This window comes from Rhizobium sp. SG_E_25_P2 (assembly GCF_029892285.1).
GTDB lineage: Bacteria > Pseudomonadota > Alphaproteobacteria > Rhizobiales > Rhizobiaceae > Rhizobium_E.
On sequence record NZ_JARXVM010000005.1, the window covers coordinates 57,140 to 114,417 of the forward strand.

The following is a 57,278-nucleotide window of genomic DNA, read 5'->3' on the forward strand; positions in this document are numbered from 1 at the left end:
GGGTCACGCCATGCATTCGAGTGTAGTATCGCATACGGTTCCGACAGAAGAGTCGCTGCCAGAAATTCTGATGCGGGTGGTCTCTGAACTGCACGACGTCGCCTATCTCATCGAGCGGATCGAACCCTTCCTGACCAATTCGAACGGCGTTGATTTCATGGACGCCGCCGATCGTATGATGGTTCTTCAGGGTATTGACCTTGCGGTTCAGAAAACCCGCGGTCTCGCCGAATTCATCGATACCGTAACGGCTTCGATTCCGGAGGAAATGCTGATCGACATCACGACCGCCTTGAGCCTTGTCAAGCTGGCGGAAATGCAACGCGCGCTTTCCGGCGGAACGCGCCGCGGACATTCGCAGCCGATCATCAAGACTGCTGGAGATTGTGATCTGTTCTGACGTCGCCACGGCGATGACCGGGCAGATTGACCGGAAATAGAGCGCCGCAACGGGAAGTCGAGGCCCGACGGGCAACATCCTCGCGCAAGTTTGAAGCCGTAGAGTGACAGCAAGGAATGATACCTTGACCTCGTGGCGCTTAACTTCGCGGGAACAGAATGAATCTGTTGAATCAGCTTACGGCTATACTCAAAAACCTGACATCGCTGGGCGCGACCAAGCTGGTTGCCCTCGGAGCGATCTTCGGGTTGACCCTCCTGGCGATTCTTGTCGGCAGCTACTACGTCAACAAACCTGGGTATGAGACCCTGTATGTTGGCCTGGACGCTTCCGATCTCAATCAAGTGGGAATCGCGCTCGCCGAAGGCGGGCTCGACTATCAGGTCGGAACAGACGGCGGCTCCATCGCGGTGCCTGTCGGCCAGACGGGAAAATCGAGACTTTTCCTGGCTGAGCGCGGACTTCCGAATTCGGCCAATGCCGGCTACGAATTGTTCGACAATGTCGGTTCGCTCGGCCTTACATCCTTTATGCAGGAAGTCACGCGGGTGAGGGCGCTCGAAGGCGAAATCGGCCGCACCATCCAGACCATCAACGGCATCAACGCCGCGCGCGTTCACATCGTGATGGCTGATCGCGGATCTTTCCGCCAGACGGAACAGAAACCGACCGCCTCCGTGATGATCAGAGCTTCCGAACAGGTCGGTCGCCAGGCTGCGGCGTCCATCCGGCATCTGGTGGCGTCCGCTGTGCCAGGCCTCAATGTCGACGACGTCACCATTCTCGACTCGGCCGGCCAGTTGCTCGCCTCTGGCGACGATCCGTCCAGCAGTTCGCTCAACCGGTCTCTCGGAATCCTTCAGAACGTCCAACAGGAAATCGAGAGCAAGATCGACAATGCGCTCGCCCCCTTCCTGGGCATGGACAACTTCCGCGCATCTGTGACCGCGAAGCTCAATACCGACGCGCAACAGATCCAGGAAACCATTTTCGACCCCGAATCAAAGGTCGAGCGGTCTGTACGTGTGACCAAGGAAGACCAGAAATCTGAACAGGTTTCCCAGGAACAGGCGACCACGGTCGAGCAGAATGTTCCCCAGGGCAATGAGAGCGCTGGGACAGGTCCGAAGTCTTCAGACCAAGCCAACAAAAAAGAAGAACAGACAAACTACGAAATCAATCAGAAAACCGTCGCGACGGTGCGCAACGGCTATACGATCGACAAGCTGTCGATCGCCGTCGTCGTCAATCGCGGCCGAATCGCCAAACTCGCCGGCGAGCCTTTCGATCAGGCCAAGTTCGACAGTATTGTCGCGGAAATGCAGAAGATCGTAACTTCCGCCGCCGGGATCGATGCTCAGCGTGGCGACATCATCAATGTTTCGGCGATCGATTTTCTCGACAATCAGCTCCTGAACGAGGCTGCCTCTTCGGATTCCTTCGCCGATATCTTCATGCGCAACATGGGCACGATGATCAACGCGCTGGCCTTTGTCGCCGTTGCTTTCCTGATCGTCTGGCTTGGCTTCCGTCCTTTGATCAAGGCGATTGGTGGTCCCGAACTCGGTGCGGCTGCACTCGGAGCTCCAGGATCCGTGCCGCTCGGCGAAAGCGCCGGCCTGGAACTGCCGGACTTCTCTCCGCCGACAGTCGGCGGTCCAGGGGCCACGCTCATGGACGGCTTTGGTTCGGACTTCGGCTTCGACTCAACCGACGACATCCTCAACCCGAGCGAAGACGATGGCTCCGGCCTCGCCAAGCGGGTCAAGGAAGGTCCGGAACGCCGACTCGGCCGTATGGTGGAAATCAGCGAAGAAAGAGCAGCCAAAATTCTTCGCAAATGGGCGCTTCCCGAACAAGCAGCCTAGCCGACAAGATCAAAAACCAACAACGCCGGCCCCGCGCCGGCGTTTTTCTGTTCGTAGACGGGCATGTTCACGTCGAAAATCAGGGGGCTACTTGAGTTAAAGGATTAAAAAATTGTATTCGATGTCGAATCAGTTTCACCATGAAAGTGTTCGGATCTATCGTGATGACGACATTGAACAGGCTTCCGCGAGATTTACGGACTCGCGGCAAATGACCGGGTGGTGAAGTGACCGCTAAAAGCGACAGCGGATCGAAAACGGAAGGGTCGGGCTCACCGAGAGCCCAGGTTCACGGTACGATCAGCGCGGACCAGATGTTGGACCGCTTGAACAAGAGCGTCTCTGCTCAGGATGTCGCTGCTGCGGTCATTGCGCTCTCGGATTACGTCGGCGCGGATGGCTACCTGCTGGCGCGACATGAGTTGAACAGCGAAGCGGGCCTGGACAATGTCATTTCTTCCAACTGGCCGTTCGATCTTGTGCGCAACAAGGGGAGGGAATTGCTCGCGCGTTTGTCGCGGAGCACGGAACTCGAAAAATGCCTGTCCGTGCTTAATCCCGCATTTTCGTTGCTGGTCGATGATCAGAACACGGTCGGCGACCCTGGACGAGAATATTGCACGATCATCTTCAATGCCGGACGGACCCGGTATTGCCTGATGTTTATCTGCCCCCAGGATGTGATCCTGTCACAACAGCGATTGCGTGAAACGGGGTTGTTGGCGGGATATCTGGCCAGCCTGTTGTTCCGTGATGCGGTGCGAAGCGTAAGGGACATGGACCTGACGGATCGTGAGCTCGAATGCCTTTATTGGATCGCTGAGGGCAAGACGAGCGACGAGATCGCCACCATCATCGGCATTTCCAAAAACACAATCAACAATTACATCACCAGCGTCATGCGCAAGACCGCCACTCGAACGCGATCGGAGGCAATCGCTTATGCGGTGCGGCACAATCTGGTTTGAGGAGCGTCTCCCTTGAAGGATGGCAAGACAGGCATGGACGGCGGCTCGAAGCGAAACATTCGCTCGCTTAGCCGTTCTGATTTTTTTCCGAGGTTGGTGTCGATGCAACGCACGGCTCATGCGCGGAATTTCGCCGTCTTCAAGACAAACAATTCAGGATTGCCAAGCAAGCGTAAGCTGGCCTGCATTCTCGACAATTTCCAATCGGACAACCAGATCGCCGCATCCGCGATCCTGGAGCACTACAGCCAGGTTTTCCTCGATCACCTCGAAACATCCTCGCTGCCACTGCTGTGGAATGGTTTGGGTGAAGCTCAAACGGCTGAGACGCCAGATTTCACCGGCTTCGTCAGCCGGATCAAACAGCGAAGTCTGCCAGTTTGTGGGATAGCCTTTCCGGTTCGCCTCGGCTCGATGGGCAACGGTTATATCGTGTTTTCCGCCAACTATCTCGATCTCGCCTGGGAGACGATTCTCGATCTGCACGCCAAGTCGCATCAACTGATGATGGATCTCCTGACGCTCGACGAGCGTCGTTCGGCGCCGGACGAAGTCTTATCCAGTCGCGAAATCGCCTGTCTCCAACTGGCTGGCGATGGTTTGGTGAGTGAAGAGATCGCCGTTCAACTCGGCCTGTCCGTTCATACGGTCAATGCGTATCTGTCTTCGGCCACTGTTAAGCTCGATTCGGTCAACCGTATCCAGGCGATCGCCAAGGCCATACGCCTTGGCTACATCGCCTGAATTTTCACGGATGTCAGTTTATTGAAGCGAGCCGGAGGCATGGGCATCGAACGCCTGCATCTTGGGCGTGATGAACCGGGCGCGGGCCAAGCTTTCGGCGAGCAGGGCGGTATCGTGACCCGGATTTTCATTCGGTTCATGAAAGGCGATGTGGTTGATCTCTATTCCCGCCAATTCGTCCGTCAGTGAAAGCTGGGCGTAAACGGTCACCGCGTCGGCCATGATTTCAAGGTCGAGCGAGATCTGCGGCAACTTGTTCCAGTCCATTTCATAATTGCCGCCTATGCCGAAGCGGATCGTGCCCGGCAGGAAATACAGCTCTGCTGCAGAGTTCACGAGATCCGCGATATTGCCCCAGCGCTCATAGCGCAGGAGCGAAACGAGGTCTGCGGCGTCAATGAGCCTGAGTTCTGTCGCAACGGGACGCAACGCCTCGGCCACGATTTTCTCGTGTTCGATGGAGAAAGGGCTTTTTTTCATCGTTTTCAGTGAACCCGTCTGGCTTTATTCTTGGACGCATAAATGCGTTGTATCAGTTCGGCGACGGCCTTGTAGAAGACCGGCGGGATGACACTATCCACCGAGACTTGCGCAAACATGGAGCGAGCTAGAGGTGGGTCCTCGAACACTGGGACGCCGTTTTCCTCGGCGACCTGGCGGATTTTAAGGGCGATGAGGTCAGTTCCCTTGGCCACCACAACCGGAGCCGCATCTTCGTTGCGCACATAACGCAGGGCGACGGCATAGTGTGTCGGGTTGGCGATGACGAGCGTGGCGCGCGGCACGGAATTGATCATTCGCTTGCGGGCGAGATCTCTGGCGAAAGAGCGTTGGCGCTGCTTCACCATCGGATCGCCATCCGTCTGCTTTCGCTCTTCCTTGATTTCCTCCTTCGTCATCTTGAGCTCTTCATACCAATGATGATGAGTCCAGAAATAGTCCGCGATGGCGATGATTGCCGCGGCGAATAGGATGATGACGAGGATCGTCCGCACATCCGACGACAGCCGCTTGAGCAGAAAGTCGGGGTCCGCATACATCGCGTCGAGTGATTTGAAATATTCCGATCGCAGGCTCAAGCCCACGACCATCCCCACGACCAGGATCTTGATCAGGGATTTTCCGAACTCCACCATGCCCGGCATGCCGAACAGACGGCCAAACCCGGCGGCGGGATTGAGCCGCGAGAATTTGGGCGCGATTCGCTCGAGCACGGGGGTTGGAAGATTCTGGAGAATCGAGGCGGCAATGCCGAAAGTCGCCATCAGGATGAAGGCTGGCGTGACGATCGCAGCCGATTCCCAGAAGACGCGGCCGAACAGGGCCACGATATCGGTCCCGGTTTCGAATCGCCATTGCTCGGGCTTCTCAAACACGCCTCTTAGCGTATCCCAGAGTTGGGCCACGCCGCTCGGCAGAAAAAACACGAAGTAGACATAGATGCCGAGCGTGGAGGCGAACACCGTAATTTCGCGGGAGAAGGGCACGTTGCCCTTGTCCGCAGCTTCGCTATAGCGCTTTTGAGTCGGTGCTTCTGTCTTGCTGTCCTTGTCCGCGCTCTCGGCCATGCCCGTTTACCTCCGTCAGGCCGCTTCGACCGCGCCTCCGGATTCCTTGAGCTGGATCTGGCCGTTGGCAGCGAGTCGAATCGCTTCCTGGGCGATGGACCGGCGGGCAATGGCTATCGTGCGCGGATTCGCAGTTGTGTCGGGCGCTCCGAGATCCGATTCGATCATGCGGCGCTGGCGCGCGCCGATCGAGGAAAGCACGGCTTCGCGGATATCCATCGACGCTCCCCGCAACGCCATGGTGATGACGTCGCCGGCAATGTCGTTGAACAGCATGACGCGGCTGCGCTGCGGCATGACGAGCAGATCCTCGAACAGGAAGATCTTCGGACGGACTTTCTTGGCGGCTTCCTGGCTGATCGCCTCGAGCGAATCGAGCAGGTTTTCGACCTGATTCTTCTCGAGTTCGTTCATCAGTTCGGCCACCTTCATCGTGCCCGGCGCGTTGCGCTCGGCATTGAGGTCGCGAATGATATCCTGAACGCGGCTTTCGATGACCTGAACCGCCTTGGGGTTCACGTCCTTGAGGTTGACCGTACGGTTGAGAATATCGGCGCGGCGTGTTTCCGGCATCTCCAGAAGCACCTTGGCGCCGGCCGAAGACGGCATCATCGACATGATGTAGGCGATGGTCTGCGGATGTTCGTTGATCAGATATTTGGCGACGAAAGCGGGTTCGGCGCTTTCCAGCTGTTCCCAGATCGTCGTCTCATAGGCCTGGAAGGCGGCGCGCCGGCCCAACAGTCCATCGACTTCGTCCGGCGTCAGACCTTCCTCGAGAATGCCCTCGATCGCCTTGGCGTTGTCCATGAGGCCCGCGCCTTCGGTGAACAGATCCTCGAATTCGTTGACGAGGTCTATCAATTCGTTCGGCGGGATCTGGCGCAGTCTCTGGGCGGAATGGATGATGACCTGCAATTCGGCCTGGGTAAAATATTTAAGTAATTTTCCTGCGACCTGCCTGCCCATGGCAAGCAGCACAGCCGCCGCCTTTTCGGGCGGTGACAGCGTGCTCGCTGAGGTGGTCTCAAAACTGTCGAAGTCGAACATATCGACGCTCCCCCGGAATCATTCCGGTTTGTAACTCTGATACTCTAAGACTTGCCGCTCGACTTAACTTCCAACAGTTTGATGCCGAAACGGGTTTCATCATTCTCCATAATGGTGATTTCACCACGACCGATGAGCCTTCCATTGACGATCAGATCGACCGGTTCGCCAATTTTCCGATCTAGAGCGATAATGGCCCCTTCGGTCAGATTCATCAAGCCGGAAACCTGCATTTTGCTAGTTCCTAGAATGATTTGAACATCAATTGGGATGTCCTTGATAAGATCCAGGTTGGCATGCAGCGCGCTGCCGGGCTCTGCAACCGCGCCCATCGACGCGCCAGTCCCGAAGTCGCCGCCTCCAAAACCCGAATCACCGAAGTCGCCGCCGAAGCCGCCGCCGTCGAAGTCGCCGCCGCCTCCGAATTCCGATCCCATCGGTGTGTCGGATGTTGAGAAATCACTTCCGGCGTCGGCGCCGAATTCCGCGCCGAAATCCCCTGCGATATCGTTGAGACCAGCTTCGTCGGCTTTTAGAACGCCGCGAAGGTCGTCGATCGCTTGATCGAGCTCGGCGTTTGCGTCGCCGGTTTCGATAACTTCGTCTTCGATTTTTGCTTTCTTCGGTGCCATACGATCATCATTCCAGTTTAATCTTGCGCTAGGCTTTTCAAAACCCGATCAGGTGAGCAGGTCTCTAAGGAGATCCTGGTCGGAACCAGAGGATTCCCGCACGCGTACGGTGTAATTGTTGCCGGCCCGGCCGAACTCGCAGCTATAGAGGTCGCGCCCATTGGCGCTGACCTGGGCGCGAACGTCGTCTTTGTCCAGGAACGGGATGACGTCGCCCGGTTGCAGCTTGGCGATGACGCCGAGCGTCAGCGGCGTCAGATGAATGCGGGCCTCGACTTTCACGTCGGACCGCCGCACCTGGTCTTCCAGAATATCGGCCCAATCGTTGACAGCCTTGGCCGGCGCGCCGGAAACCGGGTGGCGAACTTTTGTCTTGAGTAGGGTTTTCTGCGGAATCACGATTTCGAAAAAGGAAGTGAGGTCGCCAAATTCGATCTTCATGCGAATCAGTGCCGCGAACATGTCGACATAGTCTTCGGCCGGCTTCGGCCGGCTCTTGAGATTATGCGGCTTGGTCAGAATCGGTTCGTAATTGCCGGGCGCATCGACTGCGGATTTGATCACCTGGGCGATCTTGTCCAGGATCAATGGCGCCATTTCCAACTCGATGGAGGAAGCGGGCCGCGCTTCGACCGCGCCCAGCGACGCGGGATCGCCGCCCATCAGCGTCTCCACCAGCGCGATGATCGCGGAGGAGGAACAGGCGATTGTGAAGTCGGAGCACCAATTCTTGAGCGATCCGTCCATCAGCACCGTGCCCGGCGCCATATCGGTGATTAACTCGTTCTTGTAGCCGGTTTCGCAGCGCTCGAAATAGAAGCTCATCTTCTGCTGCGTTTCCATTTCGACGAGGTCGGGAAGAAACGCGGTCAAAACATGGCCAAGCTCCACGCACACCTTGGAGATCGTCTGATTCGTGCCCAGTTCCCCGGTCATCAACGCGTAAACCTTGGGGTCTATCGCCGGCGCCTGTGTACGCATTGCCACTCCCTCCGTCATCACGCCGCCTTTTCGCCGCCGCCGCCCGGGTTCATCATTTCCTGCTCGACGGCGTCGATTGACGGACGTTCATAGGAGGAAATGGTCTTGCGGCCATACTCAAGAGCGACCTGTGGAACAGATCCGTTCATATATGCGATCAGCGTCTGCTTGACGATCACATACAGGCGAAGCTGCTTGCCCCGGACCGCTTTGATCATATAGATGAGCGGGTTCATGATGCAGTAGGAAAGTAGAATACCGGTAAACGTTCCGACAAGAGCCGCGCCGATCAGGTGCCCGAGAACTTCAGGCGGTTCGGTGATGGCGCCCATGGCGTGGATAACGCCGAGAACGGCGGCCACGATACCGATGGCCGGGAAGGAGTCGCCCATGTTCTGGAGCTGGGTGAAGGCCTTCATCTTGTCGTGATCGATCGTCTGGATTTCTTCGTCCATCAACGCCTCGATTTCGTGACTGCGGGCGTTGCCGATGATGATCAGCCGGACATAGTCGCAGATGAATGCGGTGAGATCCTTGTTCTTAAGAACCGAGGGCGCATTCTGGAAAATGATCGACTCGTCCGGATTGTCGATATGCGCTTCAATCTCGTTGCGGGACTTGGTGCGCAGATCGCGCATCAGCGCATAGAGACATCCCAGAGTGTCGAGATAGTTGCGCTCCTTCGGAACGGCGTTCTTGAACGCCTCGCCGATCGCTTTTCCCGAATCCTTGATCACTTTCATCGGTGTGCCGGCGATGAAGGCGCCGAGGCCGCAACCGATGATGACGAGGAATTCGTAGGGCTGCCAAAGCACTTCAAGATGGCCGCCCGTCGCAAGGAAGCTGCCGATGATGCAGCCGAAAACAATGACCAAGCCGATAATGATGTTCATGACGCCGCCTGCGCTGATCTCACAATAAATCCAGCTTTGAATACGGTTTCTTGCTTGTGTGAAGCTGTTGGTTCTGCACCCTGAATTTGGTGCGCGGCGGCGACAGGTTCGCGCAAGCGAGCTCGCCGATGCTCTCCATCGACAGGGAGTCGCGGGCTGCGCGGCTTTCGCTCGAGGCAGTATATCGCCGGGTATGAGACCCGGTCAGAGGGCGAGCATGGATACAAGTCTTTACGTCGCGCTGTCGTCTCAGCTTTCGCTGGAAAAGCGTCTCAATACGATCGCCGACAACCTGGCCAATATGAACACGGTCGGCTTCAGGGCGACCCAGGTGAAATTCGACGAAGTGATGACCAAGGCGGAAGGCGCGCGCGTTGGCTATGTGTCTCCCGGCGAAGAATATCTTGCCACCGACAATGGCGCCATCACCCAGACAGGAAATCAGTTGGATTTCGCCGCCAAGGGCGATGTCTGGTTCCACGTCGCCAGTCCTGCCGGCAACGCCGTGACGCGTGACGGCCGGTTCTCGATGCTGGAGACCGGCGACCTCGTGACGCTCGAGGGATATCCCGTTCTCGACGCCGGCGGAGCGCCGATCCAGCTCAACGCCCAGGGCGGCACGCCCACCGCATCAACAGACGGAATTCTCTATCAGGATGGCAGGCCGGTCGCCACTTTGGGCCTGATGTCGGCGAATATCGGCGCGAATTTCACGCGCGCCGGCAACGCCTCCATCATTCCCGGTGAAGCGCCGCAGCCGGTCGTCGACCGGGCCGACGCCGGCGTGCTTCAGGGCTACGTCGAACAGGCCAATGTCAATCCGCTCAAGCAGATGACCGAGATGATCACCGTGCAGCGGACCTTCGACTACGTGACTCAACTCATGCGAGACAATGAAAACTCCCTGACGGGCGCGATCAAAACTCTCGGTGGAGCGTCCTGACCGGGCGGAATTGAATGGATAGGTTGATGGAAGACAAGGCAGGGAACGCCGGCGACAGAATGGCCGCGATCGGCGCTCTGTTCCAGCGGTTCAACCAACCTGGCGCACTGGTCTCGCATGCGGGGCGCGTCAAGACGATCGCGGCCGGGCACTACACCGTGACAGGTCTCTCCCGCTATGTGCGGCTCGGCGAATTCGTCGCCCATCGCAGCGACTCCGGCGTGCATCTGGGCGAAGTCGTCCGGGTGGAGCCCGATTTGGTCTATGTTTGCCCGATCGAGCCAGGCGATCCGATCGGCATCGACGATCTCATTCTCAAGCGCGGCGCATTCAGGCTCAATCCGGATGACAGCTGGTGCGGCCGCACGGTCAATTCGCTCGGCGAGCCCATTGATGGTCTCGGCCCGATCGCGCAGGGCGCTGTCGCACGCTCGATTTCCAACACGGCGCCGCCGTCGATGACCCGGCAGCGCGTCTCGAAGGGCTTCCGCACAGGGGTGCGCGCCATCGATATCTTCGCGCCGCTTTGCCATGGCCAGCGTCTCGGGGTGTTCGCCGGCTCCGGCGTCGGCAAGTCAACGCTTCTGTCCATGCTGGCTCGCGCTGACGCTTTTGACCGGGTCGTGATCGCCCTGGTCGGAGAGCGCGGCCGTGAAGTGCGGGAATTCATCGAAGACACGCTGGGACCTCATCTCAAGAAATCGGTTGCGGTGGTTGCGACGTCGGACGAAAGCCCGATGCTGCGCAAGATGGCGCCGCTGTCGGCGGTGACGATCGCTGAGCATTTCCGTGATCAGGGTAAGAATGTTCTGCTGATCGTCGACAGCGTTACGCGTTTCGCCCATGCAATCCGTGAAGTGGCGACTGCTTCGGGCGAGCCGCCAGTCGCGCGCGGCTATCCAGCCTCGGTGTTCACGGAGTTGCCGAAATTGCTCGAACGCGCCGGCCCCGGTCCCGAAGGCGCAGGCGCGATCACGGCGATCATCTCCATCCTGGTCGATGGCGACAATCACAACGACCCGATCGCCGATGCCACGCGCGGCATTCTCGACGGCCATATCGTGCTGGACCGAGCCCTGGCCGAAGAAGGACGCTATCCGCCCATCGATCCCCTTGCCTCGATCTCGCGTCTGGCGCGCAAGGCCTGGACGCCCGATGAGGAAAAACTGGTGTCTCGTCTCAAGACGCTGATCCACAAATACGAGGAAACGCGCGATCTGCGCCTGATCGGCGGTTATCGCCCCGGCGCTGATCCCGACCTCGACATGGCGGTCAAGCAAGTGCCGCCAATCTATGAAATCCTGAAACAGACCCCTGGAGAAAGGCCGGCGCGCGATGCGTTCGCCGATCTGGCCTCGGCGCTCAAGAACGCCAACCAGCCGGGTAACGGCGCCAATGGGCGCCCGAGGTGACGATGACTGATTTTGACGCCGACGAACCCGTCGAACCGCCGAAGAAGGCGCTGCGCAAACCTTTCTGGACCGTTGACCGCATTATCGGCTGGTCGGGCGCCGCGTTGGCCATGACGGCGGCTTTCTTTCCCTGGTATGTGTTTTTTAATGAGGATCAATTCGGCATCAAGATCGCCGTGCGGGAACTGACGCGCGATCTTCCGGAATGGGCGGGCAGGGCGATCGTCAATCCCTCGCCGGCGGCCATCGCCGACCGTGACGAAAAGACCGGCGATCCGCTTGCGGGCGAAAAGATCATCACCGGCTCGATCCCCGACATCGGCAAGGATTCGGTTGACGATAGCGGAGCCTCCGCCCTCGACCAGGCCTTTCCTGGCGACGCCATGCGCTTCAAGGTTCTGCATGTCGCCAATGGTCGGGCCATGATTGAGGACAAGGGCGGCGTCTATCTGGTCGAGCCCGGTTCTGTCCTTCCCGACGCATCAAAGGTGGCGGCGCTCGAGCAGCGCGACGGCAAATGGGTGGTCGTGACCGACAAGGGAACAGTCTACGGCGTCGGAAAATAAACCCGGACACCGGTCCGGGCGAACTGAGCTGGGCGGCCCGTGCCGCCCATTTTTGCGTTTTGCGGTCGAGCCCTGAAAATTACGGCTTTTGGGACAAGTCCCGCGCAAGATTCTGGCTCTATGGTTGATTGTGTCATGAAGACAAAAGTTCGGTCATGAAGACGGAGAACACCCATGCAACCGATTCAACTATTTGAATTGGCGTCGCGACAGGCAGAATGGCTTTCGGTTCGCCAAGGCGCAGTTTCTGGCAATATCGCCAACGCCAATACCCCGACCTTCCGGGCCAAGGACGTCGAGCCCTTCGAATTCGTGTTGCAAAATCAGACGACGCCGATGGCCGCGACCAATTCTCGCCATTTCGCCGACTCGCCGACCTCGACCTATGTGGTCCAGTCCGACGAGGACAAGAAAGCCGTCGCAAAGCTATCCGGCAATTCCGTCGATCTCTCCGAAGAGTTGATGAAGCAGGGCCAGATCCGTCGCGACTACGACCTCAACACCGCAATCGTCAAAGCATTCAACAAAATGATGCTGACGGCCGTGAGGAAGGGGTAATCCATGGATCCGCTTTCAGATTCTCTCGCCATTTCCGCCTCGGGTCTTTCCGCCCAGTCCACGCGCTTGCGCGTCGTGTCGGAAAACCTGGCGAATGCGCGCTCTACAGGCGATACGCCGGGCGCCGACCCCTACCGTCGCAAGACAATCAGCTTCTCGGATGAACTCGATCGCACTTCTGGCGTCGAGAAAGTCAAGGTGAAGCGGATTGGCGTCGACAAGTCCGAATTCCTGAGCGAATACGAACCGGGCAATCCGGCCGCCGACCCCAACGGAATCGTGAAATATCCGAATGTGAACGTCCTGCTCGAAATGGCGGACATGCGGGAAGCCAATCGCTCCTACGAGGCCAACCTGCAATCCATTCGTCAGACCCGCGATCTGATCTCGTCAACCATCGATCTCCTGAGGTCATCGCAATGATTGAACCCATCAGCGCATTGAGCGCTTCCCTGGCGTCTGAAACCAAAAAGATCGCCGACCCATCCGAAACCCTGGCCACGATGGACGCCGGCGCCGCTGGCGCGAGCTTCACCGATTTCGTGTCCAATATCGGCGCGTCCTTCGTCGACAATCTCAAGGCTGCCGAAACCAAGTCCATGGACGGCATGCTCGGCAAGGCCAGTGTTCGCGAGGTCGTCGAGACTGTGATGACCGCCGACCAGACTCTGCAAACGGCTATGGCGTTCCGCGACAAAGTCGTCTCGGCCTATCTCGACATCGTGAAGATGAACATCTGAGGGTAACGAATGAGAGCGCTATCGATCGCCGCGACCGGCATGAACGCACAGCAGACCAATCTCGAGGTGATCGCGAACAACATCGCGAACATCAACACCACGGGCTTCAAGCGCGCGCGCGCCGAGTTTACGGATCTACTCTATCAGACCGATCGCGCAGCGGGCGTCGCCAACACCGCCAACCAGGCCACGGTGCCCGAGGGCATCAATATCGGCCTCGGCGTCAAGACCGCGGCGGTCCGCAACCTGTTCGAACAGGGCGACCTCAGCGAAACCAGCAACAATTTCGACATGGCGATCGTCGGGCGCGGCTTCTTTCAGATCCAGGCCCCCGATGGGTCGACGCTCTACACGCGCGACGGCGCGTTCAACAAGAACGAAAACGGCGAACTGGTGACGGCTGACGGCTATCTCGTCATTCCCACCATCACAGTGCCGACCGACGCCACCGATATCACCATCAACCGTTCCGGCGAAGTCTATGCGACGATCGGCACGGAAACCGATCAGCAGTTGCTCGGTCAGATCCAGCTGGCAAATTTCGTCAACGAGGCGGGATTGAAGGAGCTCGGCGGCAATCTCTATCAGGAGACGGCCGCTTCGGGTGCAGCGATCGTCGGCGTCGGCGACGACACCGGCTTCGGCTATGTGAGCCAGGGCTATCTCGAAAGCTCGAACGTGGATTCGGTCAAGGAAATCACCGACCTGATCTCCGCGCAGCGCGCCTATGAAATGAACTCCAAGGTCATCACCACCGCGGACGAAATGTCCAAGACGGTGAGCCAGAGCATGAAGTAAGGAAAAGCGGGCGACCATGATGGCAAGCATGCGGCATAAGAGACATATGTTGACGGCGCTGGCTGCGGCCTTGGCGTCTTTGGCGATGGTGGGCTCGGCGAAAGCTGCTGATTTCGGCATGGCGGTCGTCCCCACCCAGATTATTTATCCGGGCCAGGAAATCACCGAGAACCAGTTGACGACGGTGCCGGTGACCAATCCCAATATCGCTCCCGGCTATGCCCAGAAGTATTCGGAAGTCGCCGGTCTGGTGACGACCAGAACGCTACTCCCCAACCGCACGATCATGATCGCCGCGTTGAGGGAAGCCTGGACGGTCCGGCGCGGCGACAAGATCGTGCTTGTCTATGACAATGGCGGTCTCAAGATCACCGCCGCGGGCACGCCGCTGAATGACGGCGTGGTCGGCGACCTCATCAAGGTTCGCAATACCGATACCGGCGTCATCATTTCCGGCACGGTCAGGCCGGACAGTTCGATCCTCGTGGTGCAGAAATGAAGAGACTCGTTGCCCTGATCCTGGCGAGCCTGATGACTTTGTCGACCGCCGCGCCGTCACAGGCTGCGGCGACTGCACGCATCAAGGACGTCGCGTCGTTGCAAGCTGGCCGCGACAACCAGTTGATTGGCTATGGTCTCGTGGTGGGCCTGCAGGGATCTGGCGACAGCCTGCGCTCTTCGCCCTTCACCGAACAGTCGCTGCGCGCGATGCTGCAGAATCTCGGCATTTCCACCCAGGGCGGCGAAAACCGCTCCAAAAATATCGCCGCAGTCATGGTCACGGCCACGCTGCCGCCATTTGCAAGTCCAGGTAGTCGCATGGACGTTGCCGTCAGCTCGCTCGGCGACGCCACCTCCTTGCGCGGCGGCACGCTCGTAATGACCTCGCTGACCGGCGCCGACGGTCAAATCTACGCCGTCGCACAGGGGCCGCTGATCGTATCCGGTTTTTCGGCGACAGGCGACGCCACACAATTGACGCAGGGCGTGACGACCGCCGGACGCGTGCCGAATGGCGCGATCATCGAACGCCCCCTGCCGTCGCGCTTCAAGGACTCGGTCAATCTCGTCCTGCAGTTGCGCAATCCCGATTTTTCGACGGCGGTGCGCATGACCGACGCGATCAACGCGTTTTCGAACCAAGCCTATGGCGGCCCGATCGCTTCGGTCAACGATTCGCAGGAAGTGGTCGTGGAAAAGCCGCGCCGCGCCGATCTCGCCCGACTGATGGCCGAGATCGAAAACCTTCCCATCGACACCGATACGCCGGCCAAGGTGGTGGTCAATGAACGCACTGGCACCATCGTAATCGGCGCCGATGTCAGGATCTCCGAGGTCGCCGTCAGCTACGGCACATTGACAGTTCAAGTCAGCGAAAACCCGACTGTTGTACAGCCGTTGCCTTTCTCCAATGGCGAAACGGCCGTGCAGCCGCAGACCGACATCATCGCGCAGCAGGCCAACAGCAAAGTGGCGATTATTAAAGGCTCCAATCTGAAAACCTTGGTGTCCGGGTTGAATTCGATCGGAGTGAAGCCAGACGGCGTTATCGCCATTCTCCAGGGGATCAAGTCGGCGGGCGCGCTACAGGCGGAGCTGGTGTTGCAATGACCAAGATGACGGGACTGTGGAAGACAAGCGCGCGGATCGGCGTCATCATCGGCCTCTGCCTCGGCATTGGCCCGATGGCGGCGATGTCGGCTGAGGAAAGTCACGAGAAATCCACGCCGAAGCCGGCGGTCAAGACGGCGCGTGAGGAAATCCGCGCCTTCTGCGCCAATATCGCCGACGCCGCGCGCGATCAGCGCTACGCCTTGCAGAAGATCGAGCTGGAAAAACTGCAAGCCCAGGTCGACGACCGCATCATCATCCTCGAAACCCGAAAGGCGGAATACGAGGATTGGATGAAGAAGCGCGACGCCTTCTCCAAGCAGGCGGAAGCCGGGCTCGTGGACATCTACAAGAAAATGGCGGCCGACGCCGCCGCCCAACAGCTGGAGCTGATGGATCCGAACCTGTCGTCGGCGATCATCATGAAGCTCAGCCCGAGCAAGTCCAGCCTGATTCTGACCGAAATGGAAGCCAAAAAGGCTGCCATGGTCGCGTCGATCATCTCGGCCGCCGGCAACCGCAGCACATCGAAAGATCCGTCATGAATTATAAACTCTTTTTGATGGCGGGCCTCGTTGTCGTCGCGGGATGCAACGCAAAGTCGGTGACGGAGCTCAATCGCGCCCCGTCCATGAGCCCCATCGGCACTGGCCTGCAATTCACCAAGACCAATGAGATGGGCCAATATCCCAAGCAGCCGGCCCAGATCGCCACCGGTTACTCGCTCTGGAGTGATTCCAAGGCGGCGCTGTTCAAGGACGCCCGCGCCCTCAAGGTCGGCGATATCCTGACGGTGACGATCGAAATTGATGATTCGGCCACGTTTGACAACAAGACCGACCGCAGTCGTGATACGTCCTGGTCAAAGGACTACACCGCGAAAAATTCAGGCTTGATTGCCGATGTCGACGTCAATGGCGAGATCAGTAACAATTCGTCGTCGTCTTCGACAGGCGATGGTTCGATCGAGCGCAATGAAAAGCTGTCGCTGCAACTCGCGGTGGTCGTGACTGGAACGCTGGACAATGGCAATCTGCTGATCAGCGGTTCCCAGGAAGTGCGCGTTAACCAGGAAATTCGCGTCCTCAACCTCGCCGGCATCGTGCGTCCGCAGGACGTCGACGCCGACAACAAGCTGTCCTACGACAAGATCGCCGAAGCCCGCATTTCCTATGGCGGCCGTGGCCGTCTGTCCGAAATCCAGAACCCGTCGGTGGGTCAGCAGGCGGTCGATATTTTCGGCGTGTTCTGACGGTTTCAAAACCATCCGACGCGCCGGGGGCAAGGAGACGACATGGTCGACATTCCGGAAGAACAACCGGTCGAAAAAAAGAAGTCGGGCCTGGTCATGACCATCGTCCCGGTTGCGGTCGTGACGGTGATCGCGGCGGCCGGGGGCTGGTTCCTGGGCGGCATGCTCGCACCGGCGGTCAATGTGCCGCCGCCGCCCGCCGCCGAGAAAAAAGCCGAGGGCGAAAAGAAGGAGGGTGAAGGCCTTCCGACGATTTCCACGGAGGAAAACGGCGTCGTCCAGCTTGAGGCGATCACCACCAACCTCGCATTTCCGGCGGATAAGTGGATACGGCTCGAAGTGGCGCTGCTGTTCAAGGACAAACCGGATGTGGCGCTGGCGGAGACGATCCACCAGGACATCGCGCGTTATCTCCGCACAGTTACCCTGCAGCAGATCGAAGGTCCCCGCGGCTTCCAGTATCTCAAGGAAGATCTCGAGGAGAGGGCGGATCTGTTGTCGGAAGGCAAGGTCGAGAAAATCATGTTCAGGACCTTTGTGATCGAATGACCGTTCATAAAAAAACAGCCGTCTTGGTTTTGGGCGTGTCCCTTGCGCTGGCCGCCGCAAGCGGCGCCGCGCTTGCTCAGACGGCGACCCCGGAAATATTCAATACGCCGATCAGCGGCTCTGCGGCCAGCTGGATCATCCGGGTGTTCGGCCTCCTGACGGTCCTGTCGATCGCGCCCGGCATTCTCGTGATGGTGACGAGTTTTCCACGCTTCATCATCGCGTTTTCGATTCTCCGGTCCGGCATGGGGCTGGCGACCACGCCTTCCAATATGATTCTCACCAGCCTTGCGCTGTTCATGACGTTCTTCGTCATGTCGCCGACTCTGGAGCGGTCCTGGCGCGATGGCGTTCAGCCGCTGCTGGCCGAGCAGATCGACGAAACAGAGGCTCTTCGCCGCATCGCTGTGCCGTTCCGGGATTTCATGGCGGCCAATACGCGCGACAAGGACCTCAAGCTGTTCGCCGATATCGCCACGGAGAAGGGGCAGACCGCCGTCACTGCGGGAGCGCCTGATCTGCGCGTTCTCGTCCCCGCCTTCATGATTTCCGAGATCCGTCGCGGCTTCGAAATCGGATTCCTGATCGTTTTGCCGTTTCTCGTGATCGATTTGATCGTGGCGACAATCACCATGGCGATGGGTATGATGATGCTGCCTCCCACCTCGATATCACTGCCATTCAAGATTCTGTTCTTCGTGTTGATCGACGGTTGGAACCTGCTGGTCGGAAGCTTGGTTCGCTCTTTCAACTGACGGAAAACTGTCGTCGATTTCGACGTGAAACTGGGTATGCGGGGCGCGAAAGCGCCCCGTTTTCCGTTTGTTAACCATATTTTGCAGCGACCCATCCGTAAATGTCCCGCTTAAGGTTTTCGAAAGCAGTGGACCCCGATACTCCAGCCATACACGGTGATCGAAGGTCTTGAGGGAGACGCTTCGAATGGCATGAGGCCGAACATCGTGACCGGTAAGGAAATCGAGCCCGGCATGTCCCTAATCCTGTAACTCGTTAAAAGGGACACTCAGATGAGTTCTATCGTCACTAACACGTCCGCCATGGCGGCACTGAACACGCTGCGTTCGATCAACAGCAGCATGGAAGAAACCCAGAACGCAGTGTCCTCCGGCTACAGCGTCGACACCGCCAAGGACAACGCCGCATATTGGTCCATCGCGACCACCATGCGCTCCGACAAGACCGCGATGAGCACCGTTCAGGACGCTCTCGGTCTGGCCGCCGCCAAGACCGACACCGCTTACACCGGTCTGAATGCGTCGATCGAAGTCGTCAACGAAATCAAGGCCAAGCTGGTCGCCGCGCGCGAACCGGGCGTGGACAAGGAGAAGGTCAATTCGGAATTGACCGAACTCAAGAGCCAGCTGTCGTCGATCTCCGAATCGGCTTCGTTCTCGGGCGAAAACTGGCTGTACAACAACGATTCGACCGCCAATGAAACCGTTGACATGGTCGGCTCCTTCATCCGTGATGGAACGGGCAGCGTTTCCGTCGGCCTGATCAGCTACGACACCGCCGACTCGACCCTGATCGACAACAACACCGCCGACAACGGCATCCTGACCGCCGCGAACTTCACGTCCTACGCGACGGGCACGACCACGGCGACCGGCTCCTACTACCTGATCGCTGTCGACAGCGGCAACACCCAGAACGGCACCGAAATCAGCCTTTCTGACTCGACCGCCGACTATCAGATCGACAACATGATCTCCGTCGTTGACGACATGCTGTCCCAGATGACCGACGCCGCCGCGACCCTCGGCGCCACCAACGCCCGCATCGACATGCAGGACGAGTTTGTGGCTGACCTCATGGACACGATCGACTCGGGCGTTGGCAAGCTGGTCGATGCGGACATGAACGAAGAGTCGACCAAGCTGAAGGCGTTGCAGACGCAGCAGCAGCTCGGCATCCAGTCGCTGTCGATCGCCAATTCCAACTCGGAAACGATCCTCCAGCTCTTCCGCTAAGAGTACAACCAAAACTGATTTTGAGAGCCGCCGGGAAACCGGCGGCTTTTTCGTGTCCGGAATATCGTGGTGAAGGTTTTTGGTTAATTTTGGGATCGAGAAAGGGTTCTTTAACCATGCACATGTTTATCTACCCTCATCGAAACGACAGGTTAACCCTGACTGAGGGTTAACACGCATGACGCGGCCTTTCGTTACCGGACGCAATCCCGGAATGTCCCTTTAAATTTTTCCCGTAGTATGAGGGGCAAAACAACCATGACTAGCATTATCACCAACATCCAGGCAATGGCAGCTCTCGACACTTTGCGGTCGATTAACTCCGGCATGGAAGAAACGCAGGGCAGGGTGTCTTCCGGTTATCGCGTCCAAGATGCGTCGGACAATGCTGCTTACTGGTCGATCGCGACCACGATGAAGTCGGACAACAAGGCGCTCTCAACCGTTCAGGACGCCCTCGGCTTCGCCGCCGCAAAATCCGACACAGCCTATACCGGTCTGAATTCATCGATCGACGTCGTCACCGAGATCAAGGCCAAGCTCGTTGCCGCCCGCGAACCGGGCGTTGACAAGGAGAAGATCAATTCCGAACTCTCCGAGCTCAAGAACCAGCTGGTGTCGATTTCCCAGTCGGCGTCGTTCTCGGGCCAAAACTGGCTTTACAACGATGACACCACCGCAAACGCGACCGTCGACATGGTTGGCTCCTTCGTTCGTGACAGCGCTGGCGGTGTTTCCGTCGAGCTGATCAGCTTCGATACCGCCGACTCCACCCTGATCGACAACGTCGATCCCACGCTTGGCATCCTGACTGCCGCCAACTACACGAGCTTCGCCACTGGCACCACCACCGCCACCGGCTCCTACTATCTGATCGCCATCGATAGCGGCAACACGCAGAACGGCAACATCGTCGAGCTGACCAACACCACCGCCGACTACCAGATCGACAACATGATCTCCGTCGTCGACGACATGCTGACGCAGATGACCGAAGCCGCAGCCGTCATCGGCTCGACCAACATGCGCATCGACATGCAGAACGAGTTCGTCGCCGACCTTATGGACGTGATCGACAAGGGCGTGGGACGCCTCGTCGACGCCGACATGAACGAGGAGTCTACCAAGCTGAAGGCGTTGCAGACGCAGCAGCAGCTCGGCATTCAGGCGCTGTCGATCGCCAATTCCAACTCGGAAAACATCCTGTCGCTGTTCCGCAGCTAACACTGACGCGACATTGCAAAAAGACGCCGCGGCTGGGCCTCCCAGTCGCGGTTTTTTTGCGTCCGATTTTTCGGGCTTACAATTGCCTGTCTTATTTTAGGCAGTCTTTACAAAGGGATATTGAAGGAAGAACGCACGAACGCTTTTTCGCGAACCTTGCCTTAAGCTTTCCTCAATGAACATTAAAAAATCCTTGCGCCTGTTAACGCTTGATTAACCATGCTCGTTTACATACTGTTCATAACTGACGGAGCGACCGCCAGGGCAAACAGTGGTCGCAAGCATGATGCTCCGCCGTCATTACCGGTAACGTGCCGGATGTCCCCCGAAAACGATATTCTAGGGCGAACCTATGACGAGCATCATGACCAATGCCGCAGCTATGGCTGCGCTGCAAACTCTCCGTGACATCAACAACAATATGGAAACCACGCAGCAGCGCATTTCGTCGGGCTACCGGGTTGAGACCGCGTCTGACAATGCCGCCTATTGGTCTATCGCCACCACCATGCGATCGGACAACAAGGCGCTGTCGACTGTCCAGGATGCGCTCGGCCTCGGCGCCGCGAAAACCGACACGGCCTATACCGGTCTCGGCTCGGCGATTGATGTCGTCACCGAGATCAAGGCGAAGCTGGTGGCTGCGCGTGAACCGGGCGTGGACAAGGACAAGATCAACGAAGAACTCCGTGAGCTCAAGAACCAGCTCGAATCGATCGCTGAATCGGCGTCTTTCTCGGGCGAAAACTGGCTCTACAACGACACTGGCGTCGCTGCGGCCACCGTCGAACTGGTATCCTCCTTCAATCGTTCTTCAAGCGGCACGGTTTCGATTGAAACCCTGGATTTCGACACCTCGACGTCGACGCTGATCGATTCCACCGACGCCAACAATGGCATCCTCACCAAAGCGACCGTCGCAACCGTCAAGACCGGCACCACCACGACGACGGCGAGCTACTTCCTGATCGACGCCGGATCCACGACGACGGCGACCGGTACGGAAGTCACGCTGTCGACCACGACGACCAACTTCCAGCTCGACGGCATGATTTCTTCGGTCGACAAGATGCTGAGCAACCTGACCGACTCCGCCGCTACGCTTGGTTCGATTTCCTCGCGTATCGATATGCAGGACGATTTCGTCGCTACCCTCATGGACGTGATCGACAAGGGCATCGGGCGTCTCGTCGACGCCGACATGAACGAAGAATCGACCCGCCTCAAGGCGCTGCAGACCCAGCAGCAGCTCGGCATTCAGTCGCTGTCGATCGCCAACACCAACGCCGAAAACATCCTGTCGCTGTTCAAGTAAGCGAAAGGTCGACGCGGTCGGGTCTGAACCCCGACCGCGGACCCTGCCACTCCCGTGTCTCGGGAGTGCGGCCCGCCTCACGTCGCGCAGGTCGCCGGGTTGCAGTCCTCGCAGCTCCATTGTCGCCGGGGTCCATCCACACGTCACATTCCGATACTGCCCCGACGCCGGTCATCGTCGCGGTAGGACAAGTTGGGCCGCGCTATTGCCCTGGCGCGGCCCAACGCATTCATTTTCGCGCAAGTTTATCTCGATAGGCTTTCCGATAGAGGGCCCACGCCCGTATTTTTTCAGAAACGGCGGTCTGCAATGAATGCAATCCTGACCAAATACCTCAAAGACTTCAGCGCGCCGCCGCCGCCTCCGGTCGAGGACCTGTCTTTCCCATCCACCTTCTCGCTTGACGATGGCGCATCGTCAGCCTTTTCCTTCGAGCCGGAGCCGGTTCTTGATATCGAGGCCGAGCGCAAGGCGGCCTTCGACGAAGGTTATGCCGAAGCCGAAGCCGCCGGCGAGCAGGCCCAAGAAGCGGCAATGGCCGAAGAGCGCCAAAAACATGCCGTTGAAATGGCGGATCTCGTGTCGCGTCATGAGCAAGGCGCGGTGGCCATGATCCATACCCGCTTCCATGAAATGACCAACGAAGTCGCCCAGGCGCTCGCGGAGCGCACGCTGCAGGTCCTCTTGCCGTTGCTCGGCGCCCAACTGGCGGAACGAGCGGTCAAGGATCTTCACGATCTCGCCCAGCAGGTGTTGAAGGATCGCGAGACGGCGCATGTCACGGTGCGCGGCGACGCCCGTCTGATCTCCGGGCTGAAGCCGCTTTTCGAAGCCGACGGGGTCGAAGTCAGATACATCGAGAACCATTCCATCGACCTCACGGTCGAAATCGACGACGCGGTTCTGGTGACGCGTCTTGAAACCTGGGCGCATGCCCTGGCTGAGGTTGCCGAATGAGCGAGAATGAAAGCCACCATCACGGCAAAAACGAAATCATCATCATCAAGCGGCATGGCGGCGGCCATGAAGGCGCCCATGGCGGCGCCTGGAAGATTGCCTATGCCGACTTCATGACCGCCATGATGGCCTTCTTTCTGATCATGTGGCTGGTCAACGCCGCCAACGAAAAGACCAAGGCCGCCGTCGCAAGCTATTTCAACCCGATCAAGCTGACGGATTCGACGCCCGCCGAAAAAGGCCTGAAAAAGCCGAACAAACAGGCGCAGGGCGAGAACAGTCAGGACAAGTCCGATAGTGAAGGCGAGAAGAAAGCTGCGGGTCAGGCGGAATCCGAGGGTACCGACGAGACCTCGACCGCCGGCGAGCAGATCCAGTATTCCGACGCCGACTATTTCGAAAACCCCTATGCCGTAATCACCGAGATCTCGCAGGAAACCGACGCCAAGGCCAATGTGTCCGCCAAGGGCGATGGCGGCGCGCAATCAGCGGGGCCTGCGACCGGCGCAGACGGCGGGGAAGCCTTCCGCGACCCGTTCGACCCGGATTTCTGGACCCAGCAGGTCGAGGTGTCGCAACAAGCGGGCACCGATCCGTCGCAACAACCGGCGGAGATTTCGGGCTTGCCAGGCGATGGCATGGTGGAAAACGCCGAAAATATCGATTCCTCCAAGACCGGTGAGGCGCTGAGCGGTGATCGCAAGGGCGGCGAAATGCCGAGCGGCGAAGCCAAGGCCGGCGAGGGGCTGACCGAAAATGACGGCATGAAGGACCAGCCTGAAAACGGTTCCGACAAGACCAAGCATGGCACGACGGACAAGATCGGCAAGGGCAAGAGCGACATGTCCGAATCCGGCAAGACCGACAAGAAAGAGCAGGGCAAGTCGGATCAGGCTTTGGCCGGCAAATCGGACAAGGACAAGGATGGCAAAACGGATCAGTCCGGCGCCAAGGTCGCGTCCGCCGAGCAGCAGGCCGAAGATCTGGAGAAACAACTCAAGCAGGAATTGAAGGGCAAGATCGGCTATCTCGCCGAGGGTCTGATCGTCACGCCGGCCGAAGGCGGGCTGCTGATCAGCATCAGTGACCAGGTCAAGACGCCGATGTTCCAGATTGGCTCGTCGATCCCGACCAAGGAAACGGTGATCGCCATCGACCAGATTGGCAAGCTGCTGAAAGGCCGGTCCGGACAGATCGCGATTCGCGGACATACCGACGCGCGTCCGTTCAAGGCAGTCGGTTATGACAACTGGCGGCTGTCCGCCGATCGCGCGCAGAGCGCTTACTTCATCCTGAAGCGTGCGGGCGTGCAGGAAGCGCGGGTTTCGCAGATCTCGGGATTTGCCGACAAGCGCCTCAGATTTCCGGAGAAGCCGCTCGATGAGGGTAACCGCCGGATCGAAATTCTCGTCCAGGCGACCGAGGGCTAACGGATGTCCTTCTCGGTCCATATTCGCAGGGCGTTTCTGACGGTCGGGGTAAGCCTTTTGGCGCTCGCCGCCGCCGCGCGCGCCGAGGATGCCGCGCCCGTCGACGCCGCCGAGCCCTATAAGCTCGTCCGTTCCCTGCAGAACATCCAGGACCAGGTCATCTCCGGAGATATCTCCGCGCTCGACATGCAGCGCTTTCTCCTTGAGGAGATCGATCGCCGGCTGAGAGAGGCCGACGCCTCTGTTTTCGACGATACCCGCAATGTCGACGCCGCGCTGATCTACGCCATGAGCGGAGGCAACCCATCGACGCTCGACCTTCTCGCCCAGCGTGACGTGAGCGGCAACTTCGACAATCGCATCACCAGCATTCTGAGACGCTACCTGAATGGCCGCGGCGCGGGCGCCGTCAAGCAGTTGAAGGAAGTGGTCCCGGAATATCGCTACACCACCATCGGCCCGTATCTGCAACTCATCGGCGCCAACGCGATGATGGAGACAGACAAGGAGACGGCGCTCAAATATTTCGACTGGGCGCGGCTCGAAGCGCCGGGCACGATCATCGAGGAAGCCGCCTTACGCCGCGCCTTGATGATCACCTCGAGATCCGGCGACACAGCCGCCGCTCTGCCCTACGCGCGCCGCTACGCCCGTCGCTACATGAATTCTCCATACGCCTCGCAGTTTGCCGATATTTTTGTCGCGCTGGCCATCGACCATCCAAAGGCGTTGCCGCCCGTGGAAATCGAGGCGTCACTGGAGCTGGTCGAACGGCGTCGGCAACGGGAAATCTTTCTGCGGCTCGCCCGCCGCGCGGCGATCAATGGCGACAAGCCCCTGACGGATTTCGCTGCGGGGCGCGCCAAGGCGCTTTCCGAGCCCGACGAGGCTTCGCCCTTGGCGCTGGCCAAGCTCTACAGCGGGCTGGTCGACATTCCCAGCGACGGTATTGAGGATGTGTTGAATCGGCTCGGGGGAATTGCGGACCAGGATCTTTCCCCCAAGGATCGCTTCCTGCGTGACGCCGCCCGCATCGTCGCCGCAGAAGTCATGGCGCCGCCCAATGCTGACAGTCTCGCGCAAGCAAATCGAGATATGGCTGATAAGGAATACAGGGACAGAATGTCCGCACTGGCGCTCGATGCAGAGACGACGGGATCCACCGATCCGACAGCAGCTTCAGTCTCGGAACAGCCGGCGGCGTCAGAAACGGCGCCCCGGAGCCAGGCCCTCGATGCGCGCATGGATCAGGCTGAAAACCTCGTCGCTTCCGGTCGGGCCCGGCTCAAGGACATCGACGCGCTCCTGGCTAAGGAAAGCGAATAACCATGATCGACGCTTCGGCAACTGCCATCGGTCGCGGCTCCATCGCCGTGAACGGACTGAAGAATAGCGGCTCCCAGGAGGATGCCAGCGCCCAGGATGAAGGTTACGGTTTTGATTTCGGCGATTATCTCGATGGCGCGTCGTCCGACGCCGCCGCCGGGGATATCTCTGAGGACGCCGCCGGAAATTCCTCCGCATACGCCTCTTCCGAGGCGGGAGACGCAACGCTGACCCGCTCCATTTTCAGCCTGATCGCGATCGCCCAGGCAGGAGGCAAAACTGGTCAACAGGCAGGAGCGGACGCCGCAGCCCTTCAGTTAAACAATTCTGAGTCCCAGCTGGCGCAGAGCGACGTCGCCGCTTTGTCCACGGAAGCCGGCGATGCGGCTGCTCCGCTTGCCGGTCAGGCCGAACCGCTAGAAGGAAGCCGCTTGGCGGCTCTCCTGGCTGGTGCGGATGGGCCAAAGACCGCAGAACTCCTTGCGGAGATTGTTGCGCAAATTCAGCAGACCGGTCAGCCTGAGGCTCCGATGTCGATCGATGAAGATGCGCAAGCGCTTCCGGCGGATGCATCGGAAGACGGATCCGTGGTCAGCGCACTCTTCGGTGAAGTCGACCCAATTGAGAGCGACGGCGCGGCTCATCATCTGCTCTCAGCCTTGTCCAAAGCCCTGCAGCAAGAGGACGGAGTCGACGACGATGTTGTCGAGGCTGAAGAGGACGCTGCGTCGCCCGCTTCTCAGCTCGAACTTGATCCGATTGCGGCTGCGTCCGGTGTCGTGAAGGCAATTGAAGTCTCCGAGACCGCGTCGGCGCGCGGAACCGACAGCGCCAAGGACGCGCTGGCGCAAATAACCTCCCCGGCGGCTTCGGACGACGCGGTGCATTCGGACTTGAGTGTTGAAGAGTCGATCGCCTCGGCCGCGACCGGCGATGAACTCAGCATAGATGGCTTCGATCAACTCACCGTTCTCGACTCCCGTCGGTATCTCGGCTTTGGCGGCGATAATGCGAAAATGTTGACGGCGGCGCTTGCCGGCGAAGCAAACCGCGCGCTTGCGCCCTACACGACCGTTGCGGATATGAGCGCCCAACCCACGGCGACCACGGTCAATACGCTGAAGATCCAGATGAACCCCGAGCATCTCGGCACGATGACCGCCTCGCTGAGGCTGAAGGGCGATGAACTCTCGGTCGAAGTCACGGTCGATACGATCGAGGGATATCGTCATCTCGCCAAGGATCAGCAGGCTATTGTCCAATCCCTCCGGGACCAGGGCTTCGCGGTTGACCAGGTCAGCATTCAACTCAACCCGGCTCCGAAGACGGAAAGCCAGCAACAGGATCAGGGACAGAATGGCTCGAACCAGAACCTGCGCGAAGGGCAGGGTGACGCCCAGCGGCAACAAAGCGGCGACGGCCGTTCCGTCCCGCAGAGTGACCGGATCTCGTCCGGTGACTTGTCGTCATCTGAACTGGGTGACGGTCGCAGCGCTGGCGATTCTGGGGACGGTCTCTACCTCTGAGGCCGAGGCGAGTTCGGGTCTCTGCGAGCGTGAGATTTCACGCGCCGCCGCCCGCTACGGAGTGCCCGAGGGCATTCTCTATTCCGTCGGTCTCACCGAGACCGGCCGGAAAGGTTCTCTTCAACCCTGGGCGCTGAACATCGAAGGCAAAGCGGTGTTTGCGCGTTCGCCGGATGAAGCGCTCGCGGTGTTCCGGGAGGCCCGCTCCCGAGGCGCCGAACTGATCGATCTTGGCTGCATGCAAATCAATCAACGCTATCATGGCGATCAATTTTCCTCGCTGGACGCCATGCTCGACCCGGAAAAAAATGTCGATTACGCTGCAAGATTCCTGGCGCAACTTCATTCGAAGCATGTTACATGGACCATGGCCGTTGCGCGTTATCATGCCGGGCCGAACAACAATCCAGCGCAAAAGCGTTATGTCTGTAGGGTGATTTCAAACCTTGTAGCCACGGGTTATGGCGTTTGGACGCCGAATGCCCTGGAATTTTGTAGCAACTAAAGGTTGTTTTTTCCAAGTTCGATTTCCGTTTGCGGATTTTTGTCGCTTTGTGGTGACAATGAGGAGTCAAGACGCCTCGTTGCCGCGATTAACCATACGTTAACTTTTCCCTGTGGAAAATTGTGTGCCATTTCGAGGTAGATACTAGATATGGATCAAATCGCCCCCTAATTCTTAATCAACTGTTAATTTGACCCTGTCATTAGCTCTAGTTGCCCGGGAGTCTTCCGATTCGTACGAATGGGGTGTTGTTTCACTACACTGATTCGGAGGCGGACGATGATCGTAGTGGTAGACGAGCGAGCGCTCGTAAAAGATGGATATACCTCACTTTTTTGTCGGGAAGGCGTGCCCTCTACGGGCTTCGATCCTCACGAATTTGGAGAGTGGGTCAATACGGCTGCGGACGCGGATATCGACGCGGTCGAGGCCTTCCTGATCGGTCAGTCCGAGCTTGCGCTCGGCCTGCCGAAGGCGATCAGGGACCGGAGCCAGGCTCCGGTGATTGCAGTGTCTGATTCTCCCTCTCTGGAGATGACGCTTGCATTCTTTGATTGTGGCGTGGACGATGTCGTGCGTAAGCCCGTTCATCCGCGCGAAATCCTTGCGCGTGCGGCGGCGATCCGTCGGCGTTACAAGGCGGTCGATGCCAAATTCACCGATGTCGGCGCTGTGCGCGTTTTCTCCGATGGTCGTGACCCGGAGATCAACAGTGAAGTGTTCCCTTTGCCGCGCCGCGAGCGCCGCATTCTGGAATATCTCGTGGCCAATCGCGGCCGGCGCGTTTCCAAGACCCAGATCTTCAATGCGATCTATGGCATCTTCGACGAAGATGTCGAAGAGAACGTAGTTGAAAGCCATATCAGCAAGCTGCGCAAGAAGCTGCGCAAGAAGCTCGGTTTCGATCCGATCGATTCCAAGCGATTCCTCGGCTATTGCATCGACTGGCAGTAAGAACTCGTGCGCCGCGTTCGCGCGGCGCTCATTAATAGATTTGACCAATCACCCGCAAAGGTTCACGCAAGGCACGTCTTCTAGTCTGTAAATATTACGGAAAAGAGGATCCGAGATGAGCCTTTACGGAATGATGAGAACCGGTGTTTCGGGTATGAACGCCCAGGCCAACCGGTTGAGCACAGTCAGCGATAATATTGCCAATTCCAGCACCACCGGTTACAAAGGGGCGTCGACAGAGTTCTCGTCCCTGCTGATGCCGCAGACCAACGGCACCTACAATTCCGGCAGCGTGGAAACCGAAACCAGGTATTCCATTTCGCAGCAGGGCGCGCTGACCTACACGACCTCCGACACCGATCTGGCGATTAATGGCGAAGGCTATTTCATCGTGCAGGATTCGAGCGGTCAATCCTTCCTGACGCGCGCAGGCTCATTCACCTCCGACTCAACCGGCAACCTGGTCAATGCCGGCGGCTATACGCTGATGGGCTATAGCTATGGCGATGACGCGCCGTCTGTCGTGGCCAACGGCTTTGCCGGCCTCGAGGCCATCAATGTCAGCTCCACCGACATGCAGGCCAATGCATCCACGGATGCGACATTCTCGGCGAACCTGGACGCAGGCGAAGAAATTATCGAAGATACCATGCCAGGGGATTCGGGCACATCCGCCTCGGTCGACGATATCAATTATACGCATAAGAGCTCGCTCACGACCTATGACAGCCTTGGCAACGAGGTCATCATGGACATTTATTTCTCCAAGACGAGCGAGACGGAGTGGGATGTTGCGGTCTTTAACAAAGCCGACGCCGATGCCGATTCAGGGTCGTTCCCCTATACTTCGGACGCCTTGACAACTCAGACGCTGACGTTCGACCCGGATACCGGCGCGATTGTGGATGGCGGCACAACGACAGCGGCTATCCCTGCTGACACTATCACCAACATGCCCGATGTATTCACCTTCGATTTCGCGGGCATGACCCAGCTCGGTTACGACTTCTCGGTCACCGAAGCGGATGTCAACGGCAACGGTGCGAGTGTGGTGACCGGCGTGGAAATCGCCGCCGACGGTACGGTTTCCGCCAAATACGACAATGGCGACACTTCGGCTCTTTATCAAATCGCGCTTGGAACAGTGACCAGCCCGGACAATATGGATGTGCTATCCGGCAACGTCTATTCGCCCAATGCCGAATCCGGCGACTTGCAAATCGGTTTTGCCGGATCGACAGCCTTTGGCGATATCGTGTCGGGGGCGCTCGAAGACTCCAATGTCGACCTCGCCAGCGAATTGACCACGATGATCGCCTCGCAGCGAAGCTACACAGCCAACTCCAAGGTGTTCCAGGCAGGTTCGGATCTGCTCGAAACCCTTGTGAATCTGGCTCGCTAACAACGCTATCGCCTAGGAGATCGTTATGTCGTTATCGTCTGCAATCACCACCGCACAAACGATCTTTTCCAACACAGGTTTGCAAACGTCGGCCTTGTCGACCAACATCGCAAACGCCTCCAACCCGGACTATTCGCGCCGGGTTGGCATTCTGACGCTCGATTCCAATGGCGCGCAGGTCCTGAAAATCCAGCGCGCCGCCGACAACGGACTGGTCAAACAATCGATGTCGGCGACGTCGGAAGCCAGCGCGCAGGAAACCATCGACCAGAAGCTGACCGATATTCGCACGCTGCTCGGCGGCAATGATTACGAAACCGCGCCGTCGACCTATATCTCCAAGCTACGCGACGATCTCCAGGCCTATGCGACCAAGCCGAACGAATCGACGCTAGCCTCAACGGTGGTGTCGAGCGCTCAGGATGCGGCCAATTCGCTGAATTCGATTTCCCAGGAAATCCAAGGCATGCGCGGCACCATTGACCAGGAGATCGACGATCAGGTCGAAGAACTCAACAATCTCCTGACGCAGTTCAAGACCGTCAACGACGCAGTTCGCCAAGGCACGGCCAATGGCGTCGACATCAACAACGAGTTGGACGCGCGCGACAGTTACCTTCGCCAGATTTCCGAAATCATCGGCGTTCGCTCTTTCACCCGTGAAAACAACGACATGGTCCTCTATACGTCGGATGGAACCATGTTGTTCGACGGCAGTCCGCGCGAGATCATTTTCACAGCGACACCGGCCTATGGCGCCGATACGATCGGCAATCCGCTGATCGTTGATGGCGCTGCCATGGAGGCTGGTAACAGCGGCAATTCTACCGCAAACGGCAGCTTGGCTGCTCTCTTGCAGGTCCGCGACAGCATTATACCCACCTATCAGGACCAACTCGACGAAACCGCGCGCGGCCTCATCCAGACTTTCGCTCAGGTCGACCAGACGGATGGCGGTCAAGACGACCTCCCGGGGCTTTTCACCTGGACCGGTTACACGGCCGGAGACACGATACCCGACGGTACAGAGATCCAAAGTGGCCTCGCAGCATCGATCAAGGTGAATGATGCGCTGGTGAAGACGAAGGACGGCGACCCGACCCTGTTGCGAGACGGCGGCTACGATGTCGATGACCAGGATGTCTCTAGCACGGATTATCTCGGCAATGCCGATGGAGACGCCAGCTATTCGGAGATCCTGGACGGTCTGGTTTCCTCCATATCTGCGGACCAGACCTTCAACGAAGACGCTTACCTGGATACCGAAATATCCGTTGTGGGGTTTGCCAATGCGTCGATCGGCTGGTTGGAGCAATTGGTCTCCCAAAGCGCCACGGCCAAGGAAAACAAGGACGCTCAGTTGACCCGTGTCACGGAAGCGCTCTCCAACACCACCGGCGTCAGCCTCGATGAAGAGATGTCGCTGATGCTCGATCTCGAACAGAGCTACAAGGCGTCGAGCAAACTCGTCACGGCTGTTGACGAAATGCTCAAGTCCTTGCTCGATGCGGTATAGGCTAGGATATCATGAAGACTTCCTTTATCTCCAATCTCTCCGTGCAAAACTCCATGCGTTCAACCATCAATTCGGTTCAGGCCGAATTGATCGATTCGCAGAAGGAGGCCGTCAGCGGCGTCTACTCCAATATCGGCGAAGAACTTGGCGCGACCACGACGCGCAGCCTCAATCTCCATTCAGAAGTCAATATGATGGACAATTTGCTGAAGACCAATGCGGTGGTCGAGCAACGATTGTCTTCGACCCAGACAGCGCTCGACACTATTGCTGAATCCGCGCAGACCGGGCTCAACACGCTTGTCGCGCTTTCGGGCAGCAATGACGACTCTCAGTTGATGACCGTGCAACGCACCATGACGGACGTGCTGGAACAGGCCATTTCCGCAGGCAACACCTCCGTAAACGGAGAATATGTCCTGTCGGGCATCAATACCGACGAAGCGCCGCTCGCCGATTATTTCGAGGACGATAGTCCGGCGCGCCAGGCGTTCCTCGACGCTTTCACCGGTCATTTCGGTTTCGCGCCCGACGACGACGCTGTCTCCAGCATCACCGCGGACGAAATGCAAAGCTTCATCACCGACGAACTCGAGCCAATGTTCCTGGAGGAAGACGGCGACTGGGAAGCCAATTGGTCGAATGCATCCGATACGCCGACCACCGCCCGTATTTCGCGCACGGAAGTCATCCAGAGTTCGTCGACGACGATCACCGACGGTTTCCGCTACATGGCAATGGCGTCGGTCATGGCGATCGAGATGCTGAATTCCGATTTTTCGATCGAATCGCGCAATGTCGTCAGCAACGCGGCGATTTCCTATATGGGGCAGGCAATTTCCGGCATCGACGCCGACAGAAGCCAGCTCGGCCTGTCGCAGAACCGTGTGGCGCAGGCCAATGAGACGTTGCAGGCGCAGATCGATATCGTGAAGCTCAATCTCGACGATCTCGAAGGTGTGGATGTCTACGAAGCGTCCAACCGAATCACCGCGCTCAGCAATCAGATGGAAATCTCCTATTCCATCACCGCGCGGATCAACGAGCTGAGCCTCGTAAACGCATTGTAAGGAGTTGGCGCGGTTTGATTATCGCGCCGTTTCAACAGCTTTAAGAAACGCACCGTCTCTAAGAGCGTAAGCTTGGCTTCAGGCAAACCAGTTACGCTAAAAAAATGACCGGAATATGAGGGGCTGAATGTACCAGTTTTCCTACGCAGAAATTATGGCGGATGATGTCGCCGACTCGCGAGAACGCGAAAAACAGGTTCTTGATCGCGCCGTGAGTCTTTTGCGTGCCGCCGAATACAAGGGCCGCGAATCGCGAGAAGCCGTCGAAGCGCTCTACTACACGCGACGGGTTTGGGTGGCCCTGATCGATGATCTGCGGCTCACCGACAACCAGCTGCCCGCCAACCTCAAGGCCGACCTGATCTCGATCGGGATCTGGATCCTCAAGGAGGTTGACCGGATAAGAATGCGCCAGTCCGTCAATTTCAAGGGTATTGCGGATATTATAACCATCATCAGGGATGGACTGAAATGAAGAGCACTTTGCGTATCTCACTCAAATCCGGAGAGCGGATTTTCATCAATGGGGCCGTTCTCAGGGTTGATCGCAAAGTCGCCATCGAGTTCCTGAATGATGTGACCTTCCTGCTCGAGAACCACGTGCTGCAGCCCGAAGGCGCAACAACGCCGCTCAAGCAGCTGTATTTCATCGTTCAGATGATGCTCATCAACCCCGAGGGGGCTGAGCAGTCCAAGCAGATGTTCAAGAAGTCGATCGTGATGTTGCTCGCGAGCTTCCAGAACGAAGAGATTCTCGCCGAACTCAAGCGCGTCGACGCCATCGTCACTTCTGGCAAGCCTTTTGAGGCGTTGAAGGCCATTCGCGGCCTCTATGCGATTGAGGACAAGATCCTGAACAACGACGAAATGACGCCTGCCGTTCGCGAAAATATCCGCAGGGAGATCGCTCCATGGCAATAAGCGCGCTAACTGCGCTTTCGGCAACGTCGACCACCGCGACGTCGTCCACCAGTTCGACGTCGACAACGACGACGTCGGCAAGCAGCACCGACGCGAAGTCGGCGACGCTGGACTACAACAACTTCCTTCAGCTGCTTGTCGCTCAGATGGAGAATCAGGATCCGACGGATCCGATGGACGCGACCGAACAGATGGCCCAGTTGGCGTCCTTCTCCCAGGTCGAGCAGCAGATCAAGACCAACACGCATCTCGAAAACATGCTCTCGCAAACCTCTCTCTCCACCGCCGCGTCCTATATCGGCAAGACGATCGAGAGTGCGGACGGAGAGACCAGCGGCGTGGTCGAATCGATCGCCATTACATCCGATGGCGTGGTGGCGACCCTGAAATCCGGCGACGAGGTGACGATCGAAGAGGGCATCAGCATTGTTGCGACGACCACTTCGACCACGTCGACCGATAATTCCGGAACCGACACCAGTACGGATGACGGCGCCGCCGACGATGGCGAAACCACGACGGATAGTGTAGACAACAGCAATAGTTCTTCTTCGGACGGAACTTGAAACAGCATTGCAAGAGGATCGGCTATGAATGAGGCTGACGCCCTGGATATGGTGCAAGCCGCGATCTGGACGGTTCTCATTGCGTCTGGTCCCGCCGTGCTCGCCGCGATGATCGTCGGCGTCGTTGTGGCCCTTCTGCAGGCTTTGACGCAGGTTCAGGAAATCACGCTGACTTTTGTGCCGAAAATTCTAGCGGTCTTCGCGGCGGTGGCGTTGTCGGCGCCATTCATCGGATCGCAAATGTCCATTTTCACGACGATGATTTTTTCTCGCGTCCAAAGCGGCTTTTAGCCGTCTTTGCGCCTCTGGAGTCTGCCGAACACTTCGCGCAAGCTTCCGCTGCTATTCGCTAAGGCGTGGAATAGCGGCTTCATGAAGAGGCGGAAGATTTATGGCTGATGTTCAGTCGATTACAGTTCCAAAAATTGCCCCCAAGGGGCGCGATATCGGCTTCGCGATCGGAATTATCGCGATCCTGTCGATCCTGTTTCTGCCGATTCCGGCGTTCCTGATCGATCTGGGTCTCGCATTCTCGATCTCCTTTTCCGTTTTGATCCTGATGGTGGCGCTCTGGATCCAGAAGCCGCTTGATTTCTCCTCCTTCCCGACGATTCTTCTGATCGCCACGATGACGCGCCTGTCGCTCAACATCGCGACGACGCGCGTGATCCTGTCGCATGGCAATGAGGGACATGAGGCGGCGGGTCATGTGATCGCCGGCTTCGCCAGTCTGGTGATGTCGGGTGACTTCGTCATCGGTCTGATCGTCTTCATGATCCTGATCGTGGTGAACTTTATCGTCATCACCAAAGGCGCGACGCGTATCGCGGAAGTCGGCGCCCGCTTTACCTTGGACGCCATCCCCGGCAAGCAGATGTCGATCGACGCGGACCTGTCCGCCGGCATGATCGACGAGAACGAAGCCCGTCGCCGCAGAAAAGAACTTGAGGATGAGAGTTCGTTCTTCGGGGCCATGGACGGCGCCTCGAAATTCGTGCGCGGCGACGCGGTCGCTGGCCTCTTGATCACTGCGATCAATATTTTCGGCGGCATCATTATCGGCTATTTCCGACATGGCATGGAATTGGGCGAAGCGGCCGACGTCTTCGTCAAGCTGTCGGTCGGCGACGGTCTCGTCTCGCAGATTCCGGCGCTGATCATTTCGCTGTCCGCCGCCCTGCTCGTATCGCGCGGCGGCCAGGTTGGCACCACCGACAAGGCGGTTGTCGATCAGCTCGCCGGTTATCCCCGCGCGCTGGCGATGTCGGCGGGCCTCGTGTTCGCCCTGGCCTTGGTGCCGGGTCTTCCCTTCTTTCCGTTCACGGCGCTCGGCGTGATCCTCGCTTTCGGCAGCTATGTGATCCCGCGCCGCATCGAGGCCGAAAACCAGGCCAAGCGGCTCGTGGAGGAGCAGAAGAAGGCGTCCGAAGTCAAGGAGCAGGACAAGGACTCGGTCAAGAACGCGCTGCGCACGCCCGAGATCGAGTTGCAGCTCGGCAAACAGGTTTCGACCCGACTTCTGGGCGCTCATCAGGAACTGGCCTTCCGCGTCGGCAAGATGCGCAAGAAATTCGCCAGCCAATACGGCTTCGTCGTGCCGGAAATCAAAGTGTCGGACGAGTTGAGTATTCCCGACAAGTCCTATCACATTCGCATTCACGGCACGACAGTGGCGTCCAACCTGCTGCGCGTCGGCGAAGTGCTTGTCATTACCGGCGGCGGACGCCGCCCGACCGTGCCCGGCGACGATGTTCGCGAACCCGCTTTCGGCATGCCTGCGGTGTCGGTGGTCGAGACCTTCACGGAAGAACTCAAGCGCGAAGGCTTCCACCCGATCGACAATGTCTCCGTCGTGCTCACGCATCTGTCGGAAGTCATCCGCAACAACCTGCCGCAGCTTCTGTCTTACAAGGACGTCAAGATCCTCATCGATCGCCTCGATCCGGAATACAAGAAGCTGGCCGACGAGATCTGCACCACGCATATGTCCTATTCGGGCCTGCAGGCGGTGCTCAAGCTGCTGCTGGCCGAGCGCGTCTCGATCCGCAACCTGCATCTCATTCTCGAAGCCGTGGCCGAGCTTGCGCCGCATGTGCGCAAGACCGAGCAGATCGTCGAACATGTCCGCGTCCGAATGGCCCAGCAGATCTGCGGCGATCTCTCCGACAATGGCGTGTTGCGCGTGCTGCGTCTCGGCAACAAATGGGACATGGTGTTCCATCAGGCCATCAAGCGCGACGCCAAGGGCGAAATCATCGAATTCGATATCGACCCGCGTCATCTTGAGGAATTTTCCGAACAGGCGACAAAGGTCGTGCGCGAATATCTCGACCGCGGTCTGCCCTTCGTGCTCGTCACTTCGCCGGAAACGCGCTCCTATGTGCGCATGATTATCGAGCGTCTGTTCGCCACGCTGCCTGTCCTGTCCCATGTGGAACTCGCCAAGGGCATCGAAATCAAGATCCTCGGAACCATTTCATGATCCAGGATCCCGAAGGACTGGTGCTGGCCCTCGTTGTGGTGTTCTGCCGCATCGGGGGCTGCATCATGGTCCTGCCGGGCTTCTCGACGGCCCGCATTCCCGTGATGGTCAGGATTTTCATTTCGGTCACCGTATCGCTCGCGCTTCTGCCGTTGATGTGGAACGACGTCTATCCGAAGATCGAACGCGGCATCAGCAATTATGTCTTGCTGATTGCTATGGAAACCCTGACCGGCGTGGTGCTGGGCCTGATCACCCGCTTCTATGCGCTTGGCCTGCAATTCCTCGGCACCGTCATCACCATGATGATCGGCTTGAACACGCCGCCCGCCAACGACATTCTCGACGACACCAGCGAAGGCCAGTTGACCAATCTGATCACCTTCGCCGGTCTGATGGTGCTGTTCATGCTGGATTTCCATCACCAGCTATTTCTGGCCATCGCCCAGTCCTACAAGACCTGGCCGCCTGGCGCCGGCTTTGAGGCGCAAAAGGCGCTTGTGTCGCTGGTGGACACGCTGTCCACCACCTTCACGATCATGCTGAGGCTTGCGAGTCCGTTCATCCTGTTCAACGTGTTGTTCAACATGGCAATCGGCTTTATCAATAAGCTTGCGCCCGTTGTGCCGGTCTTCTTCATCTCCACCCCCTATCTGGTTTTGGGTGGCACGATACTTCTCTATTTCGGCGCCGCCGCGATGTTGTCGCTGTTTGGCGACGGCTTCAGCCAGGTCCTGAGGTAATGTATGGCCAAGCTGCCCCGGTCTGAAAAACTCGCTCGTCTCGTCCGCGTGCAGCGGCAGTTGGAAAATATGGCGCAGGCGGATCTGGCTTCGACCACGCGGGCGCGCGCCGAGATCCAGCGCAGCCTCGATGTCACGGTCGAGGCGCTTGGCTCGCTCTCGCCAGTGCACCAGATTTTCACGAGTCTCTATGCGACCCAGATCGGCCGCTTGACTGCCCGCGACCAGCATCTCGCCACCGTTCAGGAAATTCATGAAGGGCGCATGCGCAAGGAGCGCGCCAAGGGCGACCGTCTCGATGATCATCGCAAGGAAGCTCTGACCGACGAACGCCGCGAGGCTGACGACAACGCGATTTATGATCTGATCGAGCAGAAGACGCTTCTGGACCGTTTCGACCTGCCCTGAAGTCGACATGCTCTGCGCCCGTCTTGGCTTCGAAGTCGCGATAAGCCACGGTCAAGCTTGAAGCGTCATGGTGCCTTTAGCAAACTCTTGAGAATACGGCGTCTTATCTTCCATGGCGATCAATCCACCCACCGATATCATCCAGGACGTGATCAGTGCGGCCGATCCCGCTCAGGTCGAAATCGCCCAGGCCAAGCTCAAGGCCGGGATCGCGGTTGCGGAAGCGCGCAAGCTGAACAAAGTCGACGCAGGCTTCGACTCGACCTTGGTCCGCGATCATATCCGGACGACGGCGCGGAATGGCGGCAAGGACAAAGAAATCGCTGAACCTTATCGCAAGTTCGAAGCCATGGTCTTGCAGAACTTCATCAAGACCATGCTGCCGGATAGCGAGGAGGTCTATGGCAAGGGCTCTGCCGGCGAAATCTGGAAAAGCATGATGGCCGAGCAGATGGGCAACGAAATGGCCAAGGGACGCGGCATCGGCATTGCCGAACAACTTTCTTCGCGTCAGGCGCAGCGCAGCCAGCAGGAAGAAAAAGCCGAGTTGTCCGAGCGCCAGAGCGTGACGACCCAGAGCATTCAGCGGCTTGAGTTGAAGGCGCTCGATGAGCTGTTGCCCGGCTCCTTTGCCGAAGACGACAAGAAGAAGCGTGTCTGAGTATCCCCATGCTTAGCGACATTGGAGAACGAACATAATGGCGACAGCGCTCACTGAAGACAATTTCAAGGAATTGCGAATCAAGACCGTGCTCGGCCGGCTTGAATTGATTATCGACAATGAAAATCTCCGCATCGGCAAGGATGTCGAATTCGACATCAAGGCGTCCAATGCGCATAAGAGTCGCTGCCTCTATGAATTGACGATGCTGTGCAAGGACAGCGCGCCGAGCGAATTGCCCAATGGCCTTTCGATCCAGATGAAGTTCCTCAAGCAGAAGCTGATGCTGAACGCCCGTCGCCTGGAAGCCCATCTTGACGCCGTGCGCACGGTCACCGACATTCTCAAGACTGCGGCGCGCGAACAGGATGGCGACGGAACCTACACGCAGGAACAGTTTCGTTACGGCGAGATGTAACACGCCATGATCAAGCTCATCATCACGGGCGTATGGGTCGCGATCGTCACCTTGGGGGCGGTCTATGGCTCCATTCAACTCGCCAAGCCGGAAGATCCGAACGCCGAAGCTGAGAAAAAGAAGGCGGTGCAGGAGTTCATCCCTGGCGAAATGGTGACGTTCCCCGTGATCAAGAAGGGCGACGTCGTCGGCTATTTCCTCAGCAAGACATCCTACATCGTCGACAAATCCAAGATGGCCGAGGTCACGGTTCCGATCCCGGCGGTGATGACAGACGAACTTTACACCGCGTTTGTTGGGGATCAGATCATCCGTATCGGCGATAACAGGGAACTCGACGTCAAGGGCTTCCGCGAACGCATCAAGACGGCCGTGAACAAGCGGCTGGGCGCCGAGGTCGTTGTCGACGTCGTGTTCGAGCAGATCGATTATCTTTCCAAGGACAATCTCCGCCAGCAGCGCGCCGACAAGGCCGAGACGATCGTTCACGAGGCGCCTCCTGCGGATATTCCGGCCGGCAAGGCTGCTGAAGGCGGTCACTGATTCTTGCTAAGGGACCGGGTCAATGAAGGCCCGGCATAGTCAATGCCGCCCATATGCGGCTTTGGGTAAATCTAAAATTTTATTGATTTTCATTTTGGTACGAAACATGGGCCGAAACGAAGCATAAAATACAAAAGCGGAAGTATTTTATTTCGGCATCTGTGATCCCTTGATGCTGCGCGCTTGGCTGATAAATCCGCTATATAATTGAAAAATAACGGAATAAATCCGTGGTTAATGCTCCGTTGATCGGCGCTGCGGCATTCTATCGTTTTACTTAAAAGCCATTTTAGCGCCCCGTGTTACTTCAAGAGCAATGAAGACGGGGCGGATGAACAGACCTTCCGGGCATGGATTTATTCGTTGCTGTCTTCTGAGACGGCTGGCGCGTGTCAGCCGCTTGTGTTTGCGTGAGGAGTCGGCAGCATGAATATCGTTTCGAATATGGCGGTGTTCAGTTCGCATCGGGAGATTCTCGGTCTTCCGGTCTGTGATCTGGGCTGGGCGGACGCCTTCACATTCGTAAACGCGCTCGCGGAAGTCCCGGTGGGACAGACGGTCATCTCCTTCATGAATGCGCATAACGCCAATGTCATGTTCAGCGACCGCGGTTATCGCGAAGCGCTGGACCGGCATCTGGTGCTGCCGGATGGCATCGGCGTCGATATCGCGTCCCTGATGGCCTATGGGGCCGCTTTTCCAGCCAATCTCAACGGCACCGACTTCGTGCCCTCCTTGCTGACCTATATGACGCGGCCGAAGCGCATCGGGCTGATCGGGGCGCGTCCGGAAATCCTGCTGCGCGCCTGTCGCAATTTCGAAGCGCATGCCCCATGGCATGAGTTCATCCCCATTCATCATGGCTATTTTCACGAGGACCAGTCCGGGGAAATTCTCGCCGAAGCAGCCAACCTCAAGCTGGATATTCTTCTGGTTGCCATGGGGACGCCGCGTCAGGAAAAATGGATCGACCGCCATATTCATCCGGAACATGCGCGCCTGGTTCTCGGCGTTGGCGCTCTGTTTGACTTTGTTGCCGGCGAGGTGCCCCGCGCGCCGATGGTCGTGCGGAAGATGCGGGTGGAATGGTTCTATCGTTTTCTGCAGGAGCCACGCCGTCTGGCGGGCCGCTACTTCGTCGGCGGGCCACTTTTCCTGTGGCACGTCATCGCGGATATGGCGAGCCGATTGGCGGCTGGCAATGGTGGAAAAAAGCGTAGCGCGCGATCACGCCGACCGCTGCTGATCAGCAATACCGGCAAGCGGGATTAAGGCTTCGTTTACCAAGATGAATGTACAAAGGGTAAAGACGAAGACGATTTTTTAACTCAACCAGAGGCGGCGAATGCACGCGCGCTCCCTGCTCGATTATCTCTCAGACGCTGAGCGCGCCCAAAGGGGCGGTCGCCGTGATGCGCGTGACTGGGCGGCGATTCTGGAACGTCTCGAGGAACTCGAGCTCCGCCTCGGCGATCTTCGAGGCGCGCCACAGCCGCGTGAGGCGTCGGCCACCCGCGACGTAAATGAGCGCCAGGCCTTGCGGGATGAAATCTCGTCTATCCTCAGGCGTCGCGGCGTTGTGCCGGAGCCGCGTCGCGCCAATCCGCCGCCGCCGCTTGCGCCACGCGACTGGGTCGAGCCGCCGCCGCTCGTCCCGATTTCTGCTTTCCAACCGCCCGCCGAACGCGCCGATCCCAATCTGCTGAAATTCATCGAGGCGGTACGGCTGCTCGGCCGCGCTGCCGACAGGTACATGTCGGATATTGGCGCGGAGGGGCGTGACGAAAGCGCACTCGGTCCCGCCCGATCGCCGGAGAGTCCCTCCTATTCGACGCCGTCGCCAACAGCCTCCGCCAAGCCCCCTGCTGAGCGTCTCCGCATAGAACCGACCAGCGGCTACACAAATGCTGATCTCATCCGGTTGTTGGAAGAGGTCGAGGAATTGCGGCGAACGCTCGCGCAATTGTCGCCGCGGCGAAATTCCTGCTGATGTTCTCTTGATCGCCTCAATCGCGCATGTCACCAATGCGCCGGTCCGGGGCGCGCTGAGACTATCGCATGATTTCAAGCGAGAATAGGATCGCGCGCATGGATGGGATCTGCGTCGAAGGAGGGCAGTTTGGCTCAAATCATTAATGGCGTCGAGGCGGCTGCTGCCGTCATCGACAAGGTGAAATCGGCGACTGCGGCGTTGCAGACCGACACCGGCGTACAGGCCGGTCTCGCGGTCGTTCTTGTCGGCGAGGATCCCGCGAGCCAGGCCTATGTCGGCGCCAAGAGCAAGATGGCCAAGGAATGCGGCTTCAAGTCCATTCAACATTCGCTGCCGGTCGACACAACGCAGAAGGACCTGCTTGCTCTGGTCGACGAACTCAACGGCGATCCCTCCATTCACGGCATTCTTGTTCAGTTGCCGCTGCCCAAGCATCTCGATTCCGAAGCAGTGATCCAGTCGATCCTGCCGGAAAAGGATGTGGACGGCCTGCATGTCGTCAATGCCGGCAAGCTCGCGACCGGCGACATCGACACCGGCCTCATCTCCTGCACTCCGGCCGGCGCGTTGATCCTGGTGCGTTCGGTGCGCGGCGAGGATCTCTCGGGTCTCAACGCCGTGGTGATCGGCCGCTCCAACCTGTTCGGCAAGCCGATGGCGCAACTGCTGCTCACCCGCAACGCCACAGTGACCACGGCCCATTCCCGCACCAAGGATCTGGCCGCGGTCTGCAAGACCGCCGACATTCTGGTCGCAGCGGTCGGCCGTCCGGAAATGGTCAAGGCTGATTGGGTGAAGCCGGGCGCGACGGTGATCGATGTCGGCATCAACCGTGTTCCTGCCCCTGAAAAAGGCGAAGGCAAGACCAAGCTCGTCGGCGATTGCGACTTCGGCTCCTGCGAGCCCGTGGCCGGCGCCATCACGCCGGTGCCGAAGGGCGTGGGTCCTATGACCATCGCCATGCTGATGGCCAATACGGTGATTGCCGCCCATCGCAAGCTCGGCAAAACAGCGCCGAAGTTCTGAACACGGAAGGGGCTTTCCGCCCCGCCTATTCTCCGCTGGCCACCACGCGGTTGCGACCCAGCCGCTTGGCGGCGAAAAGTCGCTGATCGGCGATTTGCAGGGCGGTGCGGGCGTCCGCTGCCTCATAATGGGTGGCGATCCCGATGCTGACGGTTACGCCAAGCCCCTTGGCGATTTGCGCCCAGGGCCAGGCGGCGATCAGGCTGCGCAGTCTTTCGCAGAGAGCGTCGGCGGTGGGCATGTCCGTTCCATGCATGAGAATGGCGAATTCTTCGCCGCCAAAGCGAACGATCGTGTCGGTTTGGCGCGCTCTCTCACCCATGACGATGGAAACCTGCCGCAAAACCTTGTCGCCGATCATGTGTGAGCATGTGTCGTTGATTGTCTTGAAGTGATCAATATCGACCATGGCGATGGCGAATGGCTGGGAGTTCTCATCGAATTCGCTGAGGAGGGTCTCCAGGCGCCGTCGATTGAACAACCCCGTCAGGGGATCGAGATTCGCGGCTTCCGCCAGCATTTCCGCCCGGCGTTGTAATTCCTGATAAGAGGACGCGATGTCCTGAGACCGCTTCACCTCGATATCCAGCAAGGCCCTGAGCTTGTCGGTCTCATAGCGGATTTCAGCGATGCGCGCCTGCTGCTGGATTTTTTCGCCGCTGAACTGCAGCTGGATAGTGTGGTATTTCTTGTAGGCGGCCAGAGCGGCTTTGTAATCTCCGAGACCCTCATAGGCGTCGCTGAGATGTTTGTTTGCGAGCATCGTTGTTTCGGCTTGGCTGGAGGTCCTACCGAGTTCGAGCGCTTCCTGGATGGGCGCCAAGGCCTCGTCGTAACGCCCGAGAGATATCAGCGATCTGGTCAGCTCTAAAAGGAAATGGCCTTTTCCCCGATCCGAGTCGTCACCGATAACAGACTGATAGCGGATGAGATATTGTTCTGCAGCGTCGTAGTCGTGAGCAATGTTGCTGTATTCCGCCATATTGCCGAGGCAAAGCCTCTGGGCCCAGATGTCTTGCAACTCCATGGCAAGGGAATGCGACATCGCGGTGTATTCGAGGGCCTTGTTCACCAGATGGCTGGCCGCCGGGTTATCTCCTGTTTCAACCGCGGCGTAAGCAGCTTCGGCCCAAGCCCCGCCGAGATTGATCAACCACCAGCATTCAAAGGCGCGATCGCCAGCTTCCCTCGCCAGCGCCACAGCGCGGGAACAATAGTCGATGGCTTGTTCCGGCTGGTGGGAAAGCCAGAAAATCACCCCGATCACATTAATGGCGAGAGACCGGCTCCTGGCGTCCCCGCTGCTGTCGGCCAGATTGAGCGCGGAGGCGGCTGTGTCGATCGCATCTTCAAAGCGTCCGATTTCCTGAAGCAGCCACGCCCTGATGGCCAGCGCATTCGCCTCTTGCGCCCGCTCGCCGATCTCCCTCCACCTCGTCTCGGCCTCGCGCGCATAGTTGAGACCCGTTTCTGTATTGCCAAGCTGAAAGCAATACCATGCCATATCCAGTGCGGCGCGCGCACGGTTTGGCTGGGTGTCGATATCCGATGATCCGTGAAACACAGCTGCAGCAAGCGCAAAAGCCTCTTTCGAACGCCCGGTGCAGCCGAGACGCCAGGCCTCGTCCAATGCCAGGCCCGCGTCGTTGTCTCTCGGTGAAGCGTTGTTGGCCTCTAGGGTCGAATTCAACAGTCCTGTTCCCGCCATGCGCCGTTTCTACACGTCGATCCCGCCACTTTAGTCAGCAATCATATGTCGCTGCGAGTTTACGGATAGAGAATTAAGATATTGAACCGGCGTATAGCCAAAACTCGCAGTCTTCGCCCTGCTTGAGGCGGGTTTGAACTGCTCCATATTGGGAGCGCATGGACGCTGTGCGGGCGTAGCGCGCGGGCCGATCAATCCGCCCAGGCGAGCGACATGAGCATCAGATCCACTTGCGCCCCGTCTGGACGCCTGCCTCCTTTGGGCAGCAACCTTTCCTCGCGGAAACCCGCCTGCCGGTAGACGTGAATGGCGCGTTCATTATAGGTCGCGACCCGCAGCATAAGCCGCCGTGCAGGCGAGCCTTCAAACACCAGGCGTATGAGCCGCGCCAGCAGCGCCGAGCCCACGCCAGTGCCCGGATCCCGCACGATAAACCGGTTGATCATCACGTCGCCTGAGGATGACCCCATGCCGCTGAGCGCGACAAAGGCCTGAGGGCGTCCATTGGCGTCATCGAGGACCAGATAGAGATAGCCGGGCGTTGAGAGATTGCGATGGTGTTCCTGCTCGTTCCATCGCCCAACCAACCGGTCATAGCCGGGCTGACGTTCGATCTCCATGATCGCCGGGATGTCGGCGGCGTTGGCGCGGCGGAGATCATCGAGCCGGCTCCACATGGCCTTGTCCTTTCCCCGGTTCAGCCCTATTTTGCCGCCCATTCTGGCCGCAACAGCGACATCAGCGCAAGATCGACGCGTTGGCCATCCGGCAGCGCATAGGCCTCGCGCATCACGCCTTCGCGCTTGAGCCCGCAGGCCTCATAAGCGCGCCGGGCGCGGTCATTGGTGATGATATGGTCCAGCCAGAAGCGATGCGTCGTCGTTTCGTTAAACACCCAGGCGATGACGTCGTTCAGCAGCCGGCGTCCCGCGCCCTTGCCGGGATCGGCCACCGCGATGCGCTTCAGGCAGGTATTGCCCATGATGTTGGTGAGGTCTCGCAGGATCGCGAAGCCGCCGATGGCTCCGGTCTCATCGACAGAAACCAGATAGGCGTAATCCGGGTCGTTGAGCGCGCGGGCGTGGAATTCGGCCGAGGACCGGCCCACCACCATCTCATAGCCCGGCAGGCGCTCGATCTCCATGATGCGGGCGAGATCTGCTTCGCCGGCGCGGCGGAGGGAGGGCTGGTTGGTCATCTAAAAATCCTTGCTCGATACCGGAAGATGGTGTCCGGCGCAGGATGTCTAGCACAAAGGGGAACGACAGGTCATCGATCCCTCGCGCATCGCACAGGCGATGAACGCGGGCGATCGACGACGATTGTGAAGAGGGGAGGGCGGGTTCATGCGCCACTCCCCAAAAATGTCAGGCCAGCACGCCCGCGCCGTGATCGGCGGGTCCCGCCATCTGGCGGAAGATCGAGAACAGTTCGCGGCCCATGCCATAGTCGTTGCCGGACAGATCGGCTTCGGCCTGCGGGCGGCTGGCGAGATCGGCATCGCTGACCAGAAGTTCGATCGCGCCGTTGATGGCGTCGATGCGGATCATGTCCCCATTGCGGACCTTGCCAATCACGCCGCCGGCCTTGGCTTCCGGCGTCACATGAATGGCGGCCGGCACCTTGCCGGATGCGCCGGACATGCGGCCGTCGGTGAGCAGCGCCACCTTCTGGCCGCGGTCTTGCAGAATGCCCAGCACCGTGGTCAGCTTGTGCAGTTCGGGCATGCCATTGGCCTGCGGTCCCTGAAAACGCACCACCGCGATGAAATCGCCGGTCAATTCGCCATTCTTGAAGGCGTCGTTGAGGCCCTGCTGGTCATGGAACACCCGCGCCGGCGCCTCGATCACATGCCGTTCGGCCTTGACTGCCGACGTCTTGATCACGCCGGTGCCGAGATTGCCCTTGAGCATCTTGAGGCCGCCGGTCGCCTGGAACGGCTTGTCGATGGTGGCGATAACCTTGGCGTCGCCGCTTTCCTCGGCCACGGGCATGCGGATCACCGCGCCGCTTTCGCCAAGCCGCGCTTCGACCGTATAGGCTTTCAAGCCATGACCGAACACCGTGCGCACGTCGTCATGCAGCAAGCCGTCCTTGAGCAGTTCGCGGATCAGGAAGCCGAGGCCTCCAGCAGAGTTGAAATGGTTCACATCGGCAAGCCCGTTCGGATAGACGCGGGCGAGCAACGGCACGACGTCGGAGAGATCCGAAATGTCCTGCCATGTCAGGTGAATGCCGGCGGCGCGGGCGATGGCGACCAAATGCAGCGTGTGGTTCGTCGAGCCGCCGGTGGCGTGCAGGCCGATCACGCCGTTGACGATCGAGCGTTCGTCGATCATCTCGCCCACCGGCGTGAATTCGTTCCCCTGCGCGGTGATCGCCAGCGCCCGTTTGGTCGCTTCCTTGGTCAGCGCGTCGCGCAGCGGCGTGCCCGGATTGATGAAGGAAGAGCCGGGCATGTGTAGGCCCATGATCTCCATCAGCATCTGGTTGGAATTGGCTGTGCCGTAGAAGGTGCAGGTGCCCGGCCCGTGATAGGATTTCGATTCTGCTTCGAGCAGTTCGGCGCGACCGACTTTGCCTTCGGCAAAGAGCTGGCGCACCCGGGTCTTTTCGTCATTTGGGAGGCCCGTGGTCATCGGTCCGGCCGGAATGAACACCGCTGGCAGATGCCCGAAGGTCAGCGCAGCGATCGCCAGACCCGGCACAATCTTGTCGCAGACGCCGAGAAACACCGCCGCGTCGAACATATTGTGCGACAGGCCGATGCCCGCCGCCATGGCGATGACGTCGCGCGAAAACAGCGACAGTTCCATGCCCGGCTGGCCCTGGGTGACGCCGTCGCACATGGCCGGCACGCCGCCGGCCACCTGCGCCACGCCGCCAGCTTCGCGCGCTGCGTCGCGGATCAGCGCCGGATAGGTCTCATAGGGCTGATGCGCCGAGAGCATGTCGTTATAGGCGGTGATGATGCCGAGATTGGGGACGCGGTCTCCGGCCAGCATCTCCTTGTCGGCGGGGGAACAGACCGCGAAACCATGCGCGAGGTTGCCGCAACCCAACACCGAGCGATGCACGCCCTTTGAGGCGGCGGCGCGGATGCGGCCCAGATAGGCTTCGCGCGCGGGTTTCGAACGTTCCACGATCCGGGCCGTGATGGCCGCGATTCTCTTGTCGGCTGCCATGATGGTTCCTTTCGGCTGTCGGTGGCGAAGTCATGCTCCGCCCGGTGGGGCGCGCCGTCAGGGCGCCCAGTAGATCTGGGTTTCGGACGCAGCATTCGCAATCACGCGCCCGATCGGGAACGCGCTTGCGGCGCCTTCGGCGAGCGCCTGGTCGATGACCGGCTTCTTGGCGGCGCCTTCGATATGCAGGACCAGCAATCGGGCGTCCTGCATCGCCGAGAAGGTGAAGGTCAGCCGGGTCTCGCCTGCGCCTTCAGCGTCCATGGTGATAACGCTGCGGCGCGTCTTCGGGTTCAGCGCCTGTTCGAGATTGTTGCCGCCGGGAAAGAACGACGCCGTATGGCCGTCGCCGCCCATGCCGAGAACCACGACGTCGAACGGCCGGATGATCCGGTCGGCGTCGCCGGTGGCGACCATCGCTGCGTCTTCCGCGTCTGCGACGGCATGATAGAGCGGCACAAGTTTCGCGCGGGCGGCAGCGCCGACCCGGAGATTTTCGGCCACCAGCTTGTGGTTGGAGCGTTCGTTGGTCTCAGGCACGAAACGCTCGTCGACCAAAGTGATGGTTACCTTCGACCAGTCGAGTTCCTTGGACGACAGCGCCTTGAAGAAGGCCTTGGGCGTCGAGCCGCCGGAGACGGCGATGGAGGCCGCTCCGCGCGCCGCGATGCCGTCGGCAAGCGCGCCCGCCACCCGTCCGGCAAGGGCGTCGGCGAGCGCCGCGCCATTGTCGAAGATATGGAATTGATGAGCCATGGGCGGGTTCCTGTCCTCTAGGTCATTCGTGCCAGGTGCGGCCGTCGCGTTCGATCAGCGCGATCGAATGGCTCGGGCCCCAGGTGCCGGCGGTGTAGCCCTGTACCGGCTGTCCGGTCTCTTCCCAGGCCTTGAGGATCGGGTCGACCCAGCGCCATGCCGCCTCGACTTCGTCGCGGCGCATGAACAGCGTCTGGTTCGATCGGATGACATCGAGCAGCAGTCGCTCATAGGCGTCCGGATTGCGCACGTCGAAGGCCTGGGCGAAGCTCATATCGAGCGACACTTCACGCAGGCGCATGCCGCCCGGGCCCGGATCCTTGATCATCAGCGACTGCTTGACGCCTTCGTCCGGCTGCAGGCGGATGATCAACTGGTTCTCGGAGATGCGGCCCGCCGACGAATCGAAGATCGAATGCGGGATCGGCTTGAAGGTGATGACGATTTCCGACACGCGAGCCGCCAGCCGTTTGCCGGTGCGCAGGTAGAAAGGCACGCCCGCCCAGCGCCAGTTGCCGATTTCGGCCTTGATGGCAACATAGGTCTCGGTGTTGGACACGCCACCTTCGAGTTCTTCCAGATAGCCGCGCACTGCGCCCTTTTCAGACGCGCCGGCGCGATACTGGCCGCGCACGGTGAACTTGTCGGCATTGGAGGCGTCGATGGTCTTCAGCGCCCGCAGCACCTTCAGCTTTTCGTCGCGCACCGCTTCCGCCGCCATGGAGGAGGGGGCTTCCATCGCCACCAGGCAGAGAAGCTGCAGCATGTGGTTTTGCACCATGTCGCGCAGCGCGCCCGCTTTGTCGTAATAGCCGGCTCGATTTTCCAGGCCGACCGATTCCGCCACGGTGATCTGCACATGGTCGATATGGGCGGAGTTCCACAGCGGCTCATAGAGCGCGTTGGCGAAGCGCAGCGCCATCAGGTTCTGCACCGTCTCTTTGCCGAGATAGTGATCGATGCGGTAGATCTGCTCTTCGCGGAACACCTTGCCGATCGTGTCATTGAGTTCGAGCGCCGAAGCGAGGTCGCGGCCGATCGGCTTTTCCACCACGATGCGCGTGTTCTTGGTGATCAGCTTGTGATCGCGGATGCGCTCGGAAATAGGGCCGAAAATGGCCGGCCCGACAGCCAGGTAGAAGGCGCGGACCCGGTCCTTGCCCTCGTCGAGCAGCTTGCGCAGACTGTCCCAGCCTTTTTCCGAGCCGGCGTCGACAGAGACATAGAACAGACGCGCAGTGAAGCGGGCGACGGCCTCTTCGGTATATTCGCCGGGCTTCAGGAACTTCTTCAGCGCCTCGGCTGCGAATTTACGATAATCGTCATGGCTGAGGTCGCCGCGCGATGCGCCGATGATGCGCGTCGGTTCGGTGAACTGACCGGCTTCCTGGCGATGAAAGAGCGCCGGCAGAAGCTTCCGCTCGGCGAGGTCGCCCGTGCCGCCAAAGACGACATAATCGAAAGGTTCGACGGGAATGATCTGGCTGCTCATGGACGTTCTCTTCTCCTGATCGGGCGTGTTTGTCATAATCTAATCGATTTAAAAATTCCAGTGCCCTGATGCGCTTTTCTCGTGAAAAGCGTCTGCGGCAAGGGTTGCGTCGTGTCTCGGCCGCCGCTCACAGGCGGTCGAGCATCGAGAACCAGGTGAGCGCCAGAAACAGGAGCGGCGCCCGGAACTTTGCGCCGCCGGGGAAGGGCGGCACGTTGAACGATCGGTACAGCTCAAGATCGGTCGCCTTGCCCGAGATCATATCGGCATAGAGCTTGCCACAATAGTTTGACAGCATCACGCCATGGCCGGAATAACCGCCGATAGACGTGACATGCGGCATCACCTCGCGCACGAAGGGCTGGCGGGGCAGGGTAATGCCTACATAACCGCCCCAGCCATGGGTGAGCTTGACATCCTTGAGTTCCGGATAGATCTCGGTGATCTGCCGGCGGATATGGGTGGTGATGTCGTCTGGTTTTTCCGAGGAATAAATCTCCCGGCCGCCGAACAACAGCCGGTTGTCTTTTGATTTGCGGAAATAGCGCACCACGAAGCGCGAATCGCAGACCGATTCGCCGCCTGGGATGACGCCGGGAAAATCGTCGAGCGGCGGCGTCGCGCCGATGAAGGAGCCGATCGGCATCACATGCGCCGCAGTGACCGGCTCCAGATTGCCAATATAGGAATTGGTGGCGATCAGCGCCTTGCCCGCCGTTATCGTTCCGCGCGGCGTCTGGACGCGAACCTTGCCGCCCTCGGATGTGATCGCGCTCGCCCCAGTCATTTCATGCACTTTGGCGCCGGCGCGGGCAGCGGCTTTTCCAAGCCCCACCAGCAGCTTCATCGGATGAACATGGCCTGTGCCGGCATCCCGGACGCCGAAATGAAAGCGGTTCGATCCGACCTTTTGCGCTGTCTCCTGCTTGTCCATGAAATGCAGATGCGGATAGTCATAGCGCTCCGCTGCGATCTCGGCATTGGCGCGGAAGTCCTTCTCCATGCGGGCCTTGTGCGCCACGATCATGTGGCCGGGCTGGTAATCCATGTCGATATTTTCGCGGGCGGTAAAATCGAACAGATGCGCCTTGGCGGCCTCGCCCATCTTGAACAGCGCGCGGGAGCGTTCGAGGCCGATTTCCTCCTCCACTTCCTCCGGCCACCAGCGCTGGCCGGTGCCGAGTTGGCCGCCATTGCGGCCCGATCCGCCGTCGCCCAGCCGATGCGCCTCGATCAATCGAACATCCACACCGGCGAGGGCCAGGGTGTAGGCAGCCTGAAGCCCAGTGAAGCCCCCGCCGATGATAACGACATCAGTCTGAGTCGAACCCTCAAGAGGAGGGTATTCCGGTCGGTCGTCGACCGATGCTTCATACCACGAGATGCCGGGAGAGATCGGGCTTTGCCATGCCATGATAAACCTTTTTCGCTGCATCCGGTCGAGCCGGACGGCATTTGATAGCGTGAAAAGCAGTTGAGCGGCAAGCCACGGGCCTGCGGCCTCTGGGCGCAAAATAACAAAGCGGGCGACGACGCGCCCGCTTTCCGATCATATGGACGACGGACCGATCAGGCGGCCCGTCTGCTGTCCCGGGCGCTTCCGCCTTCGAGCTGGAAGCGGGCGACGAGTTCGCGCAGCAGATCCGCTTCCTGCGACAATTGCCGGGTGGCGGCATTTGTTTCTTCCACCATGGCGGCGTTGCGCTGGGTCATCTGGTCCATGGCGTTCACGGTCGCATTGATTTCCGACAGCGAAGACGACTGTTCGCGGCTCGACGTGGCGATGAGGTCGACATGGCCGGAGATCTCGACGATCTGCTGGGCGATGGTCATCAACGCGTCCCCCGTCTGTTCGACATAGCGCGATCCCGTCGACACTTCCTGCGCGGAATTGCCGATCAGATCGCCGATCTCTTTCGCCGCCTTGGCCGAGCGTTGGGCCAGTTCTCGCACTTCCTGAGCCACGACGGCGAAGCCCTTGCCGGCTTCGCCAGCGCGAGCGGCTTCGACGCCGGCATTCAGCGCAAGAAGGTTGGTCTGGAAAGCGATGGAATCGATCACGTCGATGATCTGGCTGATCTTGTCGGAGGCGTCGCGGATGCGCACCATGGCCGATATGGCGTTCTGCACGATGCCCGAGGAGCTTTCGGCGTTCTTTGTGGCGGTCGCTACGATTTGACGGGCTTCGCTGGCGCGCCCCGACGTCGTCTTGACGGTGGCGGTGATCTGTTCGACCGCGGCTGCGGTCTCTTCCAGCGAGGCGGCCTGCTGTTCGGTGCGCTTGGCGAGATCGTCGGCGGCGTCGGCCATCTGGCGGCCGTTGTCCTGGATCAGGTCGGAGGCGTTGCGGATCTCCGACATCGTGTTGCGCAGGCCGGCGATCGAACTGTTGAAGTCCTGACGCAGCGAATCGAGTTCGCCGGCAAACGGCGTGTCGATGGTGAAGCGCAGTTCGCCGCGTGCGAGGTTGCCGAGCCCGTCGGCGAGCGCGCGCACCGCGACATTGACCTGGCGCGCCGTCTCGGCTTTTTCCACTTCGTTGCGCAGACGCTCGTCTTCCGAGGCGCGACGTGTGCGTTCGGCCTCTTCCTGCATAGCGATCTTCTGCTGCGCATTGCTCTTGAACACCGAGAGCGCGCGGGCCATCTCACCGATTTCATCCGGACGGCGGTCGCCGGTGATCGCAGTGTCGAGCGCACCGTCGGCAAGCCGGCGCATGGCGTTGGTGATGGCGAGGATCGGTCCCTTGAGCGTGATGACGAGAGCAGCGCCCGCCGCCATGGCGATCAGCACGCCAAGCGCCATAGCGCCGATCGAGATGGAATTGGCCTGGTCGCGTTCCGCGCCAGCGCTGTCGCGCTGCAGTTCGGCGAATTGCGTCAGCTTGTTCCAGGTCTGGTCGATCTGCTGGGCTGCGGCGGCGAATTCGGTTTCCTTGCTGCGGGCGTTCACCGCAAGTTCGGTGGCGCTCTTGTCGAGCTCTGTGGTCACCGGTTGCACGACCTTCGTCAGCTCCGAGAAGAACGGGTCGTCCTTGACCGCGCTCGCCAGCCGCTGCACTTCGGTATTATACATGTAGAGCGACTGCTGGACTTTTTTGACGCCGGCTTCGTCGGGTTTGGCGACGAGTTCGGCGAAGACCACGCGAATTTCATTGTTGTTGTTGACGATCGAGCGCAGCTTGTTGGCGACATTGTCAGCTTTGGAGATCTGGGCGTCGGCGGCGGCGAGATTGAGGATCGATTGGCGCATCAGGTCGCCGCCGAATTGCTTGAACATCGTCGCGAGCGTCCGGAAACTGTTGATCGCGCCGTTGGTCTTGGCCATAACAGCGGGGCTCACATCTCCGGACTTGATTTGTGCGAGCACGGGGGCGAGTAGCTTTTCATATTTCTTAGCGTAGGGAAGCTTAGCTTTCGGCAGGGCGGCGGTCAGTTGCGCGGCGCTCTTTTCGAGATCAGGCCCGTATTTCTTGAGCACCGCCAGTTTGTCTGCGTCGGCGAGCATCTTGGCGTGATCAACCACCAGCGCGTCCAACATGGTGGCGATGCGGTCAATCTCGACGGCGTTGTTCAGGCCCTTCTTTTCGGCTTTTTCCTTCTTCTTCGCTTCCGCGATCAGCTTGAAGGATTTCTTACCGATGTCGCCCTGAACCTTTGTCAGTGTTTCCTGTGCTTTGGCGACACTCGCCATGATGGCGTTCTGCTTGCTCTGCAGGCCCCAGAGCGTTTCAACATTGTTGGAGATGGTTTTTGACTGATCAAGCGCTTCGTTGAGAAGCGTCACATCCGTCTCCGCGCTGAGGTCGTCCGCAGTCTGCTGGAGGAGGGACAGTTGAGCGGCCACATCGGAGGCGGCCGTCTGATGCGTGGCTTCCGACGGGCTGCGAAGAAAGTCGCTCATGCTGGCGAACACGGTCTTAAATCCGCTCAGCGATTGAAGGACGCTGTTGGAAATCTCCATGCGCCCCTGCAGCAGGCCCGACGCATAAAGCCCCGTTGCGCCAACGGCGGAAATACTCAGAACGAATGGCGCGACAAGCACAATCACTTTTGTCTGAATTTTGAAACGCGACATCAATTTGTCGATCAAGGCAAGCCCCTCCTCTGCGACAGCCGGACATCGCCGTTCGTCTCGCGACGGCTGCGACACTGCCGATGTATTGGATCCAGTGTCGCATCGGGGAATTAAGGACGGACTAACGCTTGCTGGCCGCAGCCCTATAAATCAGGGGAGGGAGCGCTTTTGCGCCAAAATGGATCGACGCGCCGAGCGACGCGTCGATCTCCGCCGATCAGGCCGCGCGTCTTGCGTGGTTGCCTTGGCTTGCCAGTCGGAACTGCTGGACGAGGCCCATGAGGTTGTCGGCTTCGTCGGCGAGCTGGCGGGTGGCGGCGTTGGTTTCCTCCACCATGGCGGCGTTGCGCTGGGTCATCTGGTCCATCGAATTGACCGAGGAATTGACCTCCGCCAGCGCGTTGGACTGGTCGCGGCTCGCCATGGCGATGGTTTCGACCCGTTCCGACACCGTGACGATCTTGTGCGAGATCTCGGCCAGCACCTTGCCGGTCTGCTGCACCAGCCGCGAACCGGAAGAGACTTCCGCGCTCGACTTGCCGATCAGGTCCTTGATCTGCTGGGCGGCGCCCGCCGAACGCTGGGCCAGTTCGCGCACTTCCTGGGCGACGACGGCAAAACCCTTGCCGGCTTCACCGGCGCGGGCCGCCTCGATGCCGGCGTTGAGCGCGAGCAGATTGGTCTGGAAGGCGATGTCGTCGATCACGTCGATGATCTGCACGATCTGGTTGGAGGCGTCCTCGATGCGGCCCATGGCGGTGATCGCCGAGGCGACGATCGTGGAGGAGGCGTCTGCGCTTTTCTTAGTTTCGCCGACGATATGGTTGGCTTCTTCGGCGCGTTCGGCCGAGGATTTGACCGTGACCGTGATCTCTTCGACGGCTGCGGCGGTCTGTTCGAGCGCTGCGGCCTGCTGTTCGGTGCGCTTGGCGAGATCGTCGGCTGCGGCGCTCATTTCGCCGGCGTTGCGCTGGATCATTTCGGTGTTTTCGCGGATCTGCGCCATCGTGTCCTGCAGCTTGGAGAGCGAGGAGTTGAAGTCGGCGCGCAGCGTCTCCAACTTGCCGAAGAACGGCGTCTCGATGGTCTGGGAAATGTCGCCCTGGGCGAGACGGCCGAGACCGGCGGCGAGCGCGTTGACGGCGAAGTCGATCTGACGATCGATATCGAGCTTTTCAGCGTCGTTGCGGCGACGTTCGTCGTCGGCGGCGGCGCGTTCGGCGTCGGACCGCTGTTCGATTTCGATCTTGGACAGCGCATTCTGCTTGAAGACGCCGAGCGCGCGGGCCATTTCGCCGATTTCGTCGATGCGGGCTTCGCCATTGATCTTGGTGTCGAGCACGCCTTCGGCGAGCTTGCGCATGGCCGAGGTGATCTGGCCGATCGGGCCCTTGAAGGTCATGACCAGGCCGATGCCGGCGAAGATGGCGATGAGGATGCCGGTGATGGTGGCGCCGACCGAGATGGAGTTGGCGCTGTCGCGCTCCTTGCCGGCGCTCTGCTTCTGCAGTTCGGCAAACGCCGTCAGCTGCTTCCAGATTGCGTCGATGTCGGAGGCGGCGGCGGTGAAAGCGGCGACGCGGCTCTTGTTGATGTCGAGCAACGATTTTGCGTCAGTCTCCAGCGTTTTCAGCGCGGGCGTATAGTTGATTTCCAGACTGTCGGCGATCGACGAGCCCTTGGCGCTCATCGCGAGGGTCGCCAGGCTGGTTTTGAGACGCGTGATCATCGGTTTCAGCGTCGACAGATTGGCGTCGGTCGGCGCCGTCATGAAACGGGCGACCTCGGTCTCCATCAGGAAGGTCGCCTCGACCACGGCCCGGCTGTCGCGCACCACGGATTGGGCTGCTTTCATTTCCGTCTTGAGCGCGGCGAAGCGTTCGGTCGCCAGCTTCATCTTTTGCTGAGCGGCAAGACCGATGAAGATGTTGACTTGACGCAGGGCGTTGAGCTTGGTCATGAGCCGGGCGGCGGCTTCGTCGCTGACGACGTTTTCAGTCAGCACCGCCTCGACCGCCTTCACGCTTTCGTCGAGTTTTCTGACCGCCACCGCGTTCGGGTCGCCGATCAGCGCCCCGAGTCGATATTTCAGCGCCTTCAATTCGCGCATGCTGGACTGCACAAAGGCAATTTTGTCCGCTGCGGTGAGTTTGGATATCGCGCCTTTGGCGACATCGTTGACCAGGGCTGCGCCAGCGGTGATCTGCGCCGCGTCGTCGATCATGGTCTTGGCTTCGTCGTCTTCCTTCGCGGTTTTTTCCTGCAGCGAGGTCGCCGACGTGTTCAATTCGAGCTTGCCAAAGCCGATATTGGCGATCTCGTCGTTCAACACCTTCTCAACCTCGGACTCACGGGTGTGAAGCGTTTTCAGCTCGTCGATCTGCGGACGCACCTTCTGCATGGAGGCGATGACCGAGCCGAGTTCGGTTTTGCCGGTGTCGCCTGCGGCCATGCTGGAATGCATGTCGTTGAGCAGATCGTCCTGACGCTGGAGAGTGTCGACCGCAGCGGCATAGTTTTCGTCGCTGGCTTTGTCGAGAAACACGTTCATGGCTGCGGTCAGGTCACGGAATCCGCTGAGCGCCTGAAGAACGCGATTTGAGACTTCCATCCTGTTCTGGAGCAATCCGGAAGCGTAAAGGCCGGTCAGGCCCACGGCTGAGATCGCAGCCACGAAGGGAAGGATGAAAATAAGGACCTTTGTCTGGATACGGAACCGCGAAAGCAAAGCATCGATATTCATTATCTTGAACCTTTGGAGCGTTTGGCCGCCTGCATGGTCGCTGGAGCGCAACCCTTCATGCATGCGCCTGAACTTTCAGTGTTATTAATCCATAACTGGTGCTGACATTTACATTCAGGTATTAAAGGATGCCTAATGCAGGACTTGTATCTTTAAATAAAACGCCAAAAATTCCTATTTTAGAACATTGTGATGCGTAAGAAAATGGCGAGACTCGGGGGAGTCTCGCCATGAAAATCCAGGGGGCTGACGTCTATGCGGCGTATTTCGAGGCCGTGACGTCGCTTTTTGATGATTTCCGAATATTGAACTTTTCGATCATCGTCATCAACTGATCCGCCTCTTCTGCGAGGTGCTGCGTCGCGGCGTTGGTCTCCTCGACCATGGCGGCGTTTTGTTGGGTCATCTGATCCATCGCGGTCACCGACGCGTTGATTTCCTGCAGCGACGAGGATTGTTCGCGGGCGACGCCGGAGATCACCTGCACATGTCCGGCGATGTCGACGATCTGCCTGGAGATCTCGATCAGCGCTTCCCCGGTCTGTTCGACGAAATGAGAGCCGGTCGAGACTTCCTGTGCGGAATTGGTGATCAGGTCGCCGATTTCCTTGGCGGCCTTGGCGGATCGTTGCGCCAGCTCGCGCACTTCCTGGGCGACGACCGCAAAGCCTTTGCCGGCTTCGCCGGCGCGCGCCGCCTCGACGCCCGCATTGAGCGCAAGCAGATTGGTCTGGAAAGCGATGGAATCGATCACATCGATGATCTGGCTGATCTTGTCGGATGCGTCGCGAATGCGTGTCATGGACG

General features: G+C 59.2%; 58 protein-coding genes (1 of these 58 cut by a window edge). 42 read left to right on the forward strand and 16 right to left on the reverse strand.

The features are described 5' to 3' along the window. Window positions 1-10: 10 nt before the first annotated feature. The 4 genes from M2360_RS09105 to M2360_RS09120 all read left to right on the forward strand — a co-directional run bounded on the left by M2360_RS09105 (window position 11) and on the right by M2360_RS09120 (window position 3,980). Window positions 11-400, forward strand: coding sequence for a hypothetical protein (locus M2360_RS09105; protein WP_280774619.1), 390 nt, complete (start codon window positions 11-13; stop codon window positions 398-400). A 158-nt stretch (window positions 401-558) separates the two neighbouring features. Continuing rightward, window positions 559-2,268, forward strand: a complete 1,710-nt coding sequence (gene fliF / locus M2360_RS09110) for a flagellar basal-body MS-ring/collar protein FliF (protein WP_280774620.1) — start codon at window positions 559-561, stop codon at window positions 2,266-2,268. A gap of 227 nt (window positions 2,269-2,495) precedes the next feature. Continuing rightward, entirely contained in the window at window positions 2,496-3,236 is a 741-nt protein-coding gene (locus M2360_RS09115) for a helix-turn-helix transcriptional regulator (protein WP_280774622.1), read from the forward strand. Window positions 3,237-3,338: 102 nt separating this feature from the next. After that, window positions 3,339-3,980, forward strand: coding sequence for a helix-turn-helix transcriptional regulator (locus M2360_RS09120; RefSeq protein WP_280774624.1), 642 nt, complete (start codon window positions 3,339-3,341; stop codon window positions 3,978-3,980). Window positions 3,981-3,998: 18 nt separating this feature from the next. Here M2360_RS09120 and M2360_RS09125 read toward each other — a convergent pair whose 3' ends face one another. Genes M2360_RS09125 through motA form a run of 6 tightly spaced genes read right to left on the reverse strand, consistent with a single transcriptional unit; the run spans window position 3,999 to window position 9,104 of the window. Then, a complete protein-coding gene (locus tag M2360_RS09125; protein WP_280774625.1) occupies window positions 3,999-4,460 on the reverse strand; it encodes a hypothetical protein in 462 nt (153 codons plus the stop codon). Between the two features lie 5 nt (window positions 4,461-4,465). After that, window positions 4,466-5,548: a flagellar biosynthesis protein FlhB gene (flhB, locus tag M2360_RS09130; RefSeq protein WP_280774627.1), complete on the reverse strand. Its 1,083-nt coding sequence runs from the start codon at window positions 5,546-5,548 to the stop codon at window positions 4,466-4,468. A 15-nt stretch (window positions 5,549-5,563) separates the two neighbouring features. Further along, window positions 5,564-6,598, reverse strand: coding sequence for a flagellar motor switch protein FliG (locus M2360_RS09135; protein WP_280774628.1), 1,035 nt, complete (start codon window positions 6,596-6,598; stop codon window positions 5,564-5,566). Window positions 6,599-6,642: 44 nt separating this feature from the next. Further along, window positions 6,643-7,230, reverse strand: coding sequence for a flagellar motor switch protein FliN (gene fliN / locus M2360_RS09140; protein WP_280774630.1), 588 nt, complete (start codon window positions 7,228-7,230; stop codon window positions 6,643-6,645). A gap of 48 nt (window positions 7,231-7,278) precedes the next feature. Continuing rightward, complete coding sequence (locus tag M2360_RS09145) at window positions 7,279-8,211, reverse strand: FliM/FliN family flagellar motor switch protein (protein WP_280774632.1); 933 nt, start codon at window positions 8,209-8,211, stop codon at window positions 7,279-7,281. A gap of 17 nt (window positions 8,212-8,228) precedes the next feature. Then, window positions 8,229-9,104, reverse strand: coding sequence for a flagellar motor stator protein MotA (gene motA, locus M2360_RS09150; RefSeq protein WP_280774634.1), 876 nt, complete (start codon window positions 9,102-9,104; stop codon window positions 8,229-8,231). A 217-nt stretch (window positions 9,105-9,321) separates the two neighbouring features. On the opposite strand from motA, the gene flgF reads away from it, so the two are divergent. The 38 genes from flgF to M2360_RS09340 all read left to right on the forward strand — a co-directional run bounded on the left by flgF (window position 9,322) and on the right by M2360_RS09340 (window position 42,510). After that, window positions 9,322-10,047, forward strand: a complete 726-nt coding sequence (flgF, locus tag M2360_RS09155) for a flagellar basal-body rod protein FlgF (protein ID WP_280774635.1) — start codon at window positions 9,322-9,324, stop codon at window positions 10,045-10,047. 59 nt (window positions 10,048-10,106) lie between these two features. Then, window positions 10,107-11,459, forward strand: a complete 1,353-nt coding sequence (gene fliI / locus M2360_RS09160; protein ID WP_280774922.1) for a flagellar protein export ATPase FliI — start codon at window positions 10,107-10,109, stop codon at window positions 11,457-11,459. Window positions 11,460-11,461: 2 nt separating this feature from the next. Then, entirely contained in the window at window positions 11,462-12,025 is a 564-nt protein-coding gene (locus tag M2360_RS09165) for a flagellar protein (protein WP_280774637.1), read from the forward strand. Between the two features lie 174 nt (window positions 12,026-12,199). After that, the gene (gene flgB / locus M2360_RS09170; protein WP_280774639.1) at window positions 12,200-12,583 is read left to right on the forward strand and encodes a flagellar basal body rod protein FlgB; all 384 of its coding nucleotides are present in this window, start codon (window positions 12,200-12,202) and stop codon (window positions 12,581-12,583) included. A 3-nt stretch (window positions 12,584-12,586) separates the two neighbouring features. Further along, complete coding sequence (gene flgC, locus M2360_RS09175) at window positions 12,587-13,006, forward strand: flagellar basal body rod protein FlgC (RefSeq protein WP_280774641.1); 420 nt, start codon at window positions 12,587-12,589, stop codon at window positions 13,004-13,006. Next, window positions 13,003-13,323, forward strand: a complete 321-nt coding sequence (locus M2360_RS09180) for a flagellar hook-basal body complex protein FliE (RefSeq protein ID WP_280774643.1) — start codon at window positions 13,003-13,005, stop codon at window positions 13,321-13,323. Before flgC ends, M2360_RS09180 begins: the two co-directional genes overlap by 4 nt. A 9-nt stretch (window positions 13,324-13,332) precedes the next feature. Further along, window positions 13,333-14,121, forward strand: a complete 789-nt coding sequence (gene flgG, locus M2360_RS09185) for a flagellar basal-body rod protein FlgG (protein ID WP_280774645.1) — start codon at window positions 13,333-13,335, stop codon at window positions 14,119-14,121. Window positions 14,122-14,149: 28 nt separating this feature from the next. Next, window positions 14,150-14,620, forward strand: a complete 471-nt coding sequence (gene flgA / locus M2360_RS09190) for a flagellar basal body P-ring formation chaperone FlgA (protein WP_280774646.1) — start codon at window positions 14,150-14,152, stop codon at window positions 14,618-14,620. Further along, window positions 14,617-15,732, forward strand: coding sequence for a flagellar basal body P-ring protein FlgI (locus M2360_RS09195; RefSeq protein WP_280774648.1), 1,116 nt, complete (start codon window positions 14,617-14,619; stop codon window positions 15,730-15,732). The genes flgA and M2360_RS09195 overlap by 4 nt, the downstream gene beginning before the upstream one ends. Window positions 15,733-15,806: 74 nt before the next feature. Further along, complete coding sequence (locus tag M2360_RS09200) at window positions 15,807-16,277, forward strand: MotE family protein (protein WP_280774924.1); 471 nt, start codon at window positions 15,807-15,809, stop codon at window positions 16,275-16,277. After that, a complete protein-coding gene (flgH, locus tag M2360_RS09205; protein WP_280774650.1) occupies window positions 16,274-16,984 on the forward strand; it encodes a flagellar basal body L-ring protein FlgH in 711 nt (236 codons plus the stop codon). Before M2360_RS09200 ends, flgH begins: the two co-directional genes overlap by 4 nt. 42 nt (window positions 16,985-17,026) lie before the next feature. Beyond that, window positions 17,027-17,533 (forward strand): flagellar basal body-associated FliL family protein, encoded by a 507-nt coding sequence (locus tag M2360_RS09210; protein ID WP_280774652.1) that lies wholly within the window; start codon window positions 17,027-17,029, stop codon window positions 17,531-17,533. Continuing rightward, window positions 17,530-18,288, forward strand: a complete 759-nt coding sequence (gene fliP / locus M2360_RS09215) for a flagellar type III secretion system pore protein FliP (RefSeq protein ID WP_280774654.1) — start codon at window positions 17,530-17,532, stop codon at window positions 18,286-18,288. The genes M2360_RS09210 and fliP overlap by 4 nt, the downstream gene beginning before the upstream one ends. A gap of 273 nt (window positions 18,289-18,561) precedes the next feature. Beyond that, complete coding sequence (locus M2360_RS09220) at window positions 18,562-19,524, forward strand: flagellin (protein ID WP_280774655.1); 963 nt, start codon at window positions 18,562-18,564, stop codon at window positions 19,522-19,524. Between the two features lie 258 nt (window positions 19,525-19,782). Then, window positions 19,783-20,748: a flagellin gene (locus tag M2360_RS09225; protein ID WP_280774657.1), complete on the forward strand. Its 966-nt coding sequence runs from the start codon at window positions 19,783-19,785 to the stop codon at window positions 20,746-20,748. Between the two features lie 352 nt (window positions 20,749-21,100). Beyond that, entirely contained in the window at window positions 21,101-22,063 is a 963-nt protein-coding gene (locus M2360_RS09230) for a flagellin (protein ID WP_280774659.1), read from the forward strand. Window positions 22,064-22,372: 309 nt separating this feature from the next. Further along, complete coding sequence (locus tag M2360_RS09235) at window positions 22,373-23,020, forward strand: hypothetical protein (protein ID WP_280774660.1); 648 nt, start codon at window positions 22,373-22,375, stop codon at window positions 23,018-23,020. Continuing rightward, window positions 23,017-24,450, forward strand: a complete 1,434-nt coding sequence (locus M2360_RS09240; protein ID WP_280774662.1) for a MotB family protein — start codon at window positions 23,017-23,019, stop codon at window positions 24,448-24,450. The genes M2360_RS09235 and M2360_RS09240 overlap by 4 nt, the downstream gene beginning before the upstream one ends. Before the next feature lie 3 nt (window positions 24,451-24,453). After that, on the forward strand, window positions 24,454-25,776 hold the full coding sequence (locus M2360_RS09245) for a chemotaxis protein (RefSeq protein WP_280774664.1): 1,323 nt from the start codon (window positions 24,454-24,456) through the stop codon (window positions 25,774-25,776). Window positions 25,777-25,778: 2 nt separating this feature from the next. Then, complete coding sequence (locus M2360_RS09250; RefSeq protein ID WP_280774666.1) at window positions 25,779-27,302, forward strand: flagellar hook-length control protein FliK; 1,524 nt, start codon at window positions 25,779-25,781, stop codon at window positions 27,300-27,302. Further along, the gene (locus tag M2360_RS09255) at window positions 27,256-27,807 is read left to right on the forward strand and encodes a transglycosylase SLT domain-containing protein (RefSeq protein WP_280774668.1); all 552 of its coding nucleotides are present in this window, start codon (window positions 27,256-27,258) and stop codon (window positions 27,805-27,807) included. Before M2360_RS09250 ends, M2360_RS09255 begins: the two co-directional genes overlap by 47 nt. A gap of 279 nt (window positions 27,808-28,086) precedes the next feature. Next, a complete protein-coding gene (locus M2360_RS09260) occupies window positions 28,087-28,761 on the forward strand; it encodes a response regulator transcription factor (RefSeq protein WP_280774670.1) in 675 nt (224 codons plus the stop codon). 115 nt (window positions 28,762-28,876) lie between these two features. Then, window positions 28,877-30,163, forward strand: coding sequence for a flagellar hook protein FlgE (locus M2360_RS09265; RefSeq protein ID WP_280774672.1), 1,287 nt, complete (start codon window positions 28,877-28,879; stop codon window positions 30,161-30,163). A 25-nt stretch (window positions 30,164-30,188) separates the two neighbouring features. After that, complete coding sequence (gene flgK / locus M2360_RS09270) at window positions 30,189-31,679, forward strand: flagellar hook-associated protein FlgK (protein WP_280774674.1); 1,491 nt, start codon at window positions 30,189-30,191, stop codon at window positions 31,677-31,679. 11 nt (window positions 31,680-31,690) lie between these two features. After that, window positions 31,691-32,749 (forward strand): flagellar hook-associated family protein, encoded by a 1,059-nt coding sequence (locus tag M2360_RS09275; protein WP_280774676.1) that lies wholly within the window; start codon window positions 31,691-31,693, stop codon window positions 32,747-32,749. Between the two features lie 127 nt (window positions 32,750-32,876). Continuing rightward, the gene (gene flaF / locus M2360_RS09280) at window positions 32,877-33,224 is read left to right on the forward strand and encodes a flagellar biosynthesis regulator FlaF (protein WP_280774677.1); all 348 of its coding nucleotides are present in this window, start codon (window positions 32,877-32,879) and stop codon (window positions 33,222-33,224) included. After that, entirely contained in the window at window positions 33,221-33,670 is a 450-nt protein-coding gene (gene flbT / locus M2360_RS09285; protein WP_280774679.1) for a flagellar biosynthesis repressor FlbT, read from the forward strand. The genes flaF and flbT overlap by 4 nt, the downstream gene beginning before the upstream one ends. Further along, window positions 33,661-34,236 carry a flagellar hook assembly protein FlgD gene (gene flgD / locus M2360_RS09290; RefSeq protein WP_348529543.1) on the forward strand — a complete coding sequence of 192 codons (576 nt, stop codon included), beginning with the start codon at window positions 33,661-33,663 and terminating at the stop codon, window positions 34,234-34,236. The genes flbT and flgD overlap by 10 nt, the downstream gene beginning before the upstream one ends. 24 nt (window positions 34,237-34,260) lie before the next feature. Further along, window positions 34,261-34,527, forward strand: coding sequence for a flagellar biosynthesis protein FliQ (fliQ, locus tag M2360_RS09295; protein ID WP_137156680.1), 267 nt, complete (start codon window positions 34,261-34,263; stop codon window positions 34,525-34,527). 100 nt (window positions 34,528-34,627) lie between these two features. Further along, on the forward strand, window positions 34,628-36,718 hold the full coding sequence (flhA, locus tag M2360_RS09300; protein WP_280774682.1) for a flagellar biosynthesis protein FlhA: 2,091 nt from the start codon (window positions 34,628-34,630) through the stop codon (window positions 36,716-36,718). After that, window positions 36,715-37,461 (forward strand): flagellar biosynthetic protein FliR, encoded by a 747-nt coding sequence (locus M2360_RS09305; protein WP_280774684.1) that lies wholly within the window; start codon window positions 36,715-36,717, stop codon window positions 37,459-37,461. The genes flhA and M2360_RS09305 overlap by 4 nt, the downstream gene beginning before the upstream one ends. 3 nt (window positions 37,462-37,464) lie before the next feature. Beyond that, window positions 37,465-37,869 carry a hypothetical protein gene (locus M2360_RS09310; protein WP_280774685.1) on the forward strand — a complete coding sequence of 135 codons (405 nt, stop codon included), beginning with the start codon at window positions 37,465-37,467 and terminating at the stop codon, window positions 37,867-37,869. A gap of 112 nt (window positions 37,870-37,981) precedes the next feature. Continuing rightward, on the forward strand, window positions 37,982-38,530 hold the full coding sequence (locus M2360_RS09315) for a rod-binding protein (RefSeq protein WP_280774687.1): 549 nt from the start codon (window positions 37,982-37,984) through the stop codon (window positions 38,528-38,530). 37 nt (window positions 38,531-38,567) lie between these two features. Then, window positions 38,568-38,948 carry a hypothetical protein gene (locus M2360_RS09320; protein WP_280774689.1) on the forward strand — a complete coding sequence of 127 codons (381 nt, stop codon included), beginning with the start codon at window positions 38,568-38,570 and terminating at the stop codon, window positions 38,946-38,948. 6 nt (window positions 38,949-38,954) lie between these two features. Then, the gene (locus M2360_RS09325) at window positions 38,955-39,491 is read left to right on the forward strand and encodes a hypothetical protein (RefSeq protein WP_280774691.1); all 537 of its coding nucleotides are present in this window, start codon (window positions 38,955-38,957) and stop codon (window positions 39,489-39,491) included. Between the two features lie 426 nt (window positions 39,492-39,917). After that, window positions 39,918-40,763 carry a WecB/TagA/CpsF family glycosyltransferase gene (locus M2360_RS09330; RefSeq protein ID WP_280774692.1) on the forward strand — a complete coding sequence of 282 codons (846 nt, stop codon included), beginning with the start codon at window positions 39,918-39,920 and terminating at the stop codon, window positions 40,761-40,763. Window positions 40,764-40,836: 73 nt separating this feature from the next. Continuing rightward, window positions 40,837-41,481, forward strand: coding sequence for a hypothetical protein (locus M2360_RS09335; protein ID WP_280774694.1), 645 nt, complete (start codon window positions 40,837-40,839; stop codon window positions 41,479-41,481). Window positions 41,482-41,610: 129 nt separating this feature from the next. Then, the gene (locus M2360_RS09340; RefSeq protein WP_280774695.1) at window positions 41,611-42,510 is read left to right on the forward strand and encodes a bifunctional methylenetetrahydrofolate dehydrogenase/methenyltetrahydrofolate cyclohydrolase; all 900 of its coding nucleotides are present in this window, start codon (window positions 41,611-41,613) and stop codon (window positions 42,508-42,510) included. A gap of 25 nt (window positions 42,511-42,535) precedes the next feature. On the opposite strand, the gene M2360_RS09345 is transcribed toward M2360_RS09340, so the two are convergent. From M2360_RS09345 to M2360_RS09390, 10 genes are all read right to left on the reverse strand, one after another. Continuing rightward, window positions 42,536-44,218 (reverse strand): GGDEF domain-containing protein, encoded by a 1,683-nt coding sequence (locus M2360_RS09345; RefSeq protein WP_280774697.1) that lies wholly within the window; start codon window positions 44,216-44,218, stop codon window positions 42,536-42,538. Window positions 44,219-44,409: 191 nt separating this feature from the next. After that, a complete protein-coding gene (locus tag M2360_RS09350; RefSeq protein ID WP_280774698.1) occupies window positions 44,410-44,895 on the reverse strand; it encodes a GNAT family N-acetyltransferase in 486 nt (161 codons plus the stop codon). Window positions 44,896-44,921: 26 nt separating this feature from the next. After that, entirely contained in the window at window positions 44,922-45,416 is a 495-nt protein-coding gene (locus tag M2360_RS09355) for a GNAT family N-acetyltransferase (protein ID WP_280774699.1), read from the reverse strand. A 169-nt stretch (window positions 45,417-45,585) separates the two neighbouring features. Next, window positions 45,586-47,403, reverse strand: a complete 1,818-nt coding sequence (gene edd / locus M2360_RS09360) for a phosphogluconate dehydratase (protein WP_280774700.1) — start codon at window positions 47,401-47,403, stop codon at window positions 45,586-45,588. Window positions 47,404-47,460: 57 nt separating this feature from the next. Further along, window positions 47,461-48,159 (reverse strand): 6-phosphogluconolactonase, encoded by a 699-nt coding sequence (pgl, locus tag M2360_RS09365; protein ID WP_280774701.1) that lies wholly within the window; start codon window positions 48,157-48,159, stop codon window positions 47,461-47,463. A 22-nt stretch (window positions 48,160-48,181) separates the two neighbouring features. Further along, window positions 48,182-49,651, reverse strand: coding sequence for a glucose-6-phosphate dehydrogenase (gene zwf / locus M2360_RS09370; protein WP_280774702.1), 1,470 nt, complete (start codon window positions 49,649-49,651; stop codon window positions 48,182-48,184). Between the two features lie 127 nt (window positions 49,652-49,778). Beyond that, on the reverse strand, window positions 49,779-51,065 hold the full coding sequence (locus tag M2360_RS09375; RefSeq protein WP_280774703.1) for an FAD-binding oxidoreductase: 1,287 nt from the start codon (window positions 51,063-51,065) through the stop codon (window positions 49,779-49,781). 155 nt (window positions 51,066-51,220) lie between these two features. Then, entirely contained in the window at window positions 51,221-53,743 is a 2,523-nt protein-coding gene (locus M2360_RS09380) for a HAMP domain-containing methyl-accepting chemotaxis protein (RefSeq protein ID WP_280774704.1), read from the reverse strand. 202 nt (window positions 53,744-53,945) lie between these two features. Beyond that, on the reverse strand, window positions 53,946-56,471 hold the full coding sequence (locus tag M2360_RS09385; RefSeq protein WP_280774705.1) for a HAMP domain-containing methyl-accepting chemotaxis protein: 2,526 nt from the start codon (window positions 56,469-56,471) through the stop codon (window positions 53,946-53,948). 253 nt (window positions 56,472-56,724) lie between these two features. Then, on the reverse strand, window positions 56,725-57,278 hold the end of the coding sequence (locus M2360_RS09390) for a methyl-accepting chemotaxis protein (protein WP_280774706.1). 1,291 nt of this gene lie beyond the right edge of the window; only the last 554 of its 1,845 coding nucleotides appear in the window; its start codon lies off the right edge, out of view — the gene reads right to left on this strand; it ends in the stop codon at window positions 56,725-56,727.

Bases quoted from the DNA above. Each gene is read 5' to 3' on its own strand.
- M2360_RS09105 (WP_280774619.1), top strand. From the start codon at position 11: ATGCATTCGAGTGTAGTATCGCATACGGTTCCGACAGAAGAGTCGCTG.
- fliF (WP_280774620.1), top strand. From the start codon at position 559: ATGAATCTGTTGAATCAGCTTACGGCTATACTCAAAAACCTGACATCG.
- M2360_RS09120 (WP_280774624.1), top strand. From the start codon at position 3,339: ATGCAACGCACGGCTCATGCGCGGAATTTCGCCGTCTTCAAGACAAAC.
- M2360_RS09125 (WP_280774625.1), bottom strand. From the start codon at position 4,460: ATGAAAAAAAGCCCTTTCTCCATCGAACACGAGAAAATCGTGGCCGAG.
- flhB (WP_280774627.1), bottom strand. From the start codon at position 5,548: ATGGCCGAGAGCGCGGACAAGGACAGCAAGACAGAAGCACCGACTCAA.
- M2360_RS09135 (WP_280774628.1), bottom strand. From the start codon at position 6,598: ATGTTCGACTTCGACAGTTTTGAGACCACCTCAGCGAGCACGCTGTCA.
- fliN (WP_280774630.1), bottom strand. From the start codon at position 7,230: ATGGCACCGAAGAAAGCAAAAATCGAAGACGAAGTTATCGAAACCGGC.
- M2360_RS09145 (WP_280774632.1), bottom strand. From the start codon at position 8,211: ATGCGTACACAGGCGCCGGCGATAGACCCCAAGGTTTACGCGTTGATG.
- motA (WP_280774634.1), bottom strand. From the start codon at position 9,104: ATGAACATCATTATCGGCTTGGTCATTGTTTTCGGCTGCATCATCGGC.
- flgF (WP_280774635.1), top strand. From the start codon at position 9,322: ATGGATACAAGTCTTTACGTCGCGCTGTCGTCTCAGCTTTCGCTGGAA.
- fliI (WP_280774922.1), top strand. From the start codon at position 10,107: ATGGCCGCGATCGGCGCTCTGTTCCAGCGGTTCAACCAACCTGGCGCA.
- M2360_RS09165 (WP_280774637.1), top strand. From the start codon at position 11,462: ATGACTGATTTTGACGCCGACGAACCCGTCGAACCGCCGAAGAAGGCG.
- flgB (WP_280774639.1), top strand. From the start codon at position 12,200: ATGCAACCGATTCAACTATTTGAATTGGCGTCGCGACAGGCAGAATGG.
- flgC (WP_280774641.1), top strand. From the start codon at position 12,587: ATGGATCCGCTTTCAGATTCTCTCGCCATTTCCGCCTCGGGTCTTTCC.
- M2360_RS09180 (WP_280774643.1), top strand. From the start codon at position 13,003: ATGATTGAACCCATCAGCGCATTGAGCGCTTCCCTGGCGTCTGAAACC.
- flgG (WP_280774645.1), top strand. From the start codon at position 13,333: ATGAGAGCGCTATCGATCGCCGCGACCGGCATGAACGCACAGCAGACC.
- flgA (WP_280774646.1), top strand. From the start codon at position 14,150: ATGCGGCATAAGAGACATATGTTGACGGCGCTGGCTGCGGCCTTGGCG.
- M2360_RS09195 (WP_280774648.1), top strand. From the start codon at position 14,617: ATGAAGAGACTCGTTGCCCTGATCCTGGCGAGCCTGATGACTTTGTCG.
- M2360_RS09200 (WP_280774924.1), top strand. From the start codon at position 15,807: ATGGCGGCGATGTCGGCTGAGGAAAGTCACGAGAAATCCACGCCGAAG.
- flgH (WP_280774650.1), top strand. From the start codon at position 16,274: ATGAATTATAAACTCTTTTTGATGGCGGGCCTCGTTGTCGTCGCGGGA.
- M2360_RS09210 (WP_280774652.1), top strand. From the start codon at position 17,027: ATGGTCGACATTCCGGAAGAACAACCGGTCGAAAAAAAGAAGTCGGGC.
- fliP (WP_280774654.1), top strand. From the start codon at position 17,530: ATGACCGTTCATAAAAAAACAGCCGTCTTGGTTTTGGGCGTGTCCCTT.
- M2360_RS09220 (WP_280774655.1), top strand. From the start codon at position 18,562: ATGAGTTCTATCGTCACTAACACGTCCGCCATGGCGGCACTGAACACG.
- M2360_RS09225 (WP_280774657.1), top strand. From the start codon at position 19,783: ATGACTAGCATTATCACCAACATCCAGGCAATGGCAGCTCTCGACACT.
- M2360_RS09230 (WP_280774659.1), top strand. From the start codon at position 21,101: ATGACGAGCATCATGACCAATGCCGCAGCTATGGCTGCGCTGCAAACT.
- M2360_RS09235 (WP_280774660.1), top strand. From the start codon at position 22,373: ATGAATGCAATCCTGACCAAATACCTCAAAGACTTCAGCGCGCCGCCG.
- M2360_RS09240 (WP_280774662.1), top strand. From the start codon at position 23,017: ATGAGCGAGAATGAAAGCCACCATCACGGCAAAAACGAAATCATCATC.
- M2360_RS09245 (WP_280774664.1), top strand. From the start codon at position 24,454: ATGTCCTTCTCGGTCCATATTCGCAGGGCGTTTCTGACGGTCGGGGTA.
- M2360_RS09250 (WP_280774666.1), top strand. From the start codon at position 25,779: ATGATCGACGCTTCGGCAACTGCCATCGGTCGCGGCTCCATCGCCGTG.
- M2360_RS09260 (WP_280774670.1), top strand. From the start codon at position 28,087: ATGATCGTAGTGGTAGACGAGCGAGCGCTCGTAAAAGATGGATATACC.
- M2360_RS09265 (WP_280774672.1), top strand. From the start codon at position 28,877: ATGAGCCTTTACGGAATGATGAGAACCGGTGTTTCGGGTATGAACGCC.
- flgK (WP_280774674.1), top strand. From the start codon at position 30,189: ATGTCGTTATCGTCTGCAATCACCACCGCACAAACGATCTTTTCCAAC.
- M2360_RS09275 (WP_280774676.1), top strand. From the start codon at position 31,691: ATGAAGACTTCCTTTATCTCCAATCTCTCCGTGCAAAACTCCATGCGT.
- flaF (WP_280774677.1), top strand. From the start codon at position 32,877: ATGTACCAGTTTTCCTACGCAGAAATTATGGCGGATGATGTCGCCGAC.
- flbT (WP_280774679.1), top strand. From the start codon at position 33,221: ATGAAGAGCACTTTGCGTATCTCACTCAAATCCGGAGAGCGGATTTTC.
- flgD (WP_348529543.1), top strand. From the start codon at position 33,661: ATGGCAATAAGCGCGCTAACTGCGCTTTCGGCAACGTCGACCACCGCG.
- fliQ (WP_137156680.1), top strand. From the start codon at position 34,261: ATGAATGAGGCTGACGCCCTGGATATGGTGCAAGCCGCGATCTGGACG.
- flhA (WP_280774682.1), top strand. From the start codon at position 34,628: ATGGCTGATGTTCAGTCGATTACAGTTCCAAAAATTGCCCCCAAGGGG.
- M2360_RS09305 (WP_280774684.1), top strand. From the start codon at position 36,715: ATGATCCAGGATCCCGAAGGACTGGTGCTGGCCCTCGTTGTGGTGTTC.
- M2360_RS09310 (WP_280774685.1), top strand. From the start codon at position 37,465: ATGGCCAAGCTGCCCCGGTCTGAAAAACTCGCTCGTCTCGTCCGCGTG.
- M2360_RS09315 (WP_280774687.1), top strand. From the start codon at position 37,982: ATGGCGATCAATCCACCCACCGATATCATCCAGGACGTGATCAGTGCG.
- M2360_RS09320 (WP_280774689.1), top strand. From the start codon at position 38,568: ATGGCGACAGCGCTCACTGAAGACAATTTCAAGGAATTGCGAATCAAG.
- M2360_RS09325 (WP_280774691.1), top strand. From the start codon at position 38,955: ATGATCAAGCTCATCATCACGGGCGTATGGGTCGCGATCGTCACCTTG.
- M2360_RS09330 (WP_280774692.1), top strand. From the start codon at position 39,918: ATGAATATCGTTTCGAATATGGCGGTGTTCAGTTCGCATCGGGAGATT.
- M2360_RS09335 (WP_280774694.1), top strand. From the start codon at position 40,837: ATGCACGCGCGCTCCCTGCTCGATTATCTCTCAGACGCTGAGCGCGCC.
- M2360_RS09345 (WP_280774697.1), bottom strand. From the start codon at position 44,218: ATGGCGGGAACAGGACTGTTGAATTCGACCCTAGAGGCCAACAACGCT.
- M2360_RS09350 (WP_280774698.1), bottom strand. From the start codon at position 44,895: ATGTGGAGCCGGCTCGATGATCTCCGCCGCGCCAACGCCGCCGACATC.
- M2360_RS09355 (WP_280774699.1), bottom strand. From the start codon at position 45,416: ATGACCAACCAGCCCTCCCTCCGCCGCGCCGGCGAAGCAGATCTCGCC.
- edd (WP_280774700.1), bottom strand. From the start codon at position 47,403: ATGGCAGCCGACAAGAGAATCGCGGCCATCACGGCCCGGATCGTGGAA.
- pgl (WP_280774701.1), bottom strand. From the start codon at position 48,159: ATGGCTCATCAATTCCATATCTTCGACAATGGCGCGGCGCTCGCCGAC.
- zwf (WP_280774702.1), bottom strand. From the start codon at position 49,651: ATGAGCAGCCAGATCATTCCCGTCGAACCTTTCGATTATGTCGTCTTT.
- M2360_RS09375 (WP_280774703.1), bottom strand. From the start codon at position 51,065: ATGGCATGGCAAAGCCCGATCTCTCCCGGCATCTCGTGGTATGAAGCA.
- M2360_RS09385 (WP_280774705.1), bottom strand. From the start codon at position 56,471: ATGAATATCGATGCTTTGCTTTCGCGGTTCCGTATCCAGACAAAGGTC.